The organism is Enterobacter sp. PP-008-ECC_S150 (assembly GCF_045257065.1).
GTDB lineage: Bacteria > Pseudomonadota > Gammaproteobacteria > Enterobacterales > Enterobacteriaceae > Enterobacter > Enterobacter chengduensis.
This window is the reverse complement of the sequence record NZ_JBJHHG010000002.1, coordinates 1-56652: the sequence shown is the minus strand read 5'-3', so window position 1 is coordinate 56652 and position 56652 is coordinate 1. Positions and strand designations below refer to the sequence as shown.

Here is a 56652-nt window from a genome sequence, read left to right as displayed (position 1 = left end):
CTCGTCCTCCGGAAAACCCTCCTCGTCTTCGCCCGTAAAATAGCCGGAGAGCGACACCTCGCGCTTTTTACGCGCCCGGTCGGTCATCTCGTTACGCGCCGCGCGGAACAGCCAGGCAGCGACGTTTTCTACCGGCTGCTCCACCTTCATCAGCTGATACGTCACTTCCTGCAAAATGTCGTCGGCATCATCGCGAACGGACGTCCGCCCGCGAATGAAGGCCTTCAGCCGGGCGCGGCAGGCGTTGAGCGCCGACATCAGCATGGATCCGCCCGCCTCCCCGGCTTTCATCTCGCTCACTCTGCGTCCGGCGCTTTTGGCGTGGTGTCATCGCGTTTATCATCACGATGTCCGTGCCAGCCGCAGTGCCCGCGCCCGTGGCGGCCAAACCCTTCACGGCGCTGCTGAATAAACGCCTCGCGCTGTTCGGGCGTCATGTTCATCCAGCGCTCGTGCATCCGGCGGTGCGCGCCAAACATCCCCGGGCGGAAGCCCAACCCGCCAAACAGAATGCGGCTCAGCACCAGAATGCCCAGCGCCTGCCAGAATCCGATGGCCTTCACGCCGAGGATCGCCGGAAGCAAGGCGTTCCACAGGGACATCACCAGCAGGCCGAGTACGATGAAAATGACCGCGGCGATGGCTAAGCCCTTGCCCATACGGTGGCGACCTAATCCGCGCCCGTGACCTTTGCCGTGCAGTTCAAAATCTCTCATGATGTTTACCTCGTTTACCGTAACTGATTATGGCTTGTGATGAGGTAGACGGATGAGGAAGGGAAATATTGCTGGGGCGAATGAAATAATTGTTCTGGGCGGCTATTGCCCGGCGGCGCTAACGCTTGCACGGGCCTGCATGTTTCGTAGGCCGGGTAAGCTTTAGCGCCACCCGGCATGTCAAAGGCTTACGCCTGCACCGGCAACCTAAAGCTCGAAATACTCCGCGAAAGCTGCTGCGCCTGCTCTTCCAGCGACGCCGCCGCCGCGGCGGACTGCTGCACCAGCGCGGCGTTCTGCTGGGTCACGCCGTCCATCTCGGTCACCGCCTGGCCGACCTGGCTTATCCCGCGGCTCTGCTCTTCAGAGGCGACGGAAATCTGCTCCATCAGCGTATTCACTTTGTTCACCGACGAAATGATCGAGTCAATCACCTCACCCGAGCGGCTCACCAGGTCCGCACCGTTTTTCACGCTGGAGACCGACTGCGCGATCAGGCTTTCGATGTCCTTGGCCGCCACCGCGCTTTTCTGCGCCAGGGTGCGCACTTCGCTGGCCACTACCGCAAAGCCGCGGCCCTGCGTGCCGGCGCGCGCCGCTTCAACCGCCGCGTTCAGCGCCAGAATATTGGTCTGGAAGGCGATGCTGTTAATCACGCTGGTAATGTCTTCGATGCGCTTCGAGTTTGCCGCGATGGTATTCATCGTATCAATTACTTCGCGGGTTACCGCTTCGCCGGTGTGGGCATTTTTCACCGCGTCCTGCACCAGTTTCCCGGCCTGGTAAACGTTATCGGTATTGTTCGCCACCGTCGCGCTCAGCTCTTCCATGCTCGCCGCCGTCTGGGTTAACGCGGACGCCTGCTGCTCGGTGCGTGACGCCAGGTCGATATTGCCGGAGGCAATCTCCTGGGCCGCGTGCGTCACGGTGTGGCTCGCATCGCGCACCTGGGCGATGGTCGCCAGCAGCGCCTGACGCATCTGCTCCATCGAGCCCATCAGTTGGTCGATTTCGTTATGTACACTTCCCTTCACCGGCACCGGAACGTCCAGCTTGCCTGCCGCAATCTGACTGCAGTGCTCGCGCGCCAGGTTGACCGGCGCAAAGACGAAGCGCTTCATAAAGATGCTGACGGCAGCAATCACCAGCACAAACAGGCAGGCGATAACGGCAATCATCACCAGGCCAGAGACGAAGTTACTGCGCGCATCTTCGTTCAGGCTTTTGGCGTATTTCTGGTGAATGGAAAGGACCTGGTCAAGCACGATCTCGTACTGGCGGTCAAGGCGGGAGACTTCCGGGATCAGCGCGTTAAATTTGGCGACGTCGTGCGCCTCGGCGGCATCGATCAGCGGCGCCAGCCCCTGGTTGCGGTAGTTCTGCCAGGCATCCTGATAGGCGCTCACCAGCGGCGCTTCATCCGACAGACGCGGCGACGCCATAAAGGCCGCAAAGGCATGGTCCGCTTTGGTCAGCGCCTCTTTCACCGCAGAAAGCTTTGCGGCTCCGTCCGCCGCGTTGCCCGCTTCCACCATCTTCACATACTCCATCACCCGCACGCGCAGCGTACGGCTGTGGTTGATGGGGTCGATAATGGACAGCACAACCTGGATCTCTTTGTTGACGTTATCCAGCGAATTATTACTTTTAATGATGAGGCCAACGCTGGTGACGGTGCTGACGACAAAGAAGAAAAGCAGCGAGAACAGGACAATCAGGGACGACTTTTTCAACGACATAAACCAATACCTCAAGGAGAATTATTCCTTATGGTTATCGGCCATTCCAAAACTTAAATTAATTAAAGTTATTGAAGTATCAAGTCGGGCTATTTCGCTGACTTATAGCGTCGCTGCAGGGTAGCATCCAGCTTCCGCTGCAGCGGTTCCGGGGTCTCTCCCTCAATCAGTTTGCTAATCAAATCAAAGCAGTGCCACGCCAGCTGGCGGTTATCCTGGCGAATGGTGTCCACCGGGATCGTCAGCGAATCGTAGAGATAGTGATCGTCAAAGCTGGCTAACCTGATATCGCTTTGCAGCAGGTTATGCTGGCCCATATAGCGCAGCACCCCTTCCAGCAGCCCGCAGGCGGCGGTGAACAGCGCTTTCGGTGGACGCCCCAGGCGGGCGCAAAGTTCTGCGAACATCTCGTACCCGGAACTTGGGTGATAGTTGCCGTGAATGATCCACTCCGGGCGCAGCGCCACGCCAGCCTCACGCAAACCTTGCTTAAACCCGTCCAGACGGTCGCGCGTCGGCGAAAGGCGCGGCTGCCCGCCCAGAAAATAGAATTCATCCGGATGCTGGCGCGCAATGTCCGCCACCAGTTCCGTCGTTGGCGTAATGGAGTCGGTGATCACCAGCGGCAGCGTGCTGTCGTTCATATGGCGGTCAAACAGGACAACGGGCAGCTGCTCGCTGAGCTTCAGGTAGTCCGCATCATTGAGCATGCTGGAGGCGACAATCAGCCCGTCGACCTGACGCGCCACCATGTTGTTCACCACTACCGTCTCCTGCCCCGGGTTTTCATCGCTGCAGGAGATCAGCAATTGGACGCCCGCCTCGCGGCACAGCGTTTCCAGCTCGTGAGAAAAGACGGCAAAGCCGTAGTTGGTGATCTCCGGCACCACCAGGCCAACGGTGTGGCTACGGTTGTCGCGCAGCGACCGGGCGTGAATGCTGGGCTGGTAGTGGTGCTCTTTGGCGATCGCCAGCACGCGCTCGCGCGTCTCTTCCGCCACGCGAAGCTCTTTGCTGCGCCCGTTCAGGACCAGGCTGGCGGTGGCTTTTGATACCCCCGCCAGCTCCGCGATGTCTTTAATGGTGACGCGTTTTGTTTTTCTCACAACGACTTAGATCCGGCTGCCAAAACCCTCATTCTATCATGCAGGCGCGCAGCGACCAGTAGCGTAATGTGATATCGGACGCACCTTCGAATCGCACCCGGGCCGGATGGTCGGGAAAATAGCGGCTGCTCATCACCCCTTCGCCGTGGTTAATGAAAATTTCGACGCTGGAGCGGTCGCAGAGCACGCGCAAATGGCTGACGTCGCCCTGCCAGTAGCGGGTCAGCGTTTCACCGGTGTCCAGGCTCGCGCGTTCCAGGCGCACGCCCTGCTCATCGACCGTGAGGCGCAGCGCGCCCGCAAAATCGACGCTCACCTGCGATGCGCTAAGCTCAAACTCCAGGCGCGCCGCGTCCAGAAGAGGCGCATTGCTGGCGGGCCCCTGCCAGCGCTGTTCCTCTTCACGCAGCGCCGCCAGCTCGCGCGCCGGGGTCTGCCAGAGCCTGCCGTCGCGATAGCGCAGCTCGCGCGGGCAGGTCATCTGGTGCATCCAGCCGTGCGCACGGGTTGGCTGAAGCATCTCTTCTCCGTCCGGGACGCCCATCCAGCCGATCAGAATCCGGCGGCCGTCTTCCGCCAGCGTCGTTTGCGGGGCGTAGAACTCAAAGCCCGCGTCCAGCTCGTGCAGCGCGCCGTGATCGAATGTGGCGCTGGCATAGTCAAACGCCCCGCTCATCCAGGTCGCCGGATAGGTGTTGAGATAGCGATGCGGCTCGCGCGCCAGCCCCTGCGGACAGCAGATCAGCACGTGCGTGTCGTCGAGGGCAAACAGGTCCGGGCACTCCCACATGTACCCTGCTTCCGTCAGGCCGTTGACGCCGTGGCCAGCGATCTCCCCGCAGGATGTCCAGGCGTGCAGATCGGCGGATTTAAACAGCAGCACCTTGCCGCGCTTCTGCACGTCCTGCGCCCCCAGCACCATGTACCACTGCCCGTCGTGCTGCCACACCTTCGGGTCGCGCACGTGGCCGGTGTAGCCTTCCGGCAGCGCCAGCACCGGACCCAGCTTCTTAAAGCTTCCGTCCGGCTGTTCCACGGCCAGGCACTGCCAGGCCGTACGGCTGCCGTCATCGAACTTGACGTTGCCGGTGTAGCACAGCGTCAGCACGCCCTGGTTGTCCACGGCGCTACCGGAGTAGCAGCCGTTGCGGTCATACTCTTCGTCCGGCATCAGCGCCAGCGGCTCGTGCCGCCAGTGCACCAGGTCCGCAGAGCTCCAGTGCCCCCAGCACTTAAAGCGATGCTCGCAGTCCAGCGGGTTCCACTGATAGAACAGGTGGTAGCGGCCGGCAAACCAGATAAACCCGTTCGGGTCGTTCATCAGCCCCGTCACCGGCGCGGGGTGCCACTGCGGATAGTGGCTATCCGCCAGCGCCCGTGGCTGACCTTTCATAACGGCCTGCAGGATCGCAGGCCAGCGGGAAGGCAACGTCATTATTCAGAGTCCGTTTTATATTTCAGCAGCAGTGAGACGGTAAACGCCACGCCGAAGGCAATCACCATGCCGATAATATAGTTGAGCAGCGAGCTGGCCTGCACGATGGCCATGCCCGGAATGGCGGTCAACCCAACGGCGGTCATGTAGACATGAACCGAGACCACCCATGCCCCGCCCACCGCGCCGCCAATCAACGCGGCGATAAACGGTTTCACGAAGCGCAGGTTGATACCAAAAATGGCCGCTTCGGTGATGCCCAGCATCGCAGAAAACGCCGACGGTAAGGTAATGGCTTTGATTTTGGCATCTTTGGTTTTGAACCACACCGCCAGACAGGCGCCGCCCTGCGCCACGTTCGCCATAGCCCAGATAGGCAGCAGGAAGTTAACGCCAATCGACGGGTTACCCAGCAGCCCGGCTTCAATCGCGTGGAAACTGTGGTGAATACCGGTGATCACAATCACCGAGTAAAGCCCGCCGAACAGCAGCCCGGCCAGCCAGCCAGCGTGGGCGATCAGCGTGCTCAGAACGAAGGAGATGCCATCCCCTAAGGCGCGCCCCGCCGGGCCGATAATCAGCAAGGCGATAAAGCCGGAGATGACGACGGTGAGGAACGGCGTCAGGATCAGGTCTAACGCATCCGGGATCGCGCGGCGCAGGTTTTTCTCCACGATGCTCATAAACCAGACGGCCAGCAGCACCGGGAATACCGTGCCCTGATAGCCAATCATCGCGATCTCAAGACCGAAGAAGTTCATGGTGTGGAAGCCCGATGCCACGCCCCAGGCGTTGGTCAGCGCCGGGTGGGTCAGAATGCCGCCCAGCGTCGCGCCGAGATACGGGTTACCGCCAAATTCGCGCGCGGCGGTAAAGCCAATCAGAATAGGCAGAATGATAAACGCCGCCGAGCTGCACATGTCCAGCATGATGTAGATGGCGTTATCCGCATTGACCCAGCCGTAGGTTTTCACCATGCCGAGCAGGCCCATCAGCAGACCGGACGCCACAATCGCGGGAATGATCGGCACAAAGATGTTGGAGAGCAGACGGGCAATGCGCTGGAACGGGTTAAGCTTGCGCGCCGCCAGGTCCGCGGCTTCCGATTTACTGGATTCGCTGATCCCCGCCGCCTGAATAAACGCGGCGTACACCTTGTTAACCACGCCCGTGCCAAAAATCACCTGCATCTGCCCGGCGTTACGGAAGCAGCCTTTCACGCCGTCGACCTTGCCGATAGCCTGCTGATCCGCCAGCGCGTCATCAACCAGCACCAGACGAAGACGCGTTGCGCAGTGCGCCGCGCTGGCGATATTTTCCTTGCCACCGAGCAGTGGAATAAGCTCGCGGGCGATTTGATTAAAATCCATAGATACCTCTGCCTGACTTCTTTTTATGATGTGCGAAACGCTCCCGCCAGGCGGGAGCGTGATGGGTTAAAACCAGGTTTCCATCTGGACCCCAAAGTTCCATTCCCCGCCGGCGTTGAAGCCGCTGCTGCCAAAGGCATCATCGCTGGCGTAATGATCCAGTTTGCTGCTCCAGTCCATCCAGGTGGCAAACAGGCGCAGCTCCGGACGGCTGAAGAAATCGCCGATTTTGCTCGCTTTTAACGTTGGCGCAAAGGTCAGCTTGTAGAAACTGCCGTTCACGGCGTTGCGGTCCTTATAACCTTCCGGATTTAAATCCATGTACTGATAGCTTCCCTCAAACGCCAGCGCGAAGTTCTGCGTCACCTCTTTAATCAGGCGAGTGTTGAGCGTTACCCACTCATAGCTATCGCCCTTGACGTAGCGATCTTTACTGCTCTGTGCCAGTACGGCTGGCGCAACGCTCCAGCCACCGCCGATCGGCGTGACACCGTAACTTGCGAAGCGCCAGGTATCCGCCTCCGACAGCAGCGCGCCGTCGGAGCCGATGCTTTTCACCTCCGCACCCAGCCCGTGACCGTACAGCAGCGCCGTTTTGGCGGTCCCTTCGCGCAGGCCGTAGAAGCTATCATTATGCAACCCAACCAGGGCATGAACGCCGGTATTGGCGGCATCCGTTTTGATGAGATCGCCGTTGGCGTCTTTACGGTCGTCATTATCCTTCGCCCGCAGGCCGCTCACCATCAGCTGGAACGGTCCGGTAAAGTGGTTCATGGTGAGGATATAGTTCTGAACGTTATTGTCGGTCTGCTCCACGCTGCCGAAGTTGCGGCCATAAATAGAGAAGTTGCTGCGTAGCGAATCATTCCATTTCACGTCATAAACGCCGCCGCCGGTACCGGCCAGGAACACCACGTCGGAATCCAGCCAGTGGATGTCAAAGTTGTCCCGGTCGAAGCGTTTCCCCGCCCAGAAGGTGCTGCCCTTCAGCGCGCCGGTAAAGTCTGGCAGGTTCCCCAGCTCCGCGAAGGCCTGGCGAATATTGAGATCGCTGGTATCGGCTGACCAGTCGTTATAGGTTCGCTGACCGTCGGCCAGCATCGCCTTGAAGCGCGTGGTCGCTCCGTTATCCAGCGTCTGCTTGTGCTCAAGGTTGAGCTCAACGTAGGTATCTGCTTCGTTGCCCAGACGCCCCACCGCACCGCCGGTTTCCCCGGCCGGGGTCAGGTAAGGACCGCTTTTGCTGCTGGAGGCCGCGTCGTTCATCAGCAGGCCAGAGCGGGCGTAGCCGTGAAACTCAAACCCGCCGCTTTGATCCGCCTTTTTCTCCAGCGCGGTGGTGCGCTGCGCCACCTCCTGGGTCGTGGTTTGCGCCTGCTGCTGCGCGGCAACCAGCTGCTGCGTTTTTTGTTCTGCCTCGGTGGCGCGTTTCTCTGCCACCTGGGCACGCGTTTCCGCCGCCTGAAGACGCTGCTCCATCGCGGCAAGACGCGCTTCGATACTCGTCATATCCGTTTGGGCAAAAACAGAGGTACTTCCGGCCAGCATGCCTATCATCACGGCAAGTCTGCGTTTTTTATACATTTTGTCGCATCCCTTAAAGAAGTCATTAAATGTGCTAAATTGCTAAACCGGTTTAGGTTGCTGATACTAAACCGCCCAATTTTGGATCGGCAATCTTTTTTGCTAAACCGTTTTAGTAAGTGTGATCGGGGCGACAATTCAGGCCATCGAATGACGGCCTGTAGGTGAGGGAATTACAGTTCGTGCTGCCAGGGCAAGGCGGTCATTGCGCCTTTGGCGGTGGTAGCTAACGCCCCGCAGCGCTGGGCTAAGGCGATGACCGACGTCAGGTCCTGCCCGACGGCCAGGCCGTAGAGCAGACCGGCCACGAAGGCATCGCCCGCGCCGGTGGTATCGACACACTGCACGGGAGTTGCCGGATAGTGCGTCACGGCGCCGTTATGCCAGGCAATAACGCCCTCTTTACCCTGGGTGACCAGCACCAGGGCGCCGGGCAGCGTTGCATCAATGCCTCCAGACCCGCCTTCACCCGATCGTCGCCGGTTAAGAACGCCAGTTCTTCCACCGAGAGTTTGACGACGTCAGCGCTTTGCAGCGCCTGTTCGAGACAGAGACGAAGCGCGTTCTCATCCGGCCAGAGATCCGGGCGAATATTCGGGTCGAAGCTGACGTAACCGCCCGCCTCCCTGATGGCGGCCATCGCCTGAAAGGCCGCAGAGCGGCTGGGCTCGGCGCTTAGGGCGATGGAGCAGACGTGCAGCCATTCACCCTGGCTGAACGTCGGCAGATCGGCAGGTTCCAGAAACAGATCGGCGCTCGGGCGCACCATAAAGGTAAACGAGCGTTCACCCTGGTCGTCGAGATCCACCACCACCGTTGAGGTGCGGTGCGCCGGGTCAAGGCGCAAAGACTTCACGTCAACCCGTTCGTCAGCTAAGGTGGCGGCCATAAAGCGCCCGAAAGGATCGTCGCCAACCCTGCCGATAAAGGCGCTCTGGCCGCCCAGCCTGGCAATGCCGACCGCGACGTTTGCCGGTGCGCCGCCCGGACATTTCAGTAATCTTCCTTCTCCATCGGGCAGCAGATCCACTACCGCATCGCCTAGTACCCAGATTTTTTTCATATGATCCTCAAAGCTAAACAATATTAAACCGTTTTAGCTATTTAAGCACAGGTAAGCCGAAGGGGAAATAACGCGGGTGGAAAATGGGTTAACGCGCCAGATGCGGCCAGTGGATATCGCCGACGCCATTAAGCTGCGGGCGGGCAAACAGAAAGCCCTGGAAGCGGCGAATTCCGGCAGACTCAAGCCAGCACCACTCCTCTATTTTCTCGATACCTTCAGCCACCAGGGTGATTTCGAGATCGGAGCAACAGCTTATAATGGAGCGCACAATCGCCTGTTTAGGGCCACTCAGGTGAATATTGCTGATTATCTCCCGGTCTATCTTAATTTTATCCGGCTGGAAGCGCGTCAGCAGAGAGAGGCCGGCATAGCCGGAACCAAAATCATCGATCGCCATACCAACTCCCTCACCGCGAAGCTGTTTAATGGCGCTGTTGAACTGGTTAAGCCCGGATATCATCTCGTTTTCAGTGATTTCAAGCACCACCTGCTCCGGCTGGAGCCCGTGGTTTTTAATTTGATCGACCAGAAATTCCACTGCGCCAGGAACATTCACCAGCGACATCGGCAACAGGTTAACCGCTATTTTATGGCTGCCAATGCCCAGCTTTTCGGCCAGCGCAAAGGCATACGCTTTCGTCTGGAGATCGACCTGGTAGAGGGTGTCCGGGTCAAGAGCGCGAAAGAATTGCTCCGGGCTGCCGCCGTCATTGCCGCGGATAAGGGCTTCAAGAGAGCTGATCTTGCCTTCTGAAGGTTCGACAATCGGCTGGAGCGCAAACTGACAGGCTTGCCCGGCAATCAGACCCAGCGGCTCGCCAAAAGGCAGCGTTTCGGGGTCGAGCGTCCACTTTGTCGGATCGTTACGGCCTTCTGCCAAAAGCGGACGTTTGCCGGTAATAAACGTCTGGATAAATTTGAACACCCGGTCATCGGATGTCAGATAGCTTTCAAGCTTGCTGTAATTCAGAACAGACTGTAGAACCGCTTTTGGTGACTGGGTTTGCAAATCGAACAGCAGCATGCCGACGTTTTCGAAACGCCTGCGCGGGCCGTAGTCCCGCATCAGTTCAACCACCCCGCTATGCCGCCTGTCATCGCGGATTTTATGGAACAGCTTAAGCACGCTCTCTTCCGACCCCTCGAGAATTTGCAGCACGTCACTGCCTTTTGCGAGCAGAACCCCGGTGATATTCAGATTGGCATTGCGGATCCGGGCGCGCTCCACCAGCTCCCGCAGTTCAGTGGACGGCTGGGATAAATTCAACTGGCTTCGGTAAATCAGCGTGGTCAGCACAAAAAGGAGTTCCGATGAGTAAAAGGTGCCTTAAAGCTACTATTTAACATACTTAATCATTGTGACCTAACTTATTCACACGACTGATGAAGATTATGTTTTCTCGTCACCGATCCGGCTGTTGATCCTCTCCTGCATGTAATCATAGAACGGGTTTGAGCTAACGCGCATCAGCGCCTCTTTTCCGACGCTCAATACGGACGTTTCGCCCCACAGCGCGATCGTTCCCAGGCTAATGCCATAGCGGTTTTTCACCTCAGGCTCGCGGCCATAGAGATCGTCATCCGGCGGGAACGGCACCGCAATGTGCGACAGGGAATAGACATCCTGCGGCCAGGACTGCGCGAGCGGTAAAATCGTCTCCTGCGTGCTGCCTGCCGGGGTAATTTTCGCCACCGTAGAGAAACTGTGCTCGCTGGCATTGGTGACAATCGTGACACTGTAACGTCTCTCTGCGGCCGGCAGCAGTGACGTAGTGGCCGTCCAGGAGGACGGTTTAAACAGCGGACGGAAGCTCGCCGCCTGGTTGATGTCAAACACCACCAGCTCGCTGCCGTTTGCCGGAAGCGGGTCAAACAGGCCGGTTACCACCGCGCGGGTGCTGACGGTGGAGTCCATTACCGACTGGAAGGCCAGAACAGGCGGCAAGCTGGCCAGCCTGTTCTCCCGCGCTTCCCGGCCAATCTGCTCCTGCAGGGCCTTCGTCAACAGCCACGACTGGCGGGCGGCGTTCACCGGGAACGAGTTGTATTTATAAGGATTATATTCAGGAGAAATATTCAGCCACGCCGCTTTGGCAAACGGCGGGAGCAGCGCCGGTAGCCCGGCGAAACCGGCAAAACGCGCAAAGGCTGTTACGCCGATCATGGGAGACAGCAGTATCACCTGCTGCGGCTTGCGCAGCGCAGGGGCGTCGAGCGCGTCGAGGGCATATTTCATCGCCAGCGCCCCGCCGTTGGAGTAGCCCACCAGATGCAGGGGCACCTTTTCTCCCGCCAGACGCGTGGCTTCCCGCACGGCAAGGCGCGTCGCCGCCAGCCACATCTCCCAGTCAACGTCCGTTAGCGCGCCGGGCGCGGTGCCGTGCCCGGGAAGACGTGGAACCACGGAGATAAATCCGCGGGCTTGATAATTCTGAGCAAGATGCCTGACGCTGTAGGGGGAATCCGTCAGCCCGTGCAGCAATACCACCGCGCCGCGCGGCTTCCCGGCAGGCATCAGCACAAAGGAGCGGTTGGCGTCGGGGGTAAACTGACCGGGCCACACCAGGCTCTGGCGATAATAGCGGTTTAACGGCGTGCGCTCCTCGCCCTCTGCTTTCGCCGTCACCGCGCGATCGAGATCGGCGAAAATGGCGTCTTCCCGAGCGATATACCCGGCAAAATCGGCATTATCCATCTCGCGTACGGACATCTCGTCCGCCCGCCAGGTATGCCACAGATGCAGCTCGGGCCCCTGCTGCGAGAGGTACACCCGCACCGCCAGCAGGACGAACAGGACGATCCCCACCACCATCCCTGTTTTCTTTGCAAGCGCGATCGGACGCTCGCTGACTCGCCAGGGCCAATTCGCCATGCCGCGTTTCCTCTCCTATTCACCGTACGTCTATCTTATCAAAAATGTGAACACGATGACGCCCGGCGAATAGCGTCGCGACCGCCCTCTCGCGGGGGCGGTCACGTTCGCTGCTGGCGCGGCCTGGGTCAGATTTGCGCCATCCCGCCGTCGACAAACAGCTCGGTGGCGTTAATAAAGCTGGCCGCGTCGGAGGCCAGAAACGCCACCGCTTTCCCCACTTCTCCCGGCGCGCCTAAACGTCCGAGTGGGACCTGCGCGGCCAGCGCGTCGTACAGCCCCTGACGGTGTTCTTCCGGCACCAGGTCGCCGAGACCGGGGGTTTTGATCGGGCCCGGGCTGACCACGTTGACGCGGATCCCGCGGCCCTGCAAATCCAGCGCCCAGGAGCGGGCAAAGTTGCGCACGGCGGCCTTGCTGGCGCTGTAGACGCTAAAGTTTGCCGTCCCCTTAATGGACACCGTCGAGCCGGTCAGAATAATCGACGATCCGGCGGACAGCAGCGGCAGCGCCTTCTGCACCGTGAACAGCACCCCGCGAACGTTGGTAGCAAAAATCCGGTCAAACTGCTCTTCGGTGATGGCGCCCAGCGGCAGCATATCGCCACCACCCGCATTGGCGAACAGGATATCCAGACGGCCTTCGTCCTGTGCTATGCGGGCATAGATCTCATCCAGATCGGCAAGCTTAGAGACGTCAGCGCGAATGCCCACTGCCGTTGAAGCAATTGCAGCCACCGCCGCGTCCAGCTCGGCCTGGCGACGTCCGGTGATGTAAACCTTCGCGCCCTGAGCCGCCAGCTCCTGCGCCGTGGCAAGACCAATACCGGTGCTGCCGCCGGTGACCAGTGCAATTTTTCCTGAGAGAGTCGTGTTCATGTCATTTACCTTCAGTTGGGTTTGCGTTGAACAAACTTTAGCCCTTGCGGCATTACTGAAAAACTGGCAAAAATGAAAATGACTATTCACGCAGGGAAATAATCGGGAGAGCATAATGGACCAGCTGATGGCGATGCGCGCCTTTACGCGAGTGGTGGAATCCGGCAGCTTTACCCGCGCGGCGGACTCGCTCAATATGCCCATCGCCACGCTGAGCAAGCTGGTGAAATCGCTCGAAAGGCATCTGGAGATCCGCCTCCTGCACCGCACGACTCGTCGGGTGGTCGCGACGCCGGAAGGGATGGAATACTATGAAAAAGCGCTCAGGGTGCTGATTGATATCGAAGATATCGACACGTCGTTTCGCGTCTCCCGCGCAACGCCAAAGGGGCACCTGCGCGTTGACGTGGGCGGCTCTACCGCCCGCGACGTGCTCATCCCCCTGCTGCCGTATTTTATGCAGCGCTACCCGGATATCCGCATCGATCTTGGCGTGGCCGACCGGCCCGTGGACTTAATCAGCGGTAACGTGGACTGCGTGATCCGCGGCGGCCCGCTGGACGACTCCTCCCTTATCGCTCGCCATCTCGGTAACGCTGAAATGGTCACCTGCGCGACGCCGGGTTACCTGAAAAACCACGGCGTCCCGGCCTATCCCCAGGAGCTACGCAACGGCCACAAGCTGATTAGCTATCTCTCTCCCGTCACCGGGCGGCCGTTTCCGTTTCGCTTCCGGCAGAACGGCGAGGTTCTGGAAATCAATATTCCGCATTATCTCGGCATCAACGAAAGTAATGCCCATCTGGCCGCAGCCGTGGCAGGGTTGGGGATCGTGCAGACGTTTGAGTATTCGGCAAAGCCGTATTTGCAGGCGGGCACGCTGACGGCAATCCTGGGCGACTGGTGCCCTGCTGCCTATCCGTTTCATGTGGTTTACCCCCAGAACCGGCATTTGACGCACCGTCTGAAGGTGTTTATTGCCTGGCTGGCGGAAGTCTTTCCCGCCGCGCTGACGCGCTGAAGGGAAAGCCGGGCGCGAACCCGGCAGGAAGTTAGTTAAGCTTATAGTCCAGGGTGATCTCAGCTTTCAGCAGCTGCGACACCGGACAGCCCGCTTTGGCTTTCTGAATAATGCCGTCGAACTGCTGCGGGGCGATGCCGGGAACGGTCACCTTGCTGTTCAGAGCGACCTTCGTAATGGCAAAGCCGCCGTCGGTTTTGTCCAGGGAGACGTCCGCCGTCGTATCAATCGAATCGGCGGTGTAGCCCGCTTCCCCGAGCATCAGCGACAGCGCCATTGAGAAGCAGGCGGCGTGTGCCGCGCCAATCAGCTCCTCAGGGTTGGTCCCCTTTTCACCCTCAAAGCGGGTATTAAAACCATAAGGCTGCTGATTGAGAACGCCGCTCTCGGTGGATACCGTTCCTTTGCCGCGCTTAATGTCGCCAGACCAGTGTGCCGAACCGTGCTTATGAATAGTCATTCTTGCTCTCCTTTTGGCTTACAAAGGGTTAAGTATAGAAGGCTGTTCAGATTCTGCGGCGAAGACAGACGAGTCTTAGTCTCCGGGCAGATGATGCGCCAGCGCGTCGAGGAACACGCGCAGCGCGGCAGGCTGGTATTCCCGGGACTGATAAATGCCGTGAATTGCCAGCGGCTTCGGCTCCAGCGCGCCCAGCACAGGCACGAGTAATCCCTGCTCCAGCGCGGCTCGCGCTTCACGCTCCGGCAGCATGGCGATACCGCAGTGCTTAATCGCCGCCTCCATGAGCAGCGACGAGATGCTGGCGCTCAGGTTGCCGCTGACGGCCACGCTCAGGCTTTCGCCGTCCGGTGTCAGGAAATGCCAGGACTGACCGGCAAAAAAGCTGTAGTGCAGGCAGTTGTGCTGGGCTAATTCTTCAGGGCTGACGGGCGTTCCGTGCTGTGCCAGGTAGTCCGGCGAGGCGCAGAGTACCGAGCGACACGCTCCCAGGCGACGAGCAATCATGCCCGGCTCCGGGTTATCGGTAATGCGCACGGCGACGTCAATGCGCTCTCCCACCAGGCTGACCGGGTGGTTGTTGACGTCCAGCTCAATGCGCAGCTGCGGGTAGCGCGCGAGCAGGCCGGGCAGCACCGGCGCAATCAGGTGCATGGCGGTAAAGTGCGCGCAGGCTACCCGCAGGGTGCCGGAGGGCAGATCTTTCTCCGACTGGCCTTCAATTTCCTGCGAGATCTGCGAGAGCCTCCGCGTTTTTAGCAGCACCTTTTCCCCTGCCGCGGTCAGCGTCAGCTTGCGCGTGGAGCGGTTCACGAGGCGCGTGCCTGCCCACTTCTCCATTTGTTCCAGGTAGCGGCTGACCATCGGTCGTGAGATGCCCAGCGCGCGGGCCGCCGCGCTCAGACTGCCCAGCTCGCATATCCGGTTGTAGACCTGCGCGGCAATAACGCGATCCATAAAAACTCCATCTGCTCGATTTATGAAACTAAGCATGTCTTGTTTCAGGAATTCTGGCAAATGCAATTATCCGTACAATAGAAACATTCCTGAACAACAGAGACAACAGCATGAAACTCACTCACCTTGCCCTGCTTTCCACCCTTTTGACTCCGGCTGTTTTTGCCGCGCCGTTGACCATTGATACCTACAACCCGCAGGAGAAAGGCATTTTCCCGGTCTCCTCCACCCTGGTTTCCGGCCCGAAAGAGGCGGTGCTGTTTGACGCGCAGTTCAGCGTGAAGGATGGCGAAGCGCTGGTAGAGAAAATTCGCCGCAGCGGCAAAACCCTGAATAAGATTGTGATCACCTCCGGCGATCCGGATTTCTATTTTGGCCTGCAGCCGCTGGTGAAAGCGTTCCCGAATGCCAAAGTGGTGGCCACGCAGCACGTGGTGGACCATATTAAGGCCACCAAAGACGCCAAGCTCGCCTTCTGGGGCCCGCAGATGAAGGACGGCGCGCCGACGGAGCTGATTGTCCCGCAGGTCCTCGCATCCACCACGTTTATGGTAGACGGGGAAAAGATCGATATCGAGCAGCCTGACGGCTACGCGGCCTATGTGTGGATCCCGTCAGCAAAAACGATCCTCGGCGGTACGGGGGTAGCCTGGGGGATCCACGTCTGGACGGCTGACACCCAGACGGCAGAAAGCCGTAAGCAGTGGCAGGAAACGCTGGTGAGTATGGAGGCACGCAAACCGGAGCGCGTGATCCCGGGCCACTATCTCGGCACGCCGCCTGCCGGAACGGGCGCGATTGAATTTACTCGCGACTATCTGCAGCGCTTCGACAGCGCCCTGGCCGCGCATAAAGATTCCGCAGGCGTTATCAGCGCCCTGAAAAAACAGTACCCGGGCCTGGCGGACGAGAGCTCGCTGGAATTAAGCGCTAAGGTGAATACCGGCGAAATGAAGTGGTAATTTAAAATCTGCTCCTGCTATATTTCCGCGATAGCAGGAGCCCTGCCGGAATATCCCCCGCCGTTACCCGTCAATATAACCACACCGTTTAAAAGCGCATAAAAGCTTGCACTTATGTCATTTTTATTTCTAAGATGAATCTGAGCCACAACCGGGAAAATATTTGCCATTCTGTTTATGAATTCATTTTTTTGCGAGCCGTACCATTAAACAGACAACGACACGGAGGCAGCATGTTTACTTATTACCCGGCTAATACCACAGCAGCACAACCTGAACTCGTTAACGCGATTGCGCAGGGTCTTCACGCCGAGCACGGTGCTGTGACTGAAGATGATATTTTGATGGAGCTGACCAGGTGGGTGGAATCCACAGACAATGCCATCCTCAGTGACATCTACCAGCAGACCATTAACTACGTCGTCAGCGGGCAAAACGCACCCTTGTAAAAACCTGCTAAGCTGGATCTGCAACCTAAGGGGTTACATTTCGTTTGCGTAAGCAAACTGGTCCTTAAAACTATCAACAGGATTGAGGAGTTAATATGAAATCGAACCGTCAGGCACGCCATATTCTGGGACTGAACTACAAGCTTTCAAATCAGCGCAAAGTGGTGATTGAAGGCGACCATGAAACGCAGGTCACTCACGCCACCGGCAGAAAACGCCACGCGGGCAAGTAAGTTCCAGACTGAGATCCAGAACACCATCGGTAACCCCGGTGGTGTTTTTGTTTATGTGTTGCGGTAATTAATATTTAGCTCCTTTATAATACCGCCGGACCGCACCCCATCGCACAGGCCAGAAAGATGACAAACAGCAGTGCCAGGGACGGATCTTCATAAAAAGAGTGAGTGACATGGACAACAAACTGAAAAAACATCGTTCCTTATACATCCCATACGCCGGACCGGTTTTACTCGAATTTCCCCTGCTCAACAAAGGCAGCGCCTTCAGCATGGAAGAGCGCAGCAGCTTTAACCTGCTTGGCCTGCTGCCGGAAGTGGTTGAGACCATTGAAGAACAGGCAGAACGCGCGTGGATCCAGTACCAGGGTTTCAAAACGGAAATCGACAAACACATCTACCTGCGTAACATTCAGGACACCAATGAAACCCTCTTCTACCGCCTGGTGCAGAACCATCTGGAAGAGATGATGCCGGTGATCTACACCCCGACGGTGGGTGCCGCCTGCGAGCGCTTCTCAGAGATCTACCGTCGTTCACGCGGGGTGTTCATCTCCTATCAGAACCGTCATAACATGGACGATATTCTGCAGAACGTGCCTAACCACAACATCAAAGTGATTGTGGTCACCGACGGCGAACGTATTCTCGGCCTCGGCGATCAGGGCATTGGCGGGATGGGGATCCCCATCGGTAAACTCTCTCTCTATACCGCCTGCGGCGGCATCAGCCCGGCCTATACCCTGCCGGTGGTGCTGGACGTCGGGACCAACAACCAGCAGTTGCTCAACGATCCGCTCTATATGGGCTGGCGTCATCCGCGCATTACCGACGACGAGTATTATCAGTTTGTCGACGATTTCATCCAGGCCGTGAAGCACCGCTGGCCAGACGTGCTGTTGCAGTTTGAAGACTTTGCGCAGAAAAACGCGATGCCGCTGCTGAACCGCTATCGCGATGAGATCTGCTCCTTTAACGACGATATTCAGGGTACCGCAGCCGTGACGGTAGGTACGCTTATCGCTGCCAGCCGCGCGGCAGGCAGCCAGCTGAGCTACCAGAAAATCGTTTTCCTGGGCGCGGGCTCCGCGGGCTGCGGAATCGCCGAGCAGATTATCGCCCAGACGCAGCGTGAAGGCTTAAGCGAAGAGCTGGCCCGCTCCCGCGTCTTCATGGTGGACCGTTTTGGCCTGCTGACCGACGGCATGCCGAACCTGCTGCCGTTCCAGAATAAGCTGGTGCAGAAACGCGAAAACCTGAAAAACTGGGATACCGACAACGAAGTCCTCTCCCTGCTGGACGTGGTGCGTAACGTCAAGCCGGATATTCTGATCGGCGTGTCCGGGCAAACCGGTCTCTTCACCGAAGAGATCATTCGCGAGATGCACAAGCACTGCGAGCGCCCTATCGTAATGCCGCTGTCTAACCCGACCTCCCGCGTGGAGGCGACGCCGCAGGACATCATCGCCTGGACCGAAGGCAACGCGCTGGTTGCCACCGGCAGCCCGTTCGACCCGGTGGTGTGGAAGGATAAAACCTATCCGATTGCCCAGTGCAACAACTCCTATATCTTCCCGGGCATTGGTCTGGGGGTGATCGCCTCCGGCGCGTCCCGCATTACCGATGAAATGCTGATGTCGGCGAGCGAAACCCTGGCGGGCCACTCGCCGCTGGTCAACGATGGCGAAGGTCTGGTTCTGCCTGAGCTGAAGGATATTCATAAGGTGTCGCGCGCTATCGCGTTTGCGGTGGGTAAAATGGCGCAACAGCAGGGCGTGGCGGTGAAAACCTCTGCCGACGCGCTGCAGCAAGCCATCGACGACAACTTCTGGAAGCCTGAATACCGCAGCTATCGCCGTACTTCGATTTAATTCTGCGCGCCAACCGTTCCCTTTCCTCAAAAGGGAACGGGAACGTGAAGCCCTTCCTCCCTATTTCTCTTTGCTGCCTCTCAGTATTTCCCTGACACTTTTGACTGTGTAGGGCCATCTGATAATTCATCTGTATTTATACAGCATTATAGATTATTGAAAAAATCAATGGTCAAAAATCATTCATAACCCTTCGAAATATAAAAATTTTGTATGGCATTTTTTGCCTAACCTTCTGATTCACTTACGGGTTTAGTAACGTTTTGTATCACTAATTTCATTATTTGAAAAAGGAGTGTTGAAATGGCAATCCCGGCATATCTTTGGCTGAAAGATGACGGCGGCGCGGATATCAAAGGCGCTGTTGATGTACAATATCGTGAAGGAAGTATCGAGGTTTTAGGATTCGGTCATGGACTTCATCTACCGACAGATAACATGACAGGAAAAATAACGGGTACACGCGTGCATAGTGCGCTGGTATTTGAAAAGGAGTTCGACAGCGCGAGTCCTTATTTATACAAGGCAGTCGCAAAAGGTCAAACGCTTAAAAGTGCCGAGTTTAAATGGTATAAGATCAATGACGCAGGTCAGGAAGTCGAATACTTCAACATGTATCTGGAGAACGTTAAAGTTGTCTCAATATGTCCGGTGATGCATGATGTAAAAAACCCAGCAATGGAAAAACATAACCATCTTGAGAATATCTCTCTTCGTTATGAGAAGATCACATGGCGACATTGCGACGGTAACATTATCTTTGCCGACTCATGGAATGATCGTTCATGAATCTCCTGCAATGCTATTTCCACCTCAACGGTGGTAAGTACGCCACACTGGCTGTGCCCGGCGTGGGTTTTTTCCCTGCATTTTCGGGAAATGGCAACGCAACAAATCGTCCCGAAAGCGCGTCTTTACCCGACATAGGTCCTCTTCCTCCTGGCCGATATTACATACTTTTACGCGGATTAGGCGGTTGGTATACTCAAACAAAGGACAGCGTTAATGCTTTTTTCACGGGTTCAAATCGGAGCGAGTGGTTTGCTTTGTATCGCGATGACGGATTGATTAATGATGAGACTTTTGTAAATGGGGTAAGACGAGGAGAATTCAGATTGCACCCTATCGGGCCATCTGGCTTAAGCAAAGGATGCATCACGCTTTATAGTCAGAGCGATTTTAAAATTCTGGCATCAGCTTTACTGCGAACAGGAGGACAGCAATTGGGGAATTATACGATTGCTCATGGCGTTGTGCAGGTTTATTAATGAAGGTGGTATTTCTGACACTTTTGTGGTGTGCCACAATGTTTCTGTCATTACTCACATTATATAAAGTTATTCCACCGGAAGCGCAGTACTCTTTTGCGGAGCATTTTGAAATATATGGCGATGAATTGATCATGGATTTTGTTTTGTACCTTTTTTTGGGCATAGCGGCATTGATGGCGTCAGTTCTCACGCTAGCCTTCTCTTTGCTTATACGTAAAAGATAATCCAGGGCGGCGATGCTGCCCTTCTGCTAGGTTTATTCGAAAAAAAGCTGTATAGTGATAGTTACTTACAAACTCATAACATATAAGGAGGCCAATTATGCTGTATCGTGAAATTTTCAATGTTTCACATACATTTGGTGATCGCACCAGCTCAAGCGTTATCGGTATCGTGCTGCGATAACTTCTGCTTGAGCGAAGACACCAACCCCTGAAATCCCTTCTCTCGGGCTTACTGAGTTATCGTCAGCGATGTTTGACGAGGCATAAACATGCCTGTAACTCTTGGGTAAGCAACAATGAGCACTTTACTCACTGCACAATCTTTACGCGTTGATACGGCGTTTGGCACGCTTTTCGACTCCCTCTCCTTTACGCTGAAAAAAGGCGACCGCATTGGTCTGCTGGGCGATAACGGCTGCGGAAAAAGTACGCTGCTAAAGGTGCTGGACGGCACCGATTCCCCTGCTGCCGGTACGGTAGCGCTGGCCGGGCACTGCCTGATGGCCCGCGTGGAGCAGCATCTCCCGGACGACATTTTCCCGCTGACCATGCTCGATGCCGTGCTCGCACAGCTGCCCTTAGCCGAGCGCGAAAGCCTGCGCTGGAAAGCCGAAACGCTGCTGGCGGGCATGGGCTTCACGCCGCAGGATATGATGCTGCAATCCGCCACGCTGAGCGGCGGGCAGCACACCCGCCTGCTGCTGGCGCGAGCGCTGATTCACGAGCCGGACCTGCTCCTGCTCGATGAACCCAGCAACCACCTTGATTTGCCGACCATGCTCTGGCTGGAACACTTTTTACTGAGCTGGTCAGGCAGCTTCGTGCTGGTTTCGCATGACCGACAGCTGCTGGACGCCGTCACTAACGGCAGCTGGATCCTGCGCGATAAAACGCTGCACTACTTTGCCCTTCCCTGTACGGCCGCGCGCCGGGCGCTTGAGGCAAAAGATGAAAGTGATGCCCAGCGCCACAGGGCGGAACAAAAGGAGATCGACCGCGTGACCGCCAGCGCGAAACGGCTGGCAACCTGGGGCAAGGTTTACGACAACGAAGACCTGGCCCGCAAGGCCAAACAGATGGAAAAACAGGTCGAACGGCTGAAAGAGAGCCAGACCGCGCTGACGGCGGGCAGTCCGTGGACGTTAACCCTGCGCGGCGATGCGCTGCGGGCCGACCGTCTGCTGGAGATGGAAAACCTCAGCGTCCCGCCTGCGCCCGGGCTACCGCCGCTGTTTAACATCGACGTGGCGCGGTTGAAAAGCGGCGATCGCGTGGCGATTGTCGGTCGTAACGGCTGCGGCAAATCGTCGCTGATGAAGCTTATCTGGCGCTGTTTTTGCGATGAGCAGAGCGACGCGGGGCTGAAAATCCACCCGCGCGTGTCGCCCGGCTACTACGACCAGACGCTTCATCAGCTTGCGGACAACGCCACGCTGCTCGACGCGCTGGAGCCGTTCGCACCGGATCCGCAGCACCGCAAAATGGCCTTGATAAGCGCGGGTTTCCCGTGGGCGCGTCACGGGCAGACGGTCAGCACGCTCAGCGGCGGCGAGCGCTCGCGCCTGCTGTTCGTGGGCCTGACGCTCGCCCGCTATAGCCTGCTGATGCTGGATGAGCCAACCAACCATCTCGACATGGAAGGCAAAGAGGCGCTGGCGCAAACCCTTCAACAGTTCGAAGGCGGCGTATTGCTGGTCAGCCATGACCGTCAGTTAATTAGCCAAAGCTGCAACCGTTTCTGGCTGATTGAAGAAGGGACGCTGAGCGAGTGGCACGATGCCCAGGCGGTGTTTGAGCGCCTGCGGGAAAGCGCGGGGCTGGTGACATCCGCGGCACCTGATGTCGCTGCGGCGACGGTGCAATCCTCGCCGTATGACGATCTGCTCGAAAGGCTGGTCGCGCTGGAAACGCTGCTGGCAGACGATCTGGCGCGCAAGCCGAAGCATCAAAAGCCGCAGCTGCAGGCCCAATGGCGTAAAGAGATTGAGGAGATAGAAGCACAGCTGTAATGCTGCGCCCGGCGAGCATCTCGTCGGGCCAGTATTTTCCCCCTTAATTATTAGAGGAACGCCGTATTCTTAATCTGAAATCGCATTAAATGATGACATTATGTTGCGATCGCCTTGCATTACCGCGCTAAAGAATTAATCCTTGAGGAGTATTACACCTGCTGTGCAGATACTCATCATGAACAAGGAGATACACATGAAGGCTGCTGTTGTTACTCAGGATCATCAGGTTAACGTCACCGAAAAAACCTTACGTCCGCTCAAGCACGGTGAAGCCCTGCTTAAGATGGAATGCTGTGGCGTATGCCATACCGATCTCCACGTGAAGAACGGGGATTTCGGCGATAAAACCGGCGTGATCCTCGGCCATGAAGGGATTGGCATCGTGAAAGAAATCGGCCCTGGCGTGAAGTCGTTGAAGGTTGGCGACCGCGCAAGCGTAGCCTGGTTCTTTGAAGGCTGTGGTCACTGCGAATACTGTAATAGCGGTAATGAAACCCTCTGCCGTGACGTGAAAAATGCCGGTTACTCGGTAGATGGCGGCATGGCGGAAGAGTGCATCGTTACCGCAGATTACGCGGTAAAAGTGCCGGACGGTCTGGATTCGGCGGCAGCCAGCAGCATCACCTGCGCGGGCGTGACCACCTACAAAGCGGTGAAAGTATCGGGTATTAAACCTGGCCAGTGGATTGCCATTTATGGTCTGGGCGGACTGGGCAACCTCGCGCTGCAGTACGCCAAAAACGTCTTTAACGCCAAAGTTATCGCCCTTGACGTTAACGACGAACAGCTGAAGCTGGCTGCCAGCATGGGGGCTGATTTAACCATCAACTCCCGCAGCGAAGATGCCGCGAAAATTGTGCAGGAAAAAACCGGCGGCGCGCATGCCGCGGTCGTCACTGCCGTCGCAAAAGCGGCCTTCAACTCCGCCGTTGACGCCGTGCGTGCCGGTGGCCGCGTGGTCGCGGTTGGCCTGCCGCCGGAAGCGATGAGCCTCGATATCCCGCGTCTGGTGCTGGACGGCATTCAGGTGGTGGGTTCGCTGGTCGGCACCCGTCAGGACCTGCAGGAAGCGTTCCAGTTCGCTGCGGAAGGCAAGGTCGTGCCGAAGGTGACGATGCGTCCTATCGAGGACATCAACGCCATCTTTAAAGAGATGGAACAGGGCCAGATCCGTGGCCGTATGGTAATCGACCTGCGTTCATAAACGCCTACCGTCCATGACCGCTCCGCGCTGGGGCGGTTTTTTTATAGCCATTTTCCGGCAATCCTTATCTTAATTCCTTTGTTCCCTTGTTTTCCCCTGCGCCCGATGATGAATCCGACGCTAACAAGAAGATAACAAAGGAATTCACCATGCCAACCCCATTTCGTCTGCAGCTGCTGACGGCGTTGATTATGACGACAACCGCAGCCTGGTCCGCGGATGCGCCGGTTAAAGGCGGCACGCTGATTTATCTGGAGCAACAGGCGCACACCAACCTCTATCCGCCTGCCGGTGGCTTCTACCCGAACGGCGGCATTTTGAATCAAATCACCGACAAACTGACGTGGCAGAACCCAAAGACGCTGCAGGTGGAGCCGTGGGTGGCCGAAAGCTGGACCACCAACGCCGATAAAACCGAATACACCTTTAAAATTCGCCCGGGGATCACCTTCTCCGACGGCACGCCGCTGGACGCCAGCGCCGTGGCGAAAAACTTTGATACCTACGGCTTAGGCAATAAGGCGCAGCGTCTGCCGGTGTCAGAAGTGATCAATAACTACGATCGCAGTGAAGTGGTCGACCCGCTGACCGTAAAGTTCTACTTTAAAAAGCCGTCACCGGGGTTCCTGCAAGGCACCGCCACCATCGGCTCGGGCCTGGTCTCGCTCAGCACGCTGAAGCGCAACTTCGAAGAGCTGGGTGATGCCCGGCATATCATCGGCTCCGGCCCGTTCGTGGTGAAGGACGAAAAGCTGGGTCGTGAAGTGACGCTGGAAGCGCGCAAAGACTATCAGTGGGGACCCAAAAATCTGGCGCAGCAGGGGCCGGCCAATCTCGACGGCATCAAGTTTATCGTGACCCAGGAAGACAGCGTGCGCGTCGGCGCCCTGCTGGCCGGTCAGGCGGATTTTATTCGTCAGGTGCAGGCGTATGACGAAAAGCAGGCCACCGATCGGGGCTATAAAATCTACGCTGCCCCAACGCGCGGGGTGAACGACAGCATTAGCTTCCGCCCGGATAACCCGCTGGTCTCCGATATTCGCGTGCGCCAGGCGCTGCTGCATGCCACCAATGCAAAACAGGTCGTCGAGACCCTCTTCTCGGCCAACTATCCGCAGGCGAAGTCGGTGATTGCCGATTCCGCCGCAGGCTTTGTCGACCTCAGCGACAAACTGGCCTTTGACCCGGCAAAAGCCAACCAGCTGCTGGACGAGGCGGGCTGGAAAGCGGGCAGCGACGGGATCCGCGCGAAAGACGGCCAGCAACTTGCGCTGACGGTGTATGAGTCCTTGCCGCAGCCGCAGAACAAAGAGGTACTGCAGCTGGTTGCCCAGCAGTGGCGACAGGTGGGCGTGGCGCTGAGCGTCAAGGCCGGCGACGCAGGCAGCCGCACGCTGGATAACCTTGACCCGCTGAAAACCCCGCTTACCGTCTCCGAAGTGGGACGCGCCGATCCGGACGTGGTCAAAAGCATGTTCTACCCCGCTAACCGAGACGCGCTGCTGCAAAAGGGCGGTTCCAGCGACAAGGTTAAAAACTTCCGTGACGACAAGCTGAATGCCCTGCTGGTGAACATTTCTGCCGAAGTCGATCCGCAAAAACGCCTCCAGCTGACGGGTGACGCCCAGCGCTACCTGCTGGATAACGCCTACGTCATTCCGATTTTCGAGGAGCCGCAGGTCTTTGCCGGCGCGCCGTGGCTTAAGGGCGTCAATTTTGAAGCGGTAGGCCGCCCGTCGTTCTACGGCGCGTGGATTGAGAAACACTGAGGAGCTGACGATGCGCCACGCACTTCTTCAACGCTTTGGGCACGGGCTGCTGGTGCTGTGGGCCGCCTTCACCCTCTCGTTCGTGTTGCTCCAGGTGCTGCCTGGCGACGCGGTGCTGATTAAATTTCAGAACCCGGACCTGGGCTTAAGCCCGGCGCAAATCGAGGAGATGCGCGTGGCCTACGGCGCGGACAGCCCGCTGTGGCTGCAATATGGCCATACGCTGCTGGCGATGCTGCGCGGGGATTTCGGCTATTCGTTGCAGGCAGGCGTACCGGTCAGCGAGCTGATTGCCAGCAATCTGCCGGATACCCTGAGCCTTGCCCTGCCCGCGTTTGTACTCGCTGTCCTGCTGGCGTTTGCGATCGCCTTTGCGTCGCGTCTGCCGGGCCTGCGCTGGCTGAGCAATACCCTCCAGTCTCTGCCGGTCCTGTTTATCTCCTTACCGACGTTCTGGCTGGGGATTGCCCTCATCCAGCTCTTCTCTTTTCAGCTGCGGCTGATCCCGGTGATTAACCCAACGCCGCTGCAGGGGCTGATCCTGCCAATCGTGACCGTCGCGATCCCTATTTCCGCCCCGCTGGCGCAAATTCTGATGCGCAGTCTGGACCAGGTGGCGACGCAGCCGTTTGTCGCCGTGGCACGGGCCAAAGGGCTGAGTGAAACCGCCGTCCTGTGGCGTCACGTCACCGGCAACGCCCTGCTGCCGGTCCTGAACATTGCCGGGCTGCTGCTGGGCGAGCTGATAGCCGGGGCGCTGATCACGGAAACCGTTTTTGGCCGCAGCGGGCTCGGGCAGCTGACCCAGCAGGCGGTGAATAACCAGGATATCGCCGTGCTTCAGGCGGTGGTGATGATTTCCGCCCTCGGTTTTGTCCTGATCAATCTGCTGGTGGATCTGCTGATGCCGCTGCTGGATCCCCGTCTGCAAACCGTTACCGGAGGTGCATCATGAGCCTGGTCGATTACGCTGCCGCCGCGCGAAAACGCGTTCCGGCGTGGCGGGGAATAGCATGGCAGCCGGGACTGTGGCTGGCATGGACGGTGATTATTCTCGCCGTTTTTGCCGCCGTGGCGCCCGGCCTGTTAACCCACTTCAGCCCGATTGAGGGCATTGCTGGCGCACAGCGCCTGGCACCGCAGGCGGGCTACTGGCTGGGCACCGATCAGCTTGGCCGCGACGTTTATACGCGCATTGTGTATGGCGCGTCACACTCGCTGAGCGCGGCACTCGCTGCCGTCGCGATGGGACTGGTGGTGGGCACCGGTCTGGGGGTCACCGCCGGCGCGTTCGCCGGACGCGTCGAGTCTCTGCTGATGCGTTTCGTCGACGTGCTGCTTTCCATCCCGTCACTGCTTCTTTCGCTGACGGTGATTATTCTTCTCGGGTTTGGCACCGTTAACGCCGCGATTGCCGTTGGCGTCGCCTCCATTGCCAGCTTCGCCCGCCTCGCGCGCGGCGAGGTCGTGCGCATCCGCCACACGGATTATGTTGAAGCGGCGTTTGGCAGCGGCGGGACGTTTTTCGCCGTGCTGTGGCGACACATCCTGCCCAACGCCTTAACCGCCGTCATCGCCTTTGCCACGCTGCAGTTTGGTCAGGCGATCCTGGCGCTCTCTACGCTGAGCTTTCTCGGCTATGGCACTCCGCCGCCCGTACCGGAGTGGGGCTTACTCATCGCCGAAGGCCGTAACTATCTCTCTACCGCCTGGTGGCTAACCACCTTCCCCGGCGTGGTGGTCATCGCCGTGGTGCTGGCCACCAACCGTATCAGCCAGCAGTTCAGCGGAGGCCTGAAATGACCGTACTCTCGGTAGAAAACCTGACCATCAGCTACCGTACCGCCCGCCAGTGGCGCGAGGTGGTGCATAACGTGAGCTTCACCCTCAGGCGTGGCGAAATGCTGGCCTTTGTTGGCGAATCCGGATCCGGCAAAACGACCACGGCGCAGGCGATCATTGGTCTGCTGGCCGATAACGCACGGCGCGACGCGGGAAAAATCGTCCTCAACGGCGAGGAGATCGGCCGGTGGTCCGCTAAACGTCTTGATACCCTGCGCGGGGCGCGGATCAGCCTGGTTCCGCAGGATCCGGGTAATTCCCTCAACCCGGTGAAGACCATCGGCGCTCAGGTCGGGGAAATTATTCAGCTGCACCAGAAGGTGACCCGCGCCCAGCGGGATGAGCAGGTGCTCGCCCTGCTGACAAAGGTTGGCCTGAGCCACCCTGAACAGCGCATGACGCAGTACCCGCATCAGCTCTCCGGCGGCATGAAACAGCGCGTGCTGATTGCTATCGCCATTGCCCTGCGCCCGGACGTCATCATTGCAGACGAGCCCACCAGCGCGCTGGACGTGACGGTGCAAAAACGTATTCTTGACCTGCTGGATATCCTGCGCCGGGAATCGGGAACCGCCGTTCTGTTTGTCACCCACGATCTGGCGCTGGCCGCACAGCGCGCCGACAGGCTGCTGGTTTTTCGCGATGGCGAGATTCAGGAGCACGGCAACACTGCCGATATCGTCCGCACGCCGCAGCATGCCTACACCCGTCAGCTGTTAAGCGACCTCCAGGGACAGCGCCTGACCATTGCCCCGGTGGCAGGTCTGCCGCTCGCGTCCCCGGCCATTCGCGCTCGCGCCATCAGCAAACACTTCTCACTCGGCAAAGGCCATCAGCTTCAGGCACTGGATCATGTGACGTTTGACGTCAGGCGCGGCAGCACGCATGCGCTGGTGGGGGAATCCGGCTCCGGGAAAACCACCCTCGCCCGTATTTTGCTGGGTTTTGAACAGGCCGACAGCGGGCAGGCGATCATTGATGATATTGATGCCACCGCGCTCAGCCGCGAGGCTCGTCGTCAGCTGCGCCAGAAGATCCAGTTTGTTTACCAGAACCCCTTTGCCTCGCTCGACCCGCGTCAGACGCTGTTTGACATCATCGAAGAGCCGCTGAAGAATTTTTCTCGTCTCGCGAAGGCGGAGCGCAAGATCCGGGTGGAAACCGTGGCGCAGCGGGTTGCCCTGCCCGTCGAGCTCCTGAGCCGCACCGCCCGCGAGCTTTCAGGCGGACAGCGTCAGCGCGTGGCCATCGCCAGGGCGCTGATCCTGGAGCCGACCATTCTGGTGCTGGACGAAGCCACCTCCGCACTGGACGTCACCGTTCAGGCGCAGATCCTGGCGCTGCTCCAGCAGCTGCAGCAGCAGCTGGGATTAACCTACCTCTTCATCACGCACGATCTGTCTACCGTCCGCCGGATCGCCCACAGCGTCACGGTGCTGCGCAGCGGTCAGGTGGTCGAACACGGTAACGTCGAAACCTTATTCACGTCGCCGCAGAACGACTATACCCGCGAGCTGATTGACGCCATTCCCCATTTTTCATCCGCTAAGGAGGAGTTCGCATGACGCGAAAACGCCTGGGATTTTTCACCCGCCTGCTCGACGACGCCACGCCGAAGGAGCGCTATCGCCTGGCAACTGAGCAAATCCGCCACGCCGAACGCCACGGTTTTGACAGCGCCTGGATTGCGCAGCACCACTTTCATGAAAGTGAAGGCGGCCTGCCGTCGCCGCTGCTGTTTCTGGCGCACGTAGCCGCGCATACCGAAACCATCCGCCTGGGAACGGCCATCATTACCCTGCCGATGGAAAATCCGCTGCGCGTGGCGGAAGATGCCGCCGTGCTGGATTTACTCGCCAATGGACGGCTTGAAGTTGGTTTTGGTTCCGGCGGCACGCCGACCTCATTCCTGCCGTTTGGCCTGACCTTTGAACAGCGCGGCGCGGCCTTTGCTGACCATCTGCATGCGATCCAAAGCGCCTGGCGCGGGGATTCGCTCACCCATCCGGATAATCACCTTTACCCGCCTGCGCCACAGCTGGCCGACCGTATCTGGATTGCTACCTTCTCTGTTGACGGTGCGGTTCGCGCCGCGCGAGCTGGACACGGTTTGATGCTCTCCCGCACGCAGCCGCGCCCGGCAGACAAGCTGGATCTCACGCTCGACGCGATCCAGAACCCGATTGTGGATGCCTACCTTGAGGCACTGCCCGCCGGTATCGCGCCGCGCATTCTGGCCTCCCGTACGGCGTTCGTCGCAGACAGCGATGACTATGCGCTTAAGGTCGCCACGCCGGGTCTCGCCAGGCAGGCCCAGCAGCATCGCGCAGCCGGACACGTGGTTAAAGGTGACACTGTCACCGATTTTCGTCGCCAGTTCGACGCCCACATCGGTTCGCCAGAGACGGTGCTGCGTTCGCTGCAGGCCGATTCCGTTCTCCGGCGCGCCACGGATATCTCATTCCAGGTCCATTCGGTCGAACCCGCGCATCGGGACACGCTGCGGTCCATCGAACTGATCGCCGAACATATTGCCCCCCATATCCATTGAGGAGATACCTATGTCATTAAGTCAGGACATTCTCGCCGAGCTGGCGGAAATTAAACCCGGTTCCCCTCTGGCAGAGGCGCGCGCTACGCGTGATGCCGCCACGCGCCACGCGCAGGGCAGCTACGAAATCTTATTTACCCAGCAGGATAGCGATTTTGCGCTGGACGAGCGCTTCGCCGTGGCGGCAAAAGTCGCCAGGTGGCACAGCGCGGAGGCGCTGGCCGCGCATTATGCGGGGTTTGGCCTGGCCGACCCTACCTCAGCACGCCTGACCCCGGCGCTGAACTTCGCGCGGCTGCTGACGTTCTCCCCCGTCGAAGCGACGCCGGCGTCGTTAAAGGCGTTGACCCAGGCAGGATGGAGCAAGGAAGGCATTGTTACCCTGGCGCAGCTCATCGCGTTTGTGAGCTTCCAGAGCAGACTGATTGCCGGGCTGCGTCTGCTGAACGACAGGCCCGTCGCCAAAAGCGATGCGCCGGTAGCGGCAGGCGTCTGGCACACGACAGCAACCACGGCGACCGGAAAGGCGGCTCCCGTCGCGTTTACCCAGCAGGAGCTGGGCTGGGAGCCGTGGATCGCCGCCAAACCGCTGGCGGATTTCCGTGACGACGAGGTGGCGATTCTGGCGAAGTTTGGCCATACCGATTCCGACTATTTCCGTCTGCTGGGGCGCAATCTGCCGGTGCTTGAACAGCGTACGCTGACCGATAAAGGGATTTTTTATACAGCGGGGGGACTGCCGCGCGCCGAGCGCGAGCTGGCGGCAACGGTAGCCAGTAAAATTAACGGCTGCATTTACTGCGCGTCTGTCCATGCGCGTAAAGCCAGCCAGCTGTCAAAGGATGATGCAGCGGTAGAGGCCCTGCTGGCCGTGCGCCCGGGGCAATCCCTGAGCGAGGGGCAGTCTGCACGCTGGCAGGCGGAAATCAACTTTGCGGCGGCGCTGTCCGTTACCCCGCCTGCCGCCACGCCGCTGCACCTCGCCGCGCTGGAAAAAGAGGGGCTGGATACTTTAGCCCAGCTTGACCTGGTGCAGTCCGCCGCGTTCTTCGCGTGGGCTAACCGCCTGATGCTGACCCTGGGCGAGCCCTGGCTTGCCTGAATGAAGTCAGGCTAGCGCGCGAGCGTTAGCCTGAGCCCGTCGGGCACGCAGGTAACCGTAGATCAACAGCGCGCTCATGGCCGAAAACGAGAGTATCGCCGCAGGCAGCGTGACGTAGCGCCAGCTAAAGCCAAGGGTAATCATCATCCCGCCAAAGTACGCCCCGATCGCGCTGCCGAGATTAAACGCCATCTGCCCCCCGGCCGCCCCCAGCATCTCGCCGCCCTCCGCATTTTGCAGCAGCAGGATCTGCAGCGGCGCAGAGAGCGCGAACAGCCCGGCACAGCAGATAAAGCCCATGACCAGCGAGGCCGTTTTCAGTTCGCCAAAGGTAAAAAGCAGCAGCAGCGTGGCAACAATCACCATGTCGGTGGTGGCCGCAATGCGCAGCGGGCTGAAGCGACCGGAAAGTTTACCGCTAAACAGGTTGCCCAACACCATGCCAAGGCCCATCAGCATCATGATAGCGGTCATCACCCCTTCCGAAAAACCGGAAACGTTAACCATAAACGGCTTAACGAAGCTGAACCACGCGAACACCCCGGCGTTGCCAAACAGGGTGGCGGCGAAAATCAGCCACGGCTCCGGTTTCTTCAAAAAGTGGAATTGCTCGGTCAATTTGATTTTTGATGTGTCGCGGATGTCCGGCACCCAGAGCAGGACCGAGAGGATCACCAGCGCGTCAAACACGGCAATCAGGAAAAAGGTATAACGCCAGCTGAACTGGTGCCCCAGCCAGGTGCCCAGCGGGACGCCCAGCAGGTTAGCCACGGTCATCCCGGCAATCATCCCGGCTACCGCAACGGTCACCTTCCCGGGTGGCGCTATTTTAGACAGGATAATGGCCCCGACGCCAAAAATGGCTCCGTGCGGAAAGCCGGAAATCAGCCTCCCCATTGCCAGCCAGAAATACGATGTTGAAAACGTAAACAGGGCGTTCCCGACCGCGCACATGGCGACCAGAAACAGCAGCGTCGTTTTTAACGAGAACTTTCCGGAGAACAGCGCCACTATCGGGGCGCCAATGACCACGCCGAAGGCATAAAACGAGATCATATTCCCGGCGGCGGGAATCGAAATACCGGCGTCACGCGCCAGCTCGGTGAGCACGCCCATAATGCCAAATTCAGCCATTCCGAGGCCAAACGTGCCCAGCGCCAACGAAAAGATTGTTTTTTTCATTCCTCAACCACTGTTTATCACTCGCGACGGGCATTATTGAATAATCTTGTATGGTGAGCCAGTTCAAATCAGCTGGCTGACACGTTACTCCATTGATTCAGGTGTTTTCTCCAACTGCTACGCGGTGGGAATGGAAAACAAAAAGCCCCGGCATGTGTCAGGGCTTGGAAGGATTTAAGGTGTAGCTTTACAGTGCGCTCTCTGCCGCTGCTTTAGCGCGTGTAATAGCACCAGCATTGAAAATAGGGTGCTCATGATTGTTCGTTATGTCACGAACGCGGTAGATTTTCCATGCATCGTCTTCACGACGAAGAAATACCTCAAGATGGATGCTTCTCCCGTTACCCGCCCCTTCAATGATCTGGACCACTTCACCGTTTAAAAATGACCTGGCGTTTTCCACTTGTAATGCAGGTATCCATTCGCGAGAGTAATCCTGGGTATACGTAAAATAGTCAGACTCTATTAACTCTTGTTCAGGAATTCCCTGAATGGCCTCAATGCGAGCGATCGTATCAGCAGAAACATATTTGCGCAGTTCGTCAGCCGGGTAAGGCCTCGCTTCATCGCTGCCGAATGCGGACAGATAGGATCTATAGAATGATTCGGTAGCGTCTTGTGCACTCCGATCGTGATTGGCTGCCGAACTGCATCCCACGAGCAACATAACGAATGATAAAAATGTCCTTTTCACTATGCATCCTTAGCAGGCCCAGAGCGAGTGAACGGATATACGAAACCGCAGCTTCTTTATTCCCACTCATTCTTAGCGTCTTTAAGTAAATAAAAATGTAATTATCATATTAACAATACATATTGTGTGGGATTAAAAGTGCTGATTCTGTTGTTCCCGCGACGATCTCACCGGGGAACTACTGTTGCTAAGCCTCATCGAGAAGATCTCAACATCTGCTTAAAAAAGTGTCATGAAACTAATCACCTAAAAACATTACGCATAATACCAGGTGGATTACACTTCATAGTGCGGCCGCGCTTTTTTCCGCACCGGACAACCTGAGGATGACAATCATGGGAAGCAAAAAGAAAACCAGTGTCGCTGTTGATGTCGAAAAGAATGCGCCGTTGAAAACCAAAGCGTACGAACAGGAACTTCGCCGCCTCCACGTTGAACTGGTTAAGCTCCAGCAGTGGGTCGTCGCCAAAGGGTTGAAAGTGTGTATCGTGTTTGAAGGACGAGACGGGGCTGGCAAAGGCGGCACCATTAAAGCGATCACCGAGCGCGTAAGCCCTCGCGTATTTCGCGTGGTTGCGCTCCCTGCCCCGACTGAAAAAGAAAAAAGCCAGCTCTACTTCCAGCGCTATGTGCCACACCTGCCTTCGGCCGGCGAAATCGTGATATTCGATCGCAGCTGGTATAACCGCGCGGGCGTGGAGCGTGTGATGGGGTTCTGCACGGAGGAGCAGGCAGAGAAATTTTTGGACGGCGCGCCGGTTATGGAAAAGGCAATGGTCGATGCCGGAATTATTCTGCTGAAATACTGGCTGGAGGTAACGCCGAAAGAGCAGGAACGGCGTTTACGCGATCGTATTAACGACGGCCGTAAAATATGGAAGCTCTCACCGATGGATATTAAATCCTTTAACCTGTGGGATGAATATACTCGTGCACGTGACGCCATGTTTGAAGCCACCGACACCGCCTGGGCACCGTGGTTTGTCGCGCGTTCTGAAGATAAAAAGCGCGTGCGCCTGAATATTATTTCGCATCTGCTTTCACAGATCCCGTATAAAGAAATACATGTTGAAAAGGTAGATTTACCGAAACGTAAAATCGGCAAAGTCAAACCCACAAAATACCCGTTCCGCTATGTGGAAGAGCGGTTCTGAGATTACTTGAAGATGCCTCGCAGAATGTAGATTACCAGGGGATACAGTATTGTTTTTTGTTGGCTGCGGTTGATAATGACCGCACCAACAAAGGAGCTAATGATGAAACATACCGCAGAAACAAAACCGGGCCAGAACATCACATCGCGTAAGCCCTTGTGCCATGCAGAACAACGCTCTGCCAGACGGCATCGGCCTTCCAAAGAAGATCGTGCATTTATACAGGCAATGAATGAGTTTGTAGAAAAACATGGAACCATTACTGATGATGAGTTTTTCAGGGTGATTTAATGCTGAGACAATTTAATGTTTATCGGAATACATCATTCGCAACCCGGGACAGACTTCCTTACTACATGCTTATTCAGGATGATTGCTACGACGACCTTGCAACACGCGTAATCGTACCGCTCGCGAGAAATAATAGGCTACCGTTATGGCAGAGCCAGCTGGCTCCAGTTGTTAATATCGATTTTGAAACGTTTCTGATTTATTCGCCAATGATAACCAACCTTAACAACAATAAAATAAATCCTAAAGACTTTGTTTGTAATTTACGCAACGCACGTCATGACGTTATAGCGGCAATTGATCGTTTATTGACTAACACATGACACCAGCCGGCCAGGGATTTGCCCTGCCCGCGCAAGCGCAGCGCCGCCGGGCACAGCCGCCGGCGCAGGTCTTACTTGATCCCTTCCGTACTTTCCTGCTTCGCTTCCAGCCGTTCCACATCCCGATACCAGCGGGGATGGTGTTTCTGCGCCCAGCGGCGGCTCACCTTCCCTTCAATCATGCCTTTAATCGAACCCTTCACCCAGAACGCCATATACATATGGATCAGGATGGCGTGGATCAGAATAATGGCTGACGTGGCGTGGATCAGCAGCGCGTAGCGCACCACCTGAATCGGGAAAAACGAGGCAAAATACGGACGCCAGATGATCACGCCGGTCACCAGCAGCACAAAAATCATGCTCATGATGGTCCAGAACATCATCTTTTGTCCGGCATTGTATTTGCCCACCTTCGCCACTTTATGCTCGTTGCCCTTCAGGACTTCGACGATCCCTTTTACCCACGGAATGTCCTGCTTGTCCGGGATATTGTGATGGACGAAGCGCACGAACATGAACATCAGCACCACGAAAATCAGCACGCCGAAGAACGGGTGCAGGATGCGCCCCATCTGCGGGGTACCGAAGGTTTCGGTCAGCCATTGCAGCGTCGGGAAGAAAAACGAAATTCCCGATACCGCCACCAGGAAGAAGCAGATGACTACCGTCCAGTGACAGGCGCGGTCAACAAACTTCGTGCGCACAATCATTTTCGACTTACTCATGGTGCTCCTCCTCGTCGTCGTCCACCTCTTTGTTTGGCCCGATACCAATGTAGTGATAAATCAGCCCCGCAAAGGTGGCGATAAAGCCCGCCGCTGAGAGCGGCTTGAGCGCCCCTTTCCACAGGTTGATCGAGGTATCGATCGCCGGATCCTTCGGCAGGTTGTGGTACAGCTCCGGCTGGTCGTTGTGGTGCAGCACGTACATCACGTGCGTCCCGCCCACGCCCTGAGGGTTGTAAATGCCCGCATTCTGGTAGCCGCGCGCTTTCAGCTTGTCCACGCGCGCCTGCGCCACGTCCAGCATCTCTTTTTTAGTCCCGAAGTGAATCGCCCCGGTAGGACAGGTCTTCACGCAGGCAGGTTCCTGACCGACGCTGACGCGGTCCACGCACAGGGTGCATTTGTAGACCCGGTTATCCTCTTTATTGAGGCGTGGGATATTAAACGGACAGCCCGCGATGCAGTAGCCGCAGCCGATGCAGTTGTCCTGCTGGAAGTCGACGATCCCGTTGGCGTACTGAATAATCGCTCCGGCGGACGGGCACGCCTTCAGGCAGCCCGGATCCTCGCAGTGCATGCAGCCGTCTTTGCGGATCAGCCACTCCAGCCTGCCGTTCTGGTCGGTTTCGCTAAAACGCATCACCGTCCAGGATTTGGCGCTCAGGTCTGCCGGGTTATCGTAGACCCCGACGCAGTGCCCCACCTCATCGCGGATATCGTTCCACTCCGAGCACGCTACCTGGCAGGCTTTACAGCCCACGCAGGAGGAGACGTCGATAAGCTTGGCGACTTCTGCCTTATAGTCCCGCGCGCGCGGCGCGGGAGTGATCGGGTTGGTCGCGGAGCGCTTAATAATGTCTTGTGTTTCCATCGCCATTTAATCGCTCCTTACGCTTTCTCGATGTTGACCAGAAACGCCTTGTACTCCGGCGTTTGCGAGTTGGAATCGCCGACGTTTGGCGTCAGGGTGTTGGCGATGTAGCCTTTCTGCGCCACGCCCTCAAAGCCCCAGTGCAGCGGAATACCGACGGTTTCCACCTGCTGGCCGTGCACGTTAAGCGACTGCAGACGACGGGTCACCACCGCCACGGCGCGAATAAACCCGCGCTTGCTGCTCACCTTCACGCGGTCGCCGTTGGCAATGCCTTTTGCCTTCGCCAGCGTCTCGCTGATCTCCACAAACTGCTCCGGCTGGGCGATGGCGTTAAGCCGCGCGTGCTTGGTCCAGGTGTGGAAATGCTCGGTCAGGCGGTAGGTCGTTCCCACGTACGGGAACTTGTCCTTTTTGCCTAAACGCAGGACGTCGTCTTCGTAGATCCGCACCACCGGGCTGGAGACCACGTTCGGGTGCAGGGGGTTGGTGCCGAGCGGCGTCTCCATCGGCTCGTAATGTTCCGGGAACGGCCCTTCCGCCAGCTTGTTCAGCGCAAACAGGCGTCCCAGCCCCTCCGGCTGCATGATAAACGGCCCGGTGCTGCTGCCCGGCGCGGCGGTGCTGTAGTCCGGGATATCGTTCCCCGTCCATTTCGCCCCGTTCCAATGGATCAACATGCGTTTCGGATCCCACGGCTTGCCGTTCACGTCTGCGGACGCACGGTTGTACAGCACGCGACGGTTCAGCGGCCATGCCCACGCCCAGCCAAGCGTATTACCGAGACCTGACGGATCGGCGTTATCGCGGTTGGCCATCTGGTTCCCCTGCTCCGTCCAGCTGCCGGCGTAAATCCAGCAGGACGATGCCGTCGTGCCGTCATCGCGCAGCAGCGCGAAGCTGTTCAGCAGCTGGCCTTTCTTCGCAAGCAGGTTACCGTTGGCGTCATACAGATCCGCCAGCGCCACGCCGTTGTTCTCTTTCGCCACTTCCTCTGACTCAGGGCGATCCGGCTGCTTGTACTGCCAGCTCATCTTCAGCAGCGGCTCGGCGCCCTTGCCGCCCTCGGTGCGGTACATCTCGCGCAGGCGATGGTAAATGCCCGCCAGAATTTCACCGTCGTTGCGCGCTTCCCCCGGCGCGTCCTGGCCCTTCCAGTGCCACTGCAGCCAGCGCCCGGAGTTGGCAATGGAGCCGTCCTCTTCCGCAAAGCAGGTAGACGGCAGGCGGAACACCTCGGTCTGAATCGACGCCGGGTCAACGTCGTTGGATTCACCGTGGTTCTGCCAGAAGGTGGAGGTTTCGGTCACCAGCGGATCGATAACGACCATGTACTTCAGCTTGCTGAGGCTGCGCACAACCTTGTTCTTGTCCGGGAAGGAGGCCACCGGGTTAAAGCCCTGGCAGATATAGCCCGTGACGTTGCCCTTATCCATCATGTTGAAATACTTGATGACGTCGTAGGCCTGGTCCCACTTCGGTAGCCACTCAAAGCCCCAGTCGTTTTCTTTCTGCGCCGCGTCGCCGTAGAACGATTTCATCAGGCTGACGTAGAACTTCGGATAGTTGCTCCAGTAGTTCACCTGGTCCGGCAGCGTCGCCTTTGGCGTATTGGCCTCAAGATACGTTTGCAGATCCGCCTGCTTGTCGGACGGTAGCGTCAGGTAGCCCGGCAGGCTGGTGGAGAGAAGACCGAGATCGGTCAGGCCCTGAATGTTGGAGTGGCCGCGCAGCGCGTTGACGCCGCCGCCCGCCATGCCCATGTTGCCGAGCAGCAGCTGGATCATCGCCATGGTGCGGATGTTTTGCGCGCCCACGGTGTGCTGCGTCCAGCCCAGCGCATACAGGAAGGTCGTGGTTCTGTCCGCCGCGCTAGTGGAAGCCAGCACTTCGCACACCTTCAGGAAGTCCGCTTTCGGCGTGCCGCAGATGTTTTCCACTACGTCCGGCGTATAGCGGGAAACGTGCTGCTTCAGCAGGTTCCACACGCAGCGCGAGTGCGTCAGGGTTTCATCCCGCATCGCGTAGCCGTTTTCATCAAACTGATAGTTCCAGGACGTTTTGTCGTACTGGCGTTTTTCCGCGTCATAGCCGCTGAACAGCCCGTCATCGAAGGCAAAATCATCCCGCACCAGCAGGTTCGCGTTGGTGTAGTGATTAACGTATTCCGCGTTAATTTTGTTGTTTTCGATCAGGTACAGCAGTACCCCAGACAGGAACGTAATGTCCGTGCCGGAACGGATCGGCGCGTAGATATCCGCCACCGAAGCCGTGCGCGTAAAGCGCGGATCGACGACGATCAGCGTCGCATCGTTGTTGTTTTTCGCTTCCATCGCCCATCGGAACCCCACCGGATGGGCTTCAGCGGCGTTACCGCCCATCACCACCACGACGTTAGCGTTTTTAATATCAACCCAGTGGTTGGTCATCGCACCGCGACCAAATGTTGGAGCAAGACTTGCTACCGTTGGTCCGTGTCAGACGCGCGCCTGGTTGTCTACCGCCAGCATGCCGAGAGAGCGCACAAATTTTTGCGTCAGCATGCCGGTTTCATTGCTGGCCGCAGAGGCACAAAGCATGCCGGTGGAGAGCCAGCGGTTAACCGTCACGCCCTGCTCGTTCTTTTCGATAAAGTTAGCGTCGCGGTCGGCTTTCATCAGCTTCGCGATGCGGGAGAAGGCTTCGTCCCAGGAGATGCGCTGCCATTTATCGGAGCCCGGCGCGCGGTATTCCGGGTAGCGCAGGCGGTTTTCGCTGTGAACGTAGTCCAGCAGCCCCGCCCCTTTCGGGCAAAGCGCCCCGCGGCTTACCGGATGGTCCGGATCCCCTTCAATATGGTAAATCGCTTCTCTGGCGTTCTTCGCGCCATCGCCCAGGCTGTACATCAAAAGCCCACAACCTACGGAGCAGTATGTGCAGGTGTTACGGATCTCTTTCGCGCGCAGCAGCTTAAAGTTGCGTGCCTGAGCCAGCGCCATTTTGGGAGCAAATCCCAGCATCGCGGCTGTTGTTCCGGCCATACCGCCCGCGCAGATTTTAAAAAATTGTCTGCGGCTGACGTCCATTGTTGTCCTCGTTATCAAATAAGACTTCGCGCCGCAAAGTAGCAGTAATACCCCTGATTTTTTTGCGTCAAATCAAGGTCGTCACGCATCCCCCCCTTAATCGCCATCCCCGGCACATTCAAATACCCCTTTTTGATTAACGGTTTAAGAGAATAATTCGCGACAGCGTCAGGATGAATGCGATACATTTTTCCTTTGATTTTTATTGCAATGGCTAAGTAATGGACAGAAAAAGAGCAACGCTTATTGGGCTGGCGGCCATAGTGTTATGGAGCACCATGGTCGGTCTTATTCGCAGCGTGAGCGAGGGCCTGGGCCCGGTAGGCGGTGCAGCGATGATCTACACCCTCAGCGGATTATTGTGTCTGGTGACGGTAGGATTTCCTGATATCAGGCGGTTTTCCCCCCGCTATCTTATTGCAGGCAGCGTTTTGTTTGTCAGCTACGAAATATGCCTGGCGCTGTCGCTGGGCTACGCCGCAACGCGCGCTCAGGCGATTGAAGTCGGTATGGTGAATTATCTCTGGCCAAGCCTGACGATTGTGTTTGCCATCATGTTCAATGGACAGAAATCTACCCTGTGGGTGATCCCCGGCTTAGCCATCTCATTGCTGGGCGTCTGCTGGGTATTGGGCGGTGAACAGGGTTTACACCTTGATGAAATCACCCGCAATATCGTTTCGAGCCCGTTGAGCTATGCGCTGGCGTTTGCCGGGGCATTTATCTGGGCCGCCTACTGCACGGTCACCAGCAAATTTGCGAAAGGACAAAACGGCATCACCCTGTTTGTACTGCTGACCGCGCTGAGCCTGTGGGTAAAATATGCCCTGAGCGAACAGCCCGAGATGGTGTTCACGCTGCCGGTGGTGGTGAAACTCGTCATGTGCGGTATTGCGCTTGGGTTTGGTTACGCCGCATGGAATATTGGCATTCTTCACGGTAACGTTACGGTGCTGGCTGCCGTATCCTATTTTACCCCCGTCCTCTCAGCCGCGCTCGCCGCCGCAGTGCTAAGTTCCCCCCTCTCATTCTCGTTCTGGCAAGGCGCGCTGATGGTCTGCGCCGGGTCGTTGCTCTGCTGGTACGCCACGCGAAAATAATTGTGGTTTTGCTGTCGATAATATTCATTTCGGCAGCAAAAAATTAACATAGTTTTAATATGTGAGCGCGCGCCAAAATATTTCCCCCGCCAGTAGAGCGCGCGTTTAAATTCTGTTTATAGTAGCGTCCTTTCGTAATTTCCCATTTCCTTCAGTTGACATAAATTGACACCCAAGGGTGATTAGTTCCCTGCAAATACTCACGAGATTAATAGCACAAAGTGCAATAGTATGTTTCTGTTTATTTCGCTTGATAGAACGGAAATTCCGCATGGTGCTGAGTTAAAAACAAGTAGTTAACTTTCAGATGAGGCTTAACCCCTTTTAAAGAAACGAAAATACCGATAATTACCACTTTTTATAAAACCGCAATGAAATTATATTCATAACAATCAATCAGCCGCAAAATTGATGAAATATTCATCATTTCATGCTCTGTCACAGCCATTTATCCGATCCCGATCACACTAACTGAAATTATTGCTAATAATTTGAAACTTATTATTGAAATAGGACTACAAGATTTTTAAAAATACCATGCCATTGACGATAAGCCTCGTTTAGAAATCGTTCAAAGTGGCTCAGGAAATACCAAAGAAAATTATAAGGAATATTTAAGATGAAACTTAAATTAGTTGCAGTGGCAGTGACTTCCATGTTGGCAGCAGGCGTTGTAAACGCGGCTGAAATTTATAACAAAGACGGTAACAAGCTGGATCTGTACGGTAAAGTTACAGGTCTGCACTATTTCTCTGATGATGCTAAGAACGACGGCGACAAAACTTACGTTCGTCTGGGCTTCAAGGGCGAAACTCAGATCAACGATCAGCTGACCGGTTACGGCCAGTGGGAATATGAGTTCAAAGGCAACCGTTCTGAATCCCAGGGTACTGACGGCAGCAAAACCCGTCTGGCATTCGCGGGTCTGAAATTCAACGAATTCGGTTCATTCGACTACGGTCGTAACTACGGTGTTGCTTACGACATCGGCGCATGGACTGACGTACTGCCAGAGTTCGGTGGCGATACCTGGACTCAGACCGATGGCTTCATGACTGGCCGTACCACTGGCGTTGCAACCTACCGTAACACCGACTTCTTCGGTCTGGTTGACGGTCTGAACTTTGCCGCTCAGTACCAGGGTAAAAATGACAACCGCGACATCACCGAAGCGAACGGTGACGGCTGGGGTCTGTCTTCCACCTATGAAATGAACGGCTTCGCTGTTGGTGCAACCTACGCGAAATCTGACCGTACCGACCGTCAGGTTGCTGCTGGTCGCGTCGCGAACACCGTTAACGCTGGCGGCGAGAACGCAGAAGTATGGGCTGCTGGCCTGAAATACGATGCGAACAACATCTACCTGGCAACCACCTATTCTGAAACCCGCAACATGACCAACTTCGGTGACGGTTATATCGCGAACAAAGCTCAGAACTTCGAAGTTGTTGCTCAGTACCAGTTCGACTTCGGCCTGCGTCCATCCATCGCTTACCTGAAATCCAAAGGTAAAGACCTGGGTTCATACGGCGACCAGGATCTGGTTGAATACATTGACGTTGGCGCGAGCTACTACTTCAACAAGAACATGTCTACCTATGTTGATTACAAAATCAACCTGGTTGACGACAACAGCTTCACCAAAGCAACTGGCGTTGCTACCGACAACATCGTAGCGGTTGGCCTGACTTACCAGTTCTAAGATTTGTCACGATAAAAGGCCAGCCCCTGCGGCTGGCTTTTTTTATACGGATTTCTGGCGTCAAAAAGGAGTACGCCATGCACATATTCAAAGGACGCTGCTTGTGCGGAATGAGTCAGTTCAGCGCGAGCCTCAACAATTTTGACGTATACGCATGTCACTGCACGCAATGCCAGAAATGGTCGGGTGGCATTGCCATGTATCTTGAGACGCAGGGCCAGCCGCTTGTGGAGCAAGATTCCATTTCCCCCTCTCATTTTGCGTCCTCCGCGCGCGGCGAGCGCTGGTTCTGTCCCGGCTGCGGCTGCCCGCTGTGGTTCAAGCTCACCTCCACATCGCGCTATTTCATTCCCTGGACGCTGCTTGAGATGAGCGAGGACGAACGACGCCGACTGGTGCTTGCCGCAGAAATCTACACCGAAACCCAGCCTGCGTTTTTTGGCCTGACCGGACAATACGCGCGCTACAGCGGATCGGAAATTGAAGCGCTGGATAAACACTGCCTGCTTACGTCGTAGACGGTTCAACGCTCGCAGCCCGACGCAGCCAGCTTTGCAGCAGCTTGCCGTCCTCGGTCATTTCTGAATCTGAACGCACGCAGAGGTAATAGTCGCGCCCGTCGTCTATGGGTAAGTCAAATATCTTCACCAGCTCGCCGCTCTCCAGATAAGGCGCAATCAGCGGCTCACGCATCAGCGCGCAGCCCAGCCCCGCCTGCACGCCTGCCAGCGTCAACAGCCCGTCTTCAAACAGAGGACCGCTGCGCCGGAGAGGTCGTTTTTCCCCCTGCTGCTGAAACCACTGCGGCCAGGTGGTGCGCTCCTCATCGTGCAGCAGCGGCATTTGCAGCAGCTGCTCAGGGGTGTCGATATGGCCATGAATGCGCAAAAACGCCCGGCTGCACACCGGCACCATCTTGCCGGAAATCAGTTTTTCACTCTGATAGCCCGCCCACTGCCCGTTGCCGAAACGGATCGACATGTCCGATGCGTCGCTCAGATAGTTACGATGGTTGGCATACACCACGTTGATCTCGGTCTGCGGGTTGGCGCGCATAAACGCGGGCAAACGCGGGATAAACCACCCCATGCCAAAAAGCGGGATCAGGCTGATGGTGACCTGACGCGTTTGCGCCTGCTCCGCCAGATGCTCCGTCGCCTGGCGCAGCACGTTAAACGCCGCGCGGATCGAGCGGTAATATTCACGGCCATGCTGGCTCAGCGCCAGCCTGCGCCCCTGACGCTCCGTTAGCGGCATTTGCAGATACCCTTCAAGCACCTTGAGCTGATGACTGACGGCCGACGGGGAGATATCCAGCTCCTGCGCGGCCAGCGTTACGCTGCCAAGGCGAGCGATGGCCTCAAAGGCCCGGACGGCCCGAAGCGGCGGATCGTTTGCCAGGCGACTGTCTGCATACGCAGATAGCGCAGCCGACTGTTCTGTTTTATTCATATGTTGATTTCTTTAGGCTTTTTACCAGAAAACATGATTTTATTATGTTTATATAAATCATAAAGATAAAGCAATATCGGTTTATCATAAGAAATAATATATGTGTATTTTACAATTTAATTCATTTATCGGATGGTAGCCGCAGAAAGAGCACTTTGCGGGTACAGACGTTGGATACACTCATACAACAACTGATCAACGGCGTAATGCTGGGAAGCATTTATGCGCTGATCGCGCTGGGCTATACCATGGTGTATGGCATCTTGCGCATTATTAACTTTGCCCACGGCGATATTCTGATGGTCGGCGCGCTCACCACGCTATCCGCCCTTAACGCCCTGAATGCCACCTTCCCCCACATGCCTCAGCTGCTGCAGCTTGGCGTGGCCCTGGTGATTGCCATGGCCGTTTGCGCCCTGCTGGCGATGGCCGTGGAGCGCTTTGCCTACCGTCGGCTGCGCAACGCCCCGCGCCTGGCACCGCTGATCTCGGGTATTGGCGTTTCGGTCCTGCTGCAAACCGTGGCGATGATTATATGGACCCGCAACCCGCTGATGTTCCCGCAGATCCTGCCCATGGATCCGATCGCCGTGACGTCAGGCAGTGACATGCATCCTCCTGCCATTGTGACCGTCACCGGCATGGTTACCGTGGCGCTGGCGCTGACGGTGATGCTCGGGCTGTGGCTGCTGGTGGAATACACCCGCCTGGGCCGCGGCATGCGCGCCGTGGCGGAAAACCCGCGCGTGGCCACGCTGATGGGGGTAAACCCCAACGCGATTATTACGCTGACGTTCGCCGTTGGCGGCGTGTTTGCCGCGCTGGCAGGCGTCATGATGGCGAGCAACTACGGCAACGCCAGCTTCTCGATGGGCTTTTTGCCGGGAATTAAAGCCTTTACCGCCGCCGTGCTGGGGGGAATTGGCAACATTCGCGGCGCCATGATTGGCGGGATCCTGCTCGGCATAATTGAAGCGCTGGGCGCAGGTTATCTGGGGGAACTGACCCACGGCGTCTTTGGCAGCAACTATCAGGACGTCTTTGCCTTTATGGTCCTTATTCTGGTGCTGGTCTTCCGTCCGGCAGGACTTCTGGGCGAGCGCGTGGCGCACAGGGCATGAGGAAATGATGACAACGCTTCAACTACAAATTCCGACGGCAACGCGTAAATTCTGGTCAGGTATGATCCTGTTCTGCCTCGCGCTGCTGGTTGCGCCCGTGGTGGCCACGCAGATCGGCGGCAACTACTGGGTGCGCGTTATCGACTTCGCTCTGCTCTACATCATGCTGGCGCTGGGGCTCAACATTGTGGTGGGCTATACCGGCCTGCTGGATATGGGGTTTATCGCGTTTTACGCGGTGGGCGCCTACCTCGCGGCGCTGATGGCCTCCCCACACCTGCTGGAGGTGTTTCCGATCCTCGGCGTCTGGTTCCCCGGCGGGCTGCACACCTCCTATCTGCTGATTATTCCGCTGGCCGCGCTGGTAGCGGCTGTCTGCGGCATTCTGCTGGGTGCCCCGACGCTGAAGCTGCGCGGGGACTATCTGGCGATAGTGACCCTCGGCTTCGGTGAAATCATCCGCATCCTGATGCGCAACCTCGACCGTCCGGTCAACATCACCAACGGTGCAAAGGGCATTACCGGGGTAGATACGCTGAATCTGTTTGGCCTGAAGTTCAGCGGCGTCTACCACTGGTTCGGATTCAAGGTGCCCGCGCTGTGGCTGTGGTACTACCTGCTGATGCTGGTAATTGTGGCGATTATTTTTGTCTGCCTGCGCCTGCAGCATTCGCGCATTGGCCGCGCCTGGCACGCCATCCGTGAAGATGAGGATGTGGCCCGCGCGATGGGCATCAACGTGCGCAACTATAAGCTGCTGGCCTTTGCGATGGGTGCTTCTTTTGGCGGCGTGGCGGGTGCTCTGTTCGGCGCGTTTCAGGGCTTCGTCTCCCCGGAATCCTTCACGTTACAGGAATCCATTGCCGTGCTGGCGATGGTGGTGCTGGGCGGGATGGGACACATTCCGGGGGTGATCCTCGGCGCAATACTGCTTACCGCCCTACCGGAACTGCTGCGCAGCCAGGCGGCCCCGGTTCAGCAGGCGCTGTTCGGCACGGTGCTGATTGATCCGGAAGTGTTACGTCAGCTGTTCTACGGCCTGGCGCTGGTGCTGGTCATGCTGGTGCGCCCATCCGGGATCTGGCCGGTGCGCCACAAGGAGGTGAAGGCATGAGCCTGTTAACCGTTCGCAACATGTCAAAACGCTTCGGCGGCCTTACCGCCGTGGATGACGTTTCAATTACCGTAAACAAGGGCGAGATCTACGGGCTGATTGGCCCTAACGGGGCGGGGAAAACCACCTGCTTTAACCTGATCACCGGGCTTTACCCGGCGGACAGCGGCGAGTTTTCGATTGCCGACAGGCCCTATTTTCCAAAGCACATTGAGAAAGTGACCGCAGCCGGGATTGCGCGAACCTTCCAGAACGTGCGCCTCTTCAAAGACATGTCGGTGCTGGAAAACGTGATGGTGGGTCGTCACGTGCGCACCCGTAACGGCCTGTGGGCCGCGCTGAGCCGCCATAAACGCGCTCGCGCGGAAGAGACGCAGACCCGCGAACAGGCCTGGCACTGGCTGGAGTATACCGGGATTGCGAAATTCGCCCACTATCGCGCCTGCGATCTGGCCTACGGTCATCAGCGTCGCCTTGAAATTGCCCGCGCGCTGGCAACCGATCCGCTGCTGCTGGCGCTGGACGAACCCGCCGCCGGGATGAACGCGGCGGAAAAAGTGGCGCTCGGCGAGCTGCTTATCCGCCTTCGCGATGACGGTAAAACCCTGCTGATGATTGAGCATGACGTTAAGCTGGTGATGGGCATCTGCGATCGCCTGACGGTGCTGGATTACGGCAAAACGCTCGCCAGCGGCACGCCGGAAAGCGTCCGTCGCGACCCGGCAGTGATTGCCGCCTGGCTTGGAGGCAACGCCCATGTCTGAATTATTGAAGGTGGAACGTGTGGACGTGCATTACGGCGGTATTCAGGCCGTACGCGATGTCTCTTTTACCCTGCGCGAGGGCGAACAGGCTACCCTGATTGGCGCTAACGGCGCGGGGAAAAGCTCCACCGTGCGCGCCATTACCGGTCTGGAAAACTTCAGCGGCCGTATTGAATTCAACGGAAAAGCGGTACGCAAGCACAGGCCTGAAGCCCTGCTTCGCGACGGGCTGGTGATGGTCCCGGAAGGCCGTGGGATCTTCTCACGCATGACGGTACTGGAAAACCTGCAGATGGGCGCCTGGCTCAGGCGTGACACTGTCACCGTCAGGCGGGAGATGAATGCCATTTTCGAGCGCTTTCCGCGCCTGGGCGAACGCCAGCATCAGCTTGCCGGCCTGCTTTCCGGCGGCGAGCAACAGCTGCTTGCCCTTAACCGCGCCCTGCTCAGCCAGCCGCGTCTGCTCATTCTCGACGAACCCTCAATGGGCCTTGCGCCGAAGATGGTCGAGAACATTTTTGCCGTCATTGCCGGCCTGCGCGAGCGCGGCGTCGCCCTGCTGCTCATCGAACAAAACGCCCGACTCGCGCTGGAGGTGACCGACAGCGCGTGGGTGATGGACAGCGGCAGCATTGTCCATCACGGCGAATCGAAAGCGTTGCTCAATGACGACCAGATTGCACAGATTTATTTGGGCGAAATGCCCGTTTAACAACACCAGCCAACATCAGGGGAATACAATGAAAACAGTAAAAATCAGTGCCCTCAGCGCCGCTATTCTGCTCAGCGGCTTTGCCTCAACGACAACATGGGCCGCTGACAGCGAAACCGTGGTTATCGGCCTGGCGGGCCCGCTCACCGGCCCGTCTGCCCGTATCGGTAAAGATCTGGAGAACGGCGCGCAGCTGGCCATTGACGATATTAACAAGCAGCACCCGACCATCGGCGGCAAAGCGGTGACCTTCAAACTGCAGTCCGAAGACGATCAGTCCGACCCGCGTACCGCCGTGGCCGTCGCGCAGCGTCTGGTGGATAGCGGCGTCGCGGGCGTCGTGGGTCACTGGAACACCGGCACCAGTATTCCGGCAGCCCGCGTCTATCACGATGCCGGCATCGCGCAGGTCGCACCGGTCGCGACCGGTCACGCCTATACGCAACAGGGTTTTGATACCAGCTTCCGCGTGATGGGCCACGATGACGACGGCGGCCAGCTCGCAGGCCAGTACGCGGTGAATACCCTGAAAGCCAAGCGCATTGCGGTGATCGACGACCGTACCGCCTTCGGTCAGGGCCTGGCGGACCAGTTTATTAAGTCGCTTGAAGCGCAGGGCGTGAAGGTTGTCGACCGTCAGTACGTGGATGACAAAACGGTGGACTTCAGCGCCGTGCTGACCGCCATTCGCAGCAAAAACGCCGATCTGATCTTCTTCGGCGGCGTCGACAGCCAGGCCGCACCGCTGGCGCGCCGCATCAAACAGCTGGGCATGAACGCCACGCTGATGGGCGCGGGCGGATTTGTCAGCCAGACGTTCCTGAAGCTGGCGCAGAAAGAAGGCGAAGGCGTGGTCGCGCTGGAGCCGGGCCTGCCCGTCGACCAGATGCCGGGTGGAAAGGCTTTCGAGCAGGCCTATCAGTCCCGCTACCACACCCATATCGAACTGCACGCGCCGTTCGCCTATGACGCCACCCGCGTGCTGGTTGCGGCGATGGAAAAAGCAGACTCCGTCGATCCGTCCGAGTATCTGCCAGCCCTGCGCGGCATTAGCTACTCCGGCGTCACCGGACAGATCGCGTTTGATAAAGATGGCAACCTGAAGTCGCCGTCGTTCACCGTCTACAAAGTTGTCGAGGGTAAATGGCTGCCGCAGACCGTGCTGGGCGGCGCAAAAGCGAAGTAACGCAGCGAGGCAATGTGATGAGTGATAATAACGAGCTGGGCATTCTCGCCCGCCGCAAAATTGAAGCAGAAATTATTAAGCCAATTTATGAAATCCTGGTGCGCGAGATCGGAAAAACCCGCGCCCAGGCGGTCATCGGCGAGGCGATTGAACAGGCGGCAATTGACGCAGGCAAAGCGTTTGCCAGCAAAGAGCCCAACGGCGCGGACGTAAAGAGCTTTATCGCCCTGCAGTATCTGTGGGAGAAAGATAACGCGCTGGAGGTAAAGGTGCTCGACGCCGACGACCAGCAGTACAACTACAACGTGACCCGCTGCCGCTACGCGGAGATGTATCATGAAATGGGGCTGGGCGAGATTGGTCATCTTCTCTCCTGCGCGCGCGATGAAAAGTTTATCGTTGGCTATGCGCCGGACGTGAAGCTGACCCGCACGACCACCATCATGCAGGGCGGTGCGTGCTGTGATTTCCGCTACCGCAGCGCTAAGGACAAGACATGATCCGCGTCAACGCCGAACGGCTGTGGTCAACGCTAGAGATGATGGCGCAGATTGGCGGCACCCCCGCCGGTGGCGTCACCCGTCTGGCACTGAGCGAGGAAGATCGTATTGCGCGCAACCTGCTGCGCGACTGGGCGCTGGAGGCAGGATTCACCTGCGATATCGACAGCATGGGCAATATGTTTATCCGTCGCGCGGGGCAAAACCCGCAGCTTGCCCCAGTCATCACGGGTTCCCATTTGGATACCCAGCCGCTGGGCGGAAACTACGACGGGGTCTACGGCGTGCTGGCCGGGCTGGAGCTGCTGCGCACGCTGAACGATAACGCGATTGAAACCGAGCGCGACGTCGTGCTGGTCAACTGGACCAACGAAGAAGGCGCGCGCTTTGCCCCGGCGATGCTGGCCTCCGGCGTCTGGGCAGGCCAGCTCACGGAAGACTTTGCATACGCCAGGATGGACAACCAACGGATAACCGTTCGCGAGGCGCTGGAAGCGATTGGCTATCGCGGCGAACGCCCTGCCCGCGCATTTCCGGTTCACGCCTGCTATGAGCTGCATATTGAGCAGGGGCCGATCCTCGAAGAGGAAGAGATCGACATCGGGCTGGTGCGGGCGGCCATGGGCCAGCGCTGGTTTACGGTAACGCTCGACGGTTTTGCCGCCCATGCGGGAACGACACCGATGCACAGCCGCCGCGATGCGGTTATCGCCTTCGCCGGGCTGGCGCTGAACGTGGAGGAGATTGGGTATCAATTTTCGCCGGACGGACGCGCCACCATCGGCATGGCGCAGGTTACGCCGAACTCGCGTAACGTTGTCCCTTCGCGAGTGGAATGCAGCGTGGAGTTTCGCCACCCTTCACAGGACGCACTTGAAGCCATGGAAGCCGCGCTGCACGTAGCCACAAAAAACCTGGCCGCGCGCGGCGTGACGGCCAACGTCGAGCGCATCTTCGACTATGCGCCGATCGACTTTAATGAAGCCTGTCTGGCCCGTACGGAAAACGCCGTCGCCGCGCTGGGCTATTCGTCAAAATCGATGGTCTCCGGTGCCGGACACGATACCTGCTACGTCAGTAAGGTGGCACCTGCCAGCATGATTTTTATCCCCTGCGTGAAGGGCGTCAGCCATAACGAAGCGGAAAGGATCCTGCCGGAGTGGTCAGAGAAAGGTGCGAATGTGTTATTGCACAGCGTCCTGTCTGCGGCGCTTGAGCGATAGAGCGGAGAGAAAGCAGAAGATCTCTGCTTTCGCCTGAATCTACACGGCAACGCGTCGGCTGATTTCGACGACGCGATCGCTGGGAAGGTGATAGTGGTTGATGACGTGCGTGCAGTTGCGCTTCATAAAAGCAAAGATGTGCCGCTGCCAGGCCGCCATGCCCGCCTCACCTTCACCTGCCACAATGGTTTCATGCCCGACATACCAGGTGGCGTCATCCGTGGCAAAAATGGCGTTGACCTCGCTGACGCCCTGCAGCAACCGCGGGATGTCCGGGTGTTCCATAAAGCCATACTGCGCCACGCCGTGCCAGTAGCCCGGCGCGCGCTGCTCCACGCTTATACGCTGTTCTTCCCCCACGTAGGGCACGTTGAGAATATCAATGGTCAGCGACAACACGTCCTGCTGTAGCGCCCGGTTGCGCGCGACGTGCCAGCGCATGACCGGCGGGATATTGTTCTGGGTTCGGGTCAAAAAGATGGCGGAGCCCGCCACTCTGGGCACCGTCTTTTGCTGAAGCTGGGCAAAGAACGCATCCACGCTGACGCCCATCTCGCCCACCGATGCCGATACCGCCTTAACGCCCCGGTGCCAGATCAGCATCACCGTACAAATAGCGGCGGCCATCAGCAGCGGAATATAGCCGCCTTCCAGCACCTTAATCAGATTGGCAAACAGGAAGGTGGCATCAATCACCAGGAAACAGAAGGCAATGACCGCGCTGCTGACCAGGCTCCAGCGCCACACTTCCCGCATCGCGACAAACAGCAGGCCCGTGGTCATCAGCATGGTTAATGACACGGCGATGCCGTACGCCGCGGCAAGCTTGTCAGAGGATTTAAAGAACACCACCAGCCCGATGGTCACCCCCATCAGCAGCCAGTTTATTATCCCGATGTAAATCTGGCCGTAGCTTTCTGCCGCCGTCTGTTTGATGCGTAACCGGGGCAGCCAGCCAAGCTGAATGGCCTGGCGCGTCATCGAAAAAGCGCCGGTAATAATCGCCTGGCTGGCGATGATTGTCGCCAGCGCGGCAAGAATGATGAGCGGAACCTGCAGCGCAGGCGGACACAGCGTATAGAAAAGATTCTGTTTGCTGTCGGCACCTGCCAGAATCAGCGCTGACTGACCGGCGTAGTTGAGCAGCAGCGAAGGAAAGACGACGCCGTACCAGGCAAGCCAGATGGGCTTTTTACCAAAATGCCCCATGTCGGCATACAGGGCTTCGGCACCCGTCACGCAGAGAAACACGCCGCCCAGAACCAGGAAGCTGGTGTACCCGTTCGAAAACAGAAACGCGATGCCATACGCGGGATTGAGGGCCAAGAGTACCGAGGGGTGTTGCACGATCCCCCGCACGCCAAGAGCCGCAATCGCCAAAAACCACACCGCCATCACCGGGCCAAATATTTTCCCTATGCGGGCGGTACCAAAAGGCTGGATAAGAAACAGCGCCAGCAGAACCGCCACCGTGAGGGGTAGTATGTACGGCTGGGACTCCGGGAACACCATTTCCAGCCCTTCGAGGGCAGACAGGACGGAGATGGCCGGGGTTATTGCGCCGTCACCGTATATCAGCGCGGCGCCGATGAGGGCAGAAAAAATGACCCAGCGTCCGCCTTTGCCCTTTTCCACCAGAAGCGACATCAGGGCCATGATGCCCCCTTCGCCATGGTTATCAATTCGCATGGCAAAGGCGGCATATTTTATGGACGTCACCAGGATGAGTGTCCAGGTTATCAGGGAGAGCAGGCCGAGTATAACGCCGGGCGTCGGGTCATGCTCAGAGAGCGAAAGCACCGTCCGGAAGGTATAAAGCGGGCTGGTGCCAATATCACCAAAAACGACGCCCAGCGCCCCTCCAGCAAGCAGGGTTAACCGGGAGAGCGGTTGGGACGCTTCACTGCTGTGGCGAGGGCTCATATTTTCCAGCAAGAGTCAGATAATCCTATAAAAAACATAGCGCATCTGCCCCACCCGCGCCAACCGCGCGCTCTGTTTTACTGCGGATTGACCTTCGCCAGGCTGAACCAGATCCCCACCGCCAGCAACAGCAGCATTCCCCCCGCGCTGCCCAGCGCCACGCTGTGTGAGGTGATAAACGCGCTTTTCGCTGCCTCAATCACCGGTTCCGCCAGGCTCGGCGTCAGATCCTGCGCCACCTTCATCGCCTCACCGATGGATGACGAGGCTTTATCGACGAGCGAGGCATCCAGCCCCTGCGGCAGCTCAATCGACGCCGAGAAGCTGCGGGTCAATAGCAAGCCAAAGATGGCGATCCCCAGCCCGGCGCCCAGCTCATAGGACATGGTTTCAATTGCGCCTGCGGCGGCGGCTTTCTCTTTTGGCGCGGCGGCCATAATGGCCGAGGTCGAGGCCAGCAGCGCGCTGGCGGCGCTGAAGCCGAGCAGCACCATCAGCCCCCACGCCTGCCACTGCTGCGTGCTGAAGTCGAGCGTCGACAGGCCGATAAAGCTCACGGCGCTGAGCCCCATTCCACCCGCCGCGACGATGCGAAGCCCTAAACGCCCGACCAGCACGCCCGCGATTGGCCCACTGAACCCGCTGGCAACCATCACCGGCAGCATAAACATGCCCGCTTCAAACGGCGTAAAGCCATGAACAAACTGCAGCTCCTGGGCCATCAAAAGCTCAAACCCGACGAGGGCAATCATGGCGGTCATCGCCATGACCACGCCGCTCAGGATGATGCGATGGCAAAACAGGCGCATGTCGATCATCGGTACGCGAGCGCGGAGCTGAATACGCACGAAAATGAACAGCAGCACCGCACCGGTAACCAGCGCAGACGCGACGATCCACGGTGACAGGACGCCTTTCAGGGCGGTTTTGGCACTGTAGACCAGCAGCAATATCGCCACAATCAGCATTACGGCATGGCTGATATTCAGCGGCTGCTCCGGACGCCCCTGCTGAGGCGGCACGAAGCGCGCGGCCAGCGACACCACCACCAGCACGATCGGCACGTTGATCAAAAACACCGAGCCCCAGTAAAAATGCTCGAGCAGCATACCGCCGATTAACGGGCCAAACGCCGCCCCGCCGGAGCCCACCGCAGCCCAAACGCCCAGAGCGATATTACGATCCCGCGCGTCGGTAAACAGCGTGCGGATCCCTGCAAGCGTCGCCGGAATAATCATCGCCGCACCAATTGCCAGCGAGGCGCGTGCCGCAATCAGCCACCCTGCTGACGGTGCAAACGCTGCCGACAGAGACGATAGGCCAAACAGCGTGCTGCCAATCATGAGCAATCGTTTAAAACCAATGCGGTCACCCAGCGCGCCCATCGGCAGCACCATTCCCGCCATCACCAGCGAGTAAATATCGATGATCCACAGCAATTCATTGCCGCTGGCGCCGAGCGTCATGCTCAATGTCGGCGCCGCCACGTGCAGCACCGTCGCGTCGATCGCCACCGGGATATACACCAGCACGATAATCACTAACGCTAACCACTGACGAAACATAAATTTCCTTTTTTTCTAAAACATGGACACATGTCCAGGATGCGATCCTACGTAAAGTTGAACACATGTCCAGCTTTTTGTTACACTCGTTTCAGTCCCATTGAGAGTGAGTAAACATGCGATATCTGAGCAAGGACGAACGGCGGGAAGCCATCTTACAGGCCGCTATGCGCGTGGCGCTGGCCGAGGGGCTGGGGGCCATGACGGTGCGGCGCGTTGCGGCGGAAGCGGGCGTGGCAACCGGACAGGTACACCATCACTTTGCCTCCGGCGGAGAGCTAAAATCGCTGGCCTTCGTGCGGTTAATCCGCGAACTGCTGGATGCTGACGTCGCCAGGGTACAGGCCGGATGGCGCGAACAGCTTCATGGCATGCTCGGCAGCGATGACGGCAGATTTGAGCCCTATATTCGTCTTTGGCGCGAAGCGCAGATCCTGGCCAGCCGCGATGATGACATAAAGGGTGCCTATGTCATGACGATGGAGATGTGGCACCAGGAAACCGTGGCGATTATTCGTGGCGGAGCTGAAGCCGGGACCTTTACGCTCACCGACCGGCCGGAAAATATTGCCTGGCGTTTGATAGGCCTGGTATGTGGCCTGGATGGGATTACGGTATTGAATATGCCAGAAATGGACGACGCGGCATTTAATAAGCATCTCGATAAGCTTATTTCGCTCGAGTTATTTTAACAGCGTTTACAATGAGTGCGGGCACGGCCTCAAGCCAGGCAGCGCCGCTGACTGTGTCGGGTGGCGGCTACGCCTTACCCGACCTACGTTTAAGCCCTTGTAGGCCCGGTAAGGCGTAGCCGCCACCGGGCTATTTTCCGGCCTGCGGATGCGTATCAAACCCTGCCATCACCGCCGTCAATTCTGCCAGCGTAAAGCCGTGCTTCGGATCGTCAACCCCAAGGCCAAAACGTTCCTGCATGAGCTGATACAGAGCCTCCGCATCCGGCAAGTGGATCTGCTCCTCCACATGACCATTCTGCCAGTGGGTAAAGTTGAAGTTGGTCAGCGTCAGCTTGCCGCCGTCAGGCAGATGGCGGCACATCAGCAGATGGTGGCGAAAATGCGACTGCGGCCAGTGTGCGGACCAGAAATTCCCCATCACGTAATCACTGAAATACTGCGTCGTCAGGTCAAAATAGTACATCGACTGCCAGTGCTCGTGGTGACGGAACTGCAGCACCCAGTCGTTGCCCTCGCTCAGCAGACGATACAGCCCGTGCGGCGTCGCCTGTTCTTCGTTAGCCAGCAGGCGAATCGGCGCCGTCAGCGTCTGGCCGCCAAACCCCACGTCGGCAATCCAGCGTTCACCGTTAAGCTCCACCAGCAGCAGACGATGCGTACGCGGCGGCATCTGCGACGGATTCGCCAGAACCACTCGCCCGAGCACGCTGCGCACCGTAAACCCAATCTCACGCAAGACGCGCTCAAGCAGGCCGTTTTGCTCAAAGCAGTATCCCCCGCGGCGCGCCGTCACCAGTTTGTCCTCCAGGCATTGATCGTCAAGATGAATTTCTCGCGGCAGCACGACATCAATATTTTCGAAAGGGATCGCACAGTTGTGGTGTAAATGCAGCGCGCGAAGGGTATCAATATCCACCCGCGCCGGATGCGTCCAGGCGATACGAGCAAAATAGGCGGTCAGGAATGGGGACATGCATCATTTTCCTTTGATTGTGGTGTTCTGGTTATAAACTAATTTTACGCGCTCACTTTGATTTACGTGCTTTTTCGTCATTATCATCGGAGTAGATGAGGAGATCCTATGAGCCACTTTCGCCCTGTTGAATTACGTCATGCCAGCCGTCTTCTGAATCACGGCCCGACCGTGCTGATCACCAGCCACGATGAAAGCCAGGACAGACGCAACGTGATGGCCGCCGCATGGTCAATGCCCGTTGAGTTTGAGCCGCCGCGCGTCGCAATCGTGGTGGACAAAAGTACCTGGTCGCGCGAGCTGATTGAACGCAGCGGGAAGTTTGGCATCGTCATCCCTGGCGTAGCGGCGGCCAGCTGGACTTACGCGGTCGGCAGCGTCAGCGGACGCGATGAGGACAAATTCAACTGCTACGGGATCCCGGTCGTCAACGGTCCTGAGCTTGGCCTGCCGGTGATTGAAGAAAAGTGTCTGGCGTGGATGGAGTGTCGGTTACTGCCCGTCACCTCTGCGGCAGAAAAATACGATACGCTGTTTGGTGAAGTGGTTTCAGCGGCAGCCGATGAACGCGCGTTTATCGCCGGACGCTGGCAGTTTGACGGGGATAAGCTGAATACGCTGCATCACCTGGGAGCCGGAACGTTTGTGGCGAGCGGGAAGATGGTGAAGGCACCGGATTGATTATCTAAATTATATCTTCCTGAATTATAGTAAATTTCTATGGCATTTTATGTTTAATATTGTGTTGTTAAACGGAGGATATTTCCGGAGTTGCTGTATTAGCAATCTCGCCTTAAGGAAATATCAATGACATGGAATAAAAATGGCGCAATCTCGTATGCCAAAACACATGCTCAACCGAAGAGTACGGGGTATTGTGCTCACTACGTCACCGAAGCGATCAGAACCGGTGGGAGATTAAAGATCCCTAATACTCGTCTGGCAAAAGATATGGGACGAACATTGGTTAACGCTGGTTTCCGCCTGGTATATGATCAACCCCATGCCGGTGACGTTGCCGTTATACAAAATATTGTGGGTCACGATAGCGGGCACGTTTGCATCTACGACGGTCAGCAATGGATCAGCGATTTTGTACAACGCACCCTGTATCCAGGGCAAGCCTACCGAAACATACATCCTCATTACGAACTGTTCAGGCATGACTAATGAAAATACTCTGCTTCGTTCTTTTCGCTCTGTTTCCTTACGCGGTCGCGCATAGCAGCTCTGCACCAGGCCAGGTGGCACTTAAATTTAATCAATGGTATATCGCACAGTTAAATCAGAATAAACCGCCAGTATTAAACCCCGACATAATGAAAGATTACGTTTCCTCGGGGACAATTGCTGCAATTAAGGAAATGTATTCTGGAGACAGTAACGAAAAAGATATGCCCGATGCGGATATGTTCATCAAATCTCAGGATTGGGACGAAGACTGGGCTCAGATCGCGGTATTGAATTCTGACTTTGATGCGGTTTGCACAAATGTGTATACCCAATAAACCTCAAGATGCAGGTTTGAGCACCTGAAAATGATCGTTAATTCGGGACGTCAGAAAACCCGCTATCCCCGGTAACGTATGGCTGAAAAATTCAGATATTGCATCCCTG

The 56652-nt window shown here is 57.5% G+C and carries 52 protein-coding genes and 2 pseudogenes (1 of these 54 only partly in view); 32 read left to right on the top strand and 22 right to left on the bottom strand.

Going from position 1 to position 56652, the window contains the following annotated elements:
- The 11 genes and pseudogenes from ACJBF3_RS02955 to ACJBF3_RS02905 form a co-directional block, all read right to left on the bottom strand.
- Positions 1-291, bottom strand: partial view of an RNA polymerase sigma factor gene (locus tag ACJBF3_RS02955; protein WP_080351139.1) — the 5' portion only. Its footprint begins 270 nt before the window's first position; only the first 291 of its 561 coding nucleotides appear in the window; its start codon is at positions 289-291; its stop codon lies beyond the left edge, outside the window.
- Positions 292-296: 5 nt separating this feature from the next.
- Positions 297-716, bottom strand: coding sequence for a hypothetical protein (locus ACJBF3_RS02950; RefSeq protein WP_045326408.1), 420 nt, complete (start codon positions 714-716; stop codon positions 297-299).
- A gap of 188 nt (positions 717-904) precedes the next feature.
- Complete coding sequence (locus ACJBF3_RS02945; RefSeq protein WP_045326409.1) at positions 905-2455, bottom strand: methyl-accepting chemotaxis protein; 1551 nt, start codon at positions 2453-2455, stop codon at positions 905-907.
- Between the two features lie 89 nt (positions 2456-2544).
- Positions 2545-3561 carry a LacI family DNA-binding transcriptional regulator gene (locus tag ACJBF3_RS02940; RefSeq protein ID WP_045326412.1) on the bottom strand — a complete coding sequence of 339 codons (1017 nt, stop codon included), beginning with the start codon at positions 3559-3561 and terminating at the stop codon, positions 2545-2547.
- A gap of 28 nt (positions 3562-3589) precedes the next feature.
- Positions 3590-4996: a sucrose-6-phosphate hydrolase gene (locus ACJBF3_RS02935; protein WP_045326413.1), complete on the bottom strand. Its 1407-nt coding sequence runs from the start codon at positions 4994-4996 to the stop codon at positions 3590-3592.
- Positions 4996-6366 (bottom strand): sucrose-specific PTS transporter subunit IIBC, encoded by a 1371-nt coding sequence (locus ACJBF3_RS02930; protein WP_024909534.1) that lies wholly within the window; start codon positions 6364-6366, stop codon positions 4996-4998. The genes ACJBF3_RS02935 and ACJBF3_RS02930 overlap by 1 nt, the downstream gene beginning before the upstream one ends.
- 66 nt (positions 6367-6432) lie before the next feature.
- On the bottom strand, positions 6433-7950 hold the full coding sequence (locus ACJBF3_RS02925) for a carbohydrate porin (protein ID WP_045326416.1): 1518 nt from the start codon (positions 7948-7950) through the stop codon (positions 6433-6435).
- 173 nt (positions 7951-8123) lie between these two features.
- Positions 8124-9013 (bottom strand): annotated as a pseudogene (locus ACJBF3_RS02920) (aminoimidazole riboside kinase).
- Positions 9014-9101: 88 nt separating this feature from the next.
- Complete coding sequence (locus tag ACJBF3_RS02915; protein ID WP_045326420.1) at positions 9102-10313, bottom strand: diguanylate phosphodiesterase; 1212 nt, start codon at positions 10311-10313, stop codon at positions 9102-9104.
- 93 nt (positions 10314-10406) lie between these two features.
- Positions 10407-11888, bottom strand: coding sequence for a carboxylesterase (locus tag ACJBF3_RS02910; protein WP_045326421.1), 1482 nt, complete (start codon positions 11886-11888; stop codon positions 10407-10409).
- A 128-nt stretch (positions 11889-12016) separates the two neighbouring features.
- Complete coding sequence (locus tag ACJBF3_RS02905) at positions 12017-12766, bottom strand: SDR family NAD(P)-dependent oxidoreductase (protein WP_045326422.1); 750 nt, start codon at positions 12764-12766, stop codon at positions 12017-12019.
- Between the two features lie 115 nt (positions 12767-12881).
- On the opposite strand from ACJBF3_RS02905, the gene ACJBF3_RS02900 reads away from it, so the two are divergent.
- Positions 12882-13787: a LysR family transcriptional regulator gene (locus ACJBF3_RS02900; RefSeq protein ID WP_045326425.1), complete on the top strand. Its 906-nt coding sequence runs from the start codon at positions 12882-12884 to the stop codon at positions 13785-13787.
- 31 nt (positions 13788-13818) lie between these two features.
- Here the strand turns inward: ACJBF3_RS02900 and ACJBF3_RS02895 are convergent, their stop codons facing one another.
- Together ACJBF3_RS02895 and ACJBF3_RS02890 are read right to left on the bottom strand one after the other, a co-directional pair.
- Positions 13819-14247, bottom strand: coding sequence for an OsmC family protein (locus ACJBF3_RS02895; protein WP_045326427.1), 429 nt, complete (start codon positions 14245-14247; stop codon positions 13819-13821).
- Between the two features lie 75 nt (positions 14248-14322).
- Entirely contained in the window at positions 14323-15204 is an 882-nt protein-coding gene (locus tag ACJBF3_RS02890; RefSeq protein ID WP_063923947.1) for a LysR family transcriptional regulator, read from the bottom strand.
- Between the two features lie 110 nt (positions 15205-15314).
- Between ACJBF3_RS02890 and ACJBF3_RS02885 the strand changes: the two genes are divergently transcribed.
- From ACJBF3_RS02885 to ACJBF3_RS02820, 14 genes are all read left to right on the top strand, one after another.
- Positions 15315-16166, top strand: coding sequence for a Vmh family MBL fold metallo-hydrolase (locus tag ACJBF3_RS02885; protein ID WP_045326431.1), 852 nt, complete (start codon positions 15315-15317; stop codon positions 16164-16166).
- A 233-nt stretch (positions 16167-16399) separates the two neighbouring features.
- Positions 16400-16615 carry a biofilm-dependent modulation protein gene (gene bdm / locus ACJBF3_RS02880; RefSeq protein ID WP_045326433.1) on the top strand — a complete coding sequence of 72 codons (216 nt, stop codon included), beginning with the start codon at positions 16400-16402 and terminating at the stop codon, positions 16613-16615.
- Between the two features lie 95 nt (positions 16616-16710).
- On the top strand, positions 16711-16848 hold the full coding sequence (gene sra / locus ACJBF3_RS02875) for a stationary-phase-induced ribosome-associated protein (protein WP_008501714.1): 138 nt from the start codon (positions 16711-16713) through the stop codon (positions 16846-16848).
- A 176-nt stretch (positions 16849-17024) separates the two neighbouring features.
- A complete protein-coding gene (locus tag ACJBF3_RS02870; protein WP_045326435.1) occupies positions 17025-18722 on the top strand; it encodes an NAD-dependent malic enzyme in 1698 nt (565 codons plus the stop codon).
- A gap of 303 nt (positions 18723-19025) precedes the next feature.
- The gene (locus ACJBF3_RS02865; RefSeq protein ID WP_045326436.1) at positions 19026-19511 is read left to right on the top strand and encodes an Hcp family type VI secretion system effector; all 486 of its coding nucleotides are present in this window, start codon (positions 19026-19028) and stop codon (positions 19509-19511) included.
- Complete coding sequence (locus ACJBF3_RS02860; protein WP_072049987.1) at positions 19508-19990, top strand: DUF2778 domain-containing protein; 483 nt, start codon at positions 19508-19510, stop codon at positions 19988-19990. The genes ACJBF3_RS02865 and ACJBF3_RS02860 overlap by 4 nt, the downstream gene beginning before the upstream one ends.
- A gap of 523 nt (positions 19991-20513) precedes the next feature.
- Positions 20514-22226: an ABC-F family ATP-binding cassette domain-containing protein gene (locus ACJBF3_RS02855; RefSeq protein WP_045326440.1), complete on the top strand. Its 1713-nt coding sequence runs from the start codon at positions 20514-20516 to the stop codon at positions 22224-22226.
- 196 nt (positions 22227-22422) lie between these two features.
- The gene (gene adhP / locus ACJBF3_RS02850; RefSeq protein WP_045326441.1) at positions 22423-23433 is read left to right on the top strand and encodes an alcohol dehydrogenase AdhP; all 1011 of its coding nucleotides are present in this window, start codon (positions 22423-22425) and stop codon (positions 23431-23433) included.
- A 149-nt stretch (positions 23434-23582) separates the two neighbouring features.
- Positions 23583-25202, top strand: a complete 1620-nt coding sequence (locus tag ACJBF3_RS02845; RefSeq protein ID WP_045326443.1) for a TIGR04028 family ABC transporter substrate-binding protein — start codon at positions 23583-23585, stop codon at positions 25200-25202.
- A gap of 10 nt (positions 25203-25212) precedes the next feature.
- Positions 25213-26157: an ABC transporter permease gene (locus ACJBF3_RS02840; protein ID WP_045326444.1), complete on the top strand. Its 945-nt coding sequence runs from the start codon at positions 25213-25215 to the stop codon at positions 26155-26157.
- Positions 26154-27005 (top strand): ABC transporter permease, encoded by an 852-nt coding sequence (locus tag ACJBF3_RS02835; RefSeq protein ID WP_045326445.1) that lies wholly within the window; start codon positions 26154-26156, stop codon positions 27003-27005. Before ACJBF3_RS02840 ends, ACJBF3_RS02835 begins: the two co-directional genes overlap by 4 nt.
- The gene (locus ACJBF3_RS02830) at positions 27002-28609 is read left to right on the top strand and encodes an ABC transporter ATP-binding protein (RefSeq protein ID WP_045326448.1); all 1608 of its coding nucleotides are present in this window, start codon (positions 27002-27004) and stop codon (positions 28607-28609) included. Before ACJBF3_RS02835 ends, ACJBF3_RS02830 begins: the two co-directional genes overlap by 4 nt.
- Positions 28606-29595 (top strand): putative FMN-dependent luciferase-like monooxygenase, encoded by a 990-nt coding sequence (locus tag ACJBF3_RS02825; protein ID WP_045326450.1) that lies wholly within the window; start codon positions 28606-28608, stop codon positions 29593-29595. The genes ACJBF3_RS02830 and ACJBF3_RS02825 overlap by 4 nt, the downstream gene beginning before the upstream one ends.
- Before the next feature lie 10 nt (positions 29596-29605).
- Positions 29606-30697, top strand: a complete 1092-nt coding sequence (locus tag ACJBF3_RS02820) for an alkylhydroperoxidase domain protein (RefSeq protein ID WP_045326452.1) — start codon at positions 29606-29608, stop codon at positions 30695-30697.
- A gap of 6 nt (positions 30698-30703) precedes the next feature.
- On the opposite strand, the gene araJ is transcribed toward ACJBF3_RS02820, so the two are convergent.
- Positions 30704-31879, bottom strand: a complete 1176-nt coding sequence (araJ, locus tag ACJBF3_RS02815) for an MFS transporter AraJ (RefSeq protein ID WP_045326455.1) — start codon at positions 31877-31879, stop codon at positions 30704-30706.
- Positions 31880-32066: 187 nt separating this feature from the next.
- Positions 32067-32573: a YbjP/YqhG family protein gene (locus ACJBF3_RS02810; protein ID WP_080351138.1), complete on the bottom strand. Its 507-nt coding sequence runs from the start codon at positions 32571-32573 to the stop codon at positions 32067-32069.
- Between the two features lie 335 nt (positions 32574-32908).
- On the opposite strand from ACJBF3_RS02810, the gene ppk2 reads away from it, so the two are divergent.
- The 3 genes from ppk2 to ACJBF3_RS02795 all read left to right on the top strand — a co-directional run bounded on the left by ppk2 (position 32909) and on the right by ACJBF3_RS02795 (position 34341).
- Positions 32909-33727, top strand: coding sequence for a polyphosphate kinase 2 (gene ppk2 / locus ACJBF3_RS02805; protein ID WP_045326459.1), 819 nt, complete (start codon positions 32909-32911; stop codon positions 33725-33727).
- A gap of 99 nt (positions 33728-33826) precedes the next feature.
- Positions 33827-34018, top strand: a complete 192-nt coding sequence (locus ACJBF3_RS02800) for a type II toxin-antitoxin system CcdA family antitoxin (RefSeq protein WP_227658514.1) — start codon at positions 33827-33829, stop codon at positions 34016-34018.
- Positions 34018-34341: a CcdB family protein gene (locus ACJBF3_RS02795; RefSeq protein ID WP_045326462.1), complete on the top strand. Its 324-nt coding sequence runs from the start codon at positions 34018-34020 to the stop codon at positions 34339-34341. The genes ACJBF3_RS02800 and ACJBF3_RS02795 overlap by 1 nt, the downstream gene beginning before the upstream one ends.
- Positions 34342-34412: 71 nt before the next feature.
- On the opposite strand, the gene fdnI is transcribed toward ACJBF3_RS02795, so the two are convergent.
- The 3 genes from fdnI to fdnG are packed head-to-tail and all read right to left on the bottom strand — an operon-like array spanning position 34413 to position 39005.
- Positions 34413-35069, bottom strand: coding sequence for a formate dehydrogenase-N subunit gamma (gene fdnI, locus ACJBF3_RS02790; RefSeq protein ID WP_045326464.1), 657 nt, complete (start codon positions 35067-35069; stop codon positions 34413-34415).
- Complete coding sequence (fdxH, locus tag ACJBF3_RS02785) at positions 35062-35946, bottom strand: formate dehydrogenase subunit beta (RefSeq protein ID WP_045326467.1); 885 nt, start codon at positions 35944-35946, stop codon at positions 35062-35064. The genes fdnI and fdxH overlap by 8 nt, the downstream gene beginning before the upstream one ends.
- Before the next feature lie 11 nt (positions 35947-35957).
- Positions 35958-39005, bottom strand: coding sequence for a formate dehydrogenase-N subunit alpha (gene fdnG / locus ACJBF3_RS02780; RefSeq protein ID WP_088475365.1), 3048 nt, complete (start codon positions 39003-39005; stop codon positions 35958-35960).
- A gap of 221 nt (positions 39006-39226) precedes the next feature.
- Between fdnG and yddG the strand changes: the two genes are divergently transcribed.
- The 3 genes from yddG to ACJBF3_RS02765 all read left to right on the top strand — a co-directional run bounded on the left by yddG (position 39227) and on the right by ACJBF3_RS02765 (position 42325).
- Positions 39227-40105 carry an aromatic amino acid DMT transporter YddG gene (gene yddG, locus ACJBF3_RS02775; protein WP_045326471.1) on the top strand — a complete coding sequence of 293 codons (879 nt, stop codon included), beginning with the start codon at positions 39227-39229 and terminating at the stop codon, positions 40103-40105.
- Between the two features lie 619 nt (positions 40106-40724).
- The gene (gene ompC / locus ACJBF3_RS02770) at positions 40725-41807 is read left to right on the top strand and encodes a porin OmpC (RefSeq protein ID WP_045326475.1); all 1083 of its coding nucleotides are present in this window, start codon (positions 40725-40727) and stop codon (positions 41805-41807) included.
- A gap of 77 nt (positions 41808-41884) precedes the next feature.
- The gene (locus tag ACJBF3_RS02765; RefSeq protein ID WP_045326477.1) at positions 41885-42325 is read left to right on the top strand and encodes a GFA family protein; all 441 of its coding nucleotides are present in this window, start codon (positions 41885-41887) and stop codon (positions 42323-42325) included.
- Here ACJBF3_RS02765 and ACJBF3_RS02760 read toward each other — a convergent pair.
- Entirely contained in the window at positions 42315-43259 is a 945-nt protein-coding gene (locus tag ACJBF3_RS02760) for a LysR substrate-binding domain-containing protein (protein ID WP_045326479.1), read from the bottom strand. The two genes, ACJBF3_RS02765 and ACJBF3_RS02760, sit on opposite strands and share 11 nt — an antisense overlap.
- Positions 43260-43429: 170 nt before the next feature.
- On the opposite strand from ACJBF3_RS02760, the gene ACJBF3_RS02755 reads away from it, so the two are divergent.
- The 7 genes from ACJBF3_RS02755 to ACJBF3_RS02725 are packed head-to-tail and all read left to right on the top strand — an operon-like array spanning position 43430 to position 49879.
- A complete protein-coding gene (locus ACJBF3_RS02755) occupies positions 43430-44380 on the top strand; it encodes a branched-chain amino acid ABC transporter permease (protein ID WP_045326481.1) in 951 nt (316 codons plus the stop codon).
- A 7-nt stretch (positions 44381-44387) separates the two neighbouring features.
- Positions 44388-45494: a branched-chain amino acid ABC transporter permease gene (locus ACJBF3_RS02750; RefSeq protein WP_045326483.1), complete on the top strand. Its 1107-nt coding sequence runs from the start codon at positions 44388-44390 to the stop codon at positions 45492-45494.
- Complete coding sequence (locus ACJBF3_RS02745; RefSeq protein WP_047723578.1) at positions 45491-46258, top strand: ABC transporter ATP-binding protein; 768 nt, start codon at positions 45491-45493, stop codon at positions 46256-46258. Before ACJBF3_RS02750 ends, ACJBF3_RS02745 begins: the two co-directional genes overlap by 4 nt.
- Entirely contained in the window at positions 46251-46970 is a 720-nt protein-coding gene (locus tag ACJBF3_RS02740) for an ABC transporter ATP-binding protein (RefSeq protein ID WP_045326488.1), read from the top strand. The genes ACJBF3_RS02745 and ACJBF3_RS02740 overlap by 8 nt, the downstream gene beginning before the upstream one ends.
- A 28-nt stretch (positions 46971-46998) precedes the next feature.
- Entirely contained in the window at positions 46999-48156 is a 1158-nt protein-coding gene (locus ACJBF3_RS02735) for a branched-chain amino acid ABC transporter substrate-binding protein (RefSeq protein WP_045326494.1), read from the top strand.
- 17 nt (positions 48157-48173) lie between these two features.
- The gene (locus ACJBF3_RS02730) at positions 48174-48656 is read left to right on the top strand and encodes an L-2-amino-thiazoline-4-carboxylic acid hydrolase (protein ID WP_032640754.1); all 483 of its coding nucleotides are present in this window, start codon (positions 48174-48176) and stop codon (positions 48654-48656) included.
- Positions 48653-49879 carry a Zn-dependent hydrolase gene (locus tag ACJBF3_RS02725; protein ID WP_045326495.1) on the top strand — a complete coding sequence of 409 codons (1227 nt, stop codon included), beginning with the start codon at positions 48653-48655 and terminating at the stop codon, positions 49877-49879. Before ACJBF3_RS02730 ends, ACJBF3_RS02725 begins: the two co-directional genes overlap by 4 nt.
- Positions 49880-49918: 39 nt before the next feature.
- Here ACJBF3_RS02725 and ACJBF3_RS02720 read toward each other — a convergent pair whose 3' ends face one another.
- Complete coding sequence (locus tag ACJBF3_RS02720) at positions 49919-51802, bottom strand: potassium transporter Kup (protein WP_045326497.1); 1884 nt, start codon at positions 51800-51802, stop codon at positions 49919-49921.
- Positions 51803-51879: 77 nt separating this feature from the next.
- Positions 51880-53367, bottom strand: a complete 1488-nt coding sequence (locus ACJBF3_RS02715; RefSeq protein WP_045326498.1) for an MFS transporter — start codon at positions 53365-53367, stop codon at positions 51880-51882.
- Positions 53368-53483: 116 nt separating this feature from the next.
- Between ACJBF3_RS02715 and ACJBF3_RS02710 the strand changes: the two genes are divergently transcribed.
- Positions 53484-54059, top strand: a complete 576-nt coding sequence (locus ACJBF3_RS02710) for a TetR family transcriptional regulator (RefSeq protein WP_045326500.1) — start codon at positions 53484-53486, stop codon at positions 54057-54059.
- A gap of 130 nt (positions 54060-54189) precedes the next feature.
- Here ACJBF3_RS02710 and nhoA read toward each other — a convergent pair whose 3' ends face one another.
- Positions 54190-55035 (bottom strand): N-hydroxyarylamine O-acetyltransferase, encoded by an 846-nt coding sequence (gene nhoA / locus ACJBF3_RS02705; RefSeq protein ID WP_045326501.1) that lies wholly within the window; start codon positions 55033-55035, stop codon positions 54190-54192.
- A 108-nt stretch (positions 55036-55143) separates the two neighbouring features.
- Here nhoA and ACJBF3_RS02700 point away from each other — a divergent pair, with 108 nt between their 5' ends.
- From ACJBF3_RS02700 to ACJBF3_RS02690, 3 genes and pseudogenes are all read left to right on the top strand, one after another.
- Entirely contained in the window at positions 55144-55716 is a 573-nt protein-coding gene (locus tag ACJBF3_RS02700) for a flavin reductase family protein (RefSeq protein ID WP_045326503.1), read from the top strand.
- A gap of 126 nt (positions 55717-55842) precedes the next feature.
- Positions 55843-56205, top strand: coding sequence for a hypothetical protein (locus ACJBF3_RS02695; protein WP_045326505.1), 363 nt, complete (start codon positions 55843-55845; stop codon positions 56203-56205).
- Positions 56205-56534 (top strand): annotated as a pseudogene (locus ACJBF3_RS02690) (DUF3828 domain-containing protein); the annotation flags it as partial. The gene ACJBF3_RS02695 and the pseudogene ACJBF3_RS02690, both read left to right, overlap by 1 nt.
- Positions 56535-56652: the final 118 nt, after the last annotated feature.

Excerpts from the sequence above, each read along its gene's own strand:
- ACJBF3_RS02760 (WP_045326479.1), bottom strand. The coding sequence starts at position 43,259 with ATGAATAAAACAGAACAGTCGGCTGCGCTATCTGCGTATGCAGACAGT.
- yddG (WP_045326471.1), top strand. The coding sequence starts at position 39,227 with ATGGACAGAAAAAGAGCAACGCTTATTGGGCTGGCGGCCATAGTGTTA.
- ACJBF3_RS02740 (WP_045326488.1), top strand. The coding sequence starts at position 46,251 with ATGTCTGAATTATTGAAGGTGGAACGTGTGGACGTGCATTACGGCGGT.
- ACJBF3_RS02830 (WP_045326448.1), top strand. The coding sequence starts at position 27,002 with ATGACCGTACTCTCGGTAGAAAACCTGACCATCAGCTACCGTACCGCC.
- ACJBF3_RS02800 (WP_227658514.1), top strand. The coding sequence starts at position 33,827 with ATGATGAAACATACCGCAGAAACAAAACCGGGCCAGAACATCACATCG.
- ACJBF3_RS02700 (WP_045326503.1), top strand. The coding sequence starts at position 55,144 with ATGAGCCACTTTCGCCCTGTTGAATTACGTCATGCCAGCCGTCTTCTG.
- ACJBF3_RS02835 (WP_045326445.1), top strand. The coding sequence starts at position 26,154 with ATGAGCCTGGTCGATTACGCTGCCGCCGCGCGAAAACGCGTTCCGGCG.
- ACJBF3_RS02860 (WP_072049987.1), top strand. The coding sequence starts at position 19,508 with ATGAATCTCCTGCAATGCTATTTCCACCTCAACGGTGGTAAGTACGCC.
- ACJBF3_RS02910 (WP_045326421.1), bottom strand. The coding sequence starts at position 11,888 with ATGGCGAATTGGCCCTGGCGAGTCAGCGAGCGTCCGATCGCGCTTGCA.
- ACJBF3_RS02735 (WP_045326494.1), top strand. The coding sequence starts at position 46,999 with ATGAAAACAGTAAAAATCAGTGCCCTCAGCGCCGCTATTCTGCTCAGC.
- ACJBF3_RS02870 (WP_045326435.1), top strand. The coding sequence starts at position 17,025 with ATGGACAACAAACTGAAAAAACATCGTTCCTTATACATCCCATACGCC.
- ompC (WP_045326475.1), top strand. The coding sequence starts at position 40,725 with ATGAAACTTAAATTAGTTGCAGTGGCAGTGACTTCCATGTTGGCAGCA.
- ACJBF3_RS02820 (WP_045326452.1), top strand. The coding sequence starts at position 29,606 with ATGTCATTAAGTCAGGACATTCTCGCCGAGCTGGCGGAAATTAAACCC.
- araJ (WP_045326455.1), bottom strand. The coding sequence starts at position 31,879 with ATGAAAAAAACAATCTTTTCGTTGGCGCTGGGCACGTTTGGCCTCGGA.
- sra (WP_008501714.1), top strand. The coding sequence starts at position 16,711 with ATGAAATCGAACCGTCAGGCACGCCATATTCTGGGACTGAACTACAAG.
- ACJBF3_RS02745 (WP_047723578.1), top strand. The coding sequence starts at position 45,491 with ATGAGCCTGTTAACCGTTCGCAACATGTCAAAACGCTTCGGCGGCCTT.
- ACJBF3_RS02845 (WP_045326443.1), top strand. The coding sequence starts at position 23,583 with ATGCCAACCCCATTTCGTCTGCAGCTGCTGACGGCGTTGATTATGACG.
- ACJBF3_RS02725 (WP_045326495.1), top strand. The coding sequence starts at position 48,653 with ATGATCCGCGTCAACGCCGAACGGCTGTGGTCAACGCTAGAGATGATG.
- ACJBF3_RS02865 (WP_045326436.1), top strand. The coding sequence starts at position 19,026 with ATGGCAATCCCGGCATATCTTTGGCTGAAAGATGACGGCGGCGCGGAT.
- ACJBF3_RS02890 (WP_063923947.1), bottom strand. The coding sequence starts at position 15,204 with ATGGATCGCGTTATTGCCGCGCAGGTCTACAACCGGATATGCGAGCTG.
- ACJBF3_RS02715 (WP_045326498.1), bottom strand. The coding sequence starts at position 53,367 with ATGTTTCGTCAGTGGTTAGCGTTAGTGATTATCGTGCTGGTGTATATC.
- fdnI (WP_045326464.1), bottom strand. The coding sequence starts at position 35,069 with ATGAGTAAGTCGAAAATGATTGTGCGCACGAAGTTTGTTGACCGCGCC.
- ACJBF3_RS02750 (WP_045326483.1), top strand. The coding sequence starts at position 44,388 with ATGACAACGCTTCAACTACAAATTCCGACGGCAACGCGTAAATTCTGG.
- ACJBF3_RS02900 (WP_045326425.1), top strand. The coding sequence starts at position 12,882 with ATGGACCAGCTGATGGCGATGCGCGCCTTTACGCGAGTGGTGGAATCC.
- ACJBF3_RS02795 (WP_045326462.1), top strand. The coding sequence starts at position 34,018 with ATGCTGAGACAATTTAATGTTTATCGGAATACATCATTCGCAACCCGG.
- ppk2 (WP_045326459.1), top strand. The coding sequence starts at position 32,909 with ATGGGAAGCAAAAAGAAAACCAGTGTCGCTGTTGATGTCGAAAAGAAT.
- ACJBF3_RS02855 (WP_045326440.1), top strand. The coding sequence starts at position 20,514 with ATGAGCACTTTACTCACTGCACAATCTTTACGCGTTGATACGGCGTTT.
- ACJBF3_RS02825 (WP_045326450.1), top strand. The coding sequence starts at position 28,606 with ATGACGCGAAAACGCCTGGGATTTTTCACCCGCCTGCTCGACGACGCC.
- ACJBF3_RS02730 (WP_032640754.1), top strand. The coding sequence starts at position 48,174 with ATGAGTGATAATAACGAGCTGGGCATTCTCGCCCGCCGCAAAATTGAA.
- ACJBF3_RS02885 (WP_045326431.1), top strand. The coding sequence starts at position 15,315 with ATGAAACTCACTCACCTTGCCCTGCTTTCCACCCTTTTGACTCCGGCT.
- ACJBF3_RS02895 (WP_045326427.1), bottom strand. The coding sequence starts at position 14,247 with ATGACTATTCATAAGCACGGTTCGGCACACTGGTCTGGCGACATTAAG.
- ACJBF3_RS02925 (WP_045326416.1), bottom strand. The coding sequence starts at position 7,950 with ATGTATAAAAAACGCAGACTTGCCGTGATGATAGGCATGCTGGCCGGA.
- ACJBF3_RS02950 (WP_045326408.1), bottom strand. The coding sequence starts at position 716 with ATGAGAGATTTTGAACTGCACGGCAAAGGTCACGGGCGCGGATTAGGT.
- ACJBF3_RS02945 (WP_045326409.1), bottom strand. The coding sequence starts at position 2,455 with ATGTCGTTGAAAAAGTCGTCCCTGATTGTCCTGTTCTCGCTGCTTTTC.
- adhP (WP_045326441.1), top strand. The coding sequence starts at position 22,423 with ATGAAGGCTGCTGTTGTTACTCAGGATCATCAGGTTAACGTCACCGAA.
- fdxH (WP_045326467.1), bottom strand. The coding sequence starts at position 35,946 with ATGGCGATGGAAACACAAGACATTATTAAGCGCTCCGCGACCAACCCG.
- ACJBF3_RS02905 (WP_045326422.1), bottom strand. The coding sequence starts at position 12,766 with ATGAACACGACTCTCTCAGGAAAAATTGCACTGGTCACCGGCGGCAGC.
- ACJBF3_RS02935 (WP_045326413.1), bottom strand. The coding sequence starts at position 4,996 with ATGACGTTGCCTTCCCGCTGGCCTGCGATCCTGCAGGCCGTTATGAAA.
- ACJBF3_RS02695 (WP_045326505.1), top strand. The coding sequence starts at position 55,843 with ATGACATGGAATAAAAATGGCGCAATCTCGTATGCCAAAACACATGCT.
- ACJBF3_RS02765 (WP_045326477.1), top strand. The coding sequence starts at position 41,885 with ATGCACATATTCAAAGGACGCTGCTTGTGCGGAATGAGTCAGTTCAGC.
- ACJBF3_RS02720 (WP_045326497.1), bottom strand. The coding sequence starts at position 51,802 with ATGAGCCCTCGCCACAGCAGTGAAGCGTCCCAACCGCTCTCCCGGTTA.
- ACJBF3_RS02840 (WP_045326444.1), top strand. The coding sequence starts at position 25,213 with ATGCGCCACGCACTTCTTCAACGCTTTGGGCACGGGCTGCTGGTGCTG.
- nhoA (WP_045326501.1), bottom strand. The coding sequence starts at position 55,035 with ATGTCCCCATTCCTGACCGCCTATTTTGCTCGTATCGCCTGGACGCAT.
- ACJBF3_RS02710 (WP_045326500.1), top strand. The coding sequence starts at position 53,484 with ATGCGATATCTGAGCAAGGACGAACGGCGGGAAGCCATCTTACAGGCC.
- bdm (WP_045326433.1), top strand. The coding sequence starts at position 16,400 with ATGTTTACTTATTACCCGGCTAATACCACAGCAGCACAACCTGAACTC.
- ACJBF3_RS02930 (WP_024909534.1), bottom strand. The coding sequence starts at position 6,366 with ATGGATTTTAATCAAATCGCCCGCGAGCTTATTCCACTGCTCGGTGGC.